Annotated in this window: 50 protein-coding genes and 2 riboswitches (1 of these 52 only partly in view); of the genes, 23 read left to right on the forward strand and 27 right to left on the reverse strand. The window is 70.7% G+C overall.

The genetic code is table 11. The features are described 5' to 3' along the window. The 6 genes from AB0K35_RS24030 to AB0K35_RS24055 form a co-directional block, all read right to left on the reverse strand. Positions 1–1,420 carry the 5' end (the start) of a DUF87 domain-containing protein gene (locus tag AB0K35_RS24030; RefSeq protein WP_363887711.1) on the reverse strand. Its footprint begins 1,826 nt before the window's first position, so the window shows 1,420 of its 3,246 coding nt (coding positions 1–1,420); the start codon lies at positions 1,418–1,420; its stop codon lies beyond the left edge, outside the window. Then, complete coding sequence (locus tag AB0K35_RS24035) at positions 1,417–2,145, reverse strand: hypothetical protein (RefSeq protein WP_363887714.1); 729 nt, start codon at positions 2,143–2,145, stop codon at positions 1,417–1,419. The genes AB0K35_RS24030 and AB0K35_RS24035 overlap by 4 nt, the downstream gene beginning before the upstream one ends. Beyond that, positions 2,142–3,245 (reverse strand): DUF559 domain-containing protein, encoded by a 1,104-nt coding sequence (locus tag AB0K35_RS24040; RefSeq protein ID WP_363887717.1) that lies wholly within the window; start codon positions 3,243–3,245, stop codon positions 2,142–2,144. The genes AB0K35_RS24035 and AB0K35_RS24040 overlap by 4 nt, the downstream gene beginning before the upstream one ends. Positions 3,246–3,313: 68 nt before the next feature. Further along, entirely contained in the window at positions 3,314–4,732 is a 1,419-nt protein-coding gene (locus tag AB0K35_RS24045; protein ID WP_238668445.1) for a PQQ-binding-like beta-propeller repeat protein, read from the reverse strand. A 61-nt stretch (positions 4,733–4,793) separates the two neighbouring features. Then, entirely contained in the window at positions 4,794–5,753 is a 960-nt protein-coding gene (locus AB0K35_RS24050) for an acetamidase/formamidase family protein (protein WP_363887720.1), read from the reverse strand. A gap of 97 nt (positions 5,754–5,850) precedes the next feature. Further along, positions 5,851–6,873: a polysaccharide deacetylase family protein gene (locus tag AB0K35_RS24055; RefSeq protein ID WP_363887723.1), complete on the reverse strand. Its 1,023-nt coding sequence runs from the start codon at positions 6,871–6,873 to the stop codon at positions 5,851–5,853. 450 nt (positions 6,874–7,323) lie between these two features. Between AB0K35_RS24055 and AB0K35_RS24060 the strand changes: the two genes are divergently transcribed. From AB0K35_RS24060 to AB0K35_RS24070, 3 genes are all read left to right on the forward strand, one after another. Further along, a complete protein-coding gene (locus AB0K35_RS24060) occupies positions 7,324–8,403 on the forward strand; it encodes a glycoside hydrolase family 19 protein (protein ID WP_238668442.1) in 1,080 nt (359 codons plus the stop codon). 274 nt (positions 8,404–8,677) lie between these two features. Continuing rightward, on the forward strand, positions 8,678–14,293 hold the full coding sequence (locus AB0K35_RS24065) for a GH92 family glycosyl hydrolase (RefSeq protein ID WP_363887726.1): 5,616 nt from the start codon (positions 8,678–8,680) through the stop codon (positions 14,291–14,293). 95 nt (positions 14,294–14,388) lie between these two features. Further along, on the forward strand, positions 14,389–15,048 hold the full coding sequence (locus AB0K35_RS24070) for a phosphotransferase (RefSeq protein ID WP_238668440.1): 660 nt from the start codon (positions 14,389–14,391) through the stop codon (positions 15,046–15,048). A 68-nt stretch (positions 15,049–15,116) separates the two neighbouring features. Here AB0K35_RS24070 and AB0K35_RS24075 read toward each other — a convergent pair whose 3' ends face one another. Continuing rightward, entirely contained in the window at positions 15,117–15,749 is a 633-nt protein-coding gene (locus AB0K35_RS24075) for a TetR/AcrR family transcriptional regulator (protein ID WP_238668439.1), read from the reverse strand. Positions 15,750–15,983: 234 nt separating this feature from the next. On the opposite strand from AB0K35_RS24075, the gene AB0K35_RS24080 reads away from it, so the two are divergent. Then, complete coding sequence (locus AB0K35_RS24080) at positions 15,984–17,486, forward strand: MFS transporter (protein WP_363887729.1); 1,503 nt, start codon at positions 15,984–15,986, stop codon at positions 17,484–17,486. A gap of 78 nt (positions 17,487–17,564) precedes the next feature. On the opposite strand, the gene AB0K35_RS24085 is transcribed toward AB0K35_RS24080, so the two are convergent. Genes AB0K35_RS24085 through AB0K35_RS24095 form a run of 3 tightly spaced genes read right to left on the reverse strand, consistent with a single transcriptional unit; the run spans position 17,565 to position 19,119 of the window. Further along, positions 17,565–18,161, reverse strand: a complete 597-nt coding sequence (locus tag AB0K35_RS24085) for a histidine phosphatase family protein (protein WP_363887732.1) — start codon at positions 18,159–18,161, stop codon at positions 17,565–17,567. After that, entirely contained in the window at positions 18,158–18,925 is a 768-nt protein-coding gene (locus tag AB0K35_RS24090) for a CbtA family protein (protein WP_238668436.1), read from the reverse strand. Before AB0K35_RS24090 ends, AB0K35_RS24085 begins: the two co-directional genes overlap by 4 nt. Then, entirely contained in the window at positions 18,916–19,119 is a 204-nt protein-coding gene (locus AB0K35_RS24095) for a CbtB domain-containing protein (protein ID WP_238668435.1), read from the reverse strand. The genes AB0K35_RS24090 and AB0K35_RS24095 overlap by 10 nt, the downstream gene beginning before the upstream one ends. A 58-nt stretch (positions 19,120–19,177) precedes the next feature. After that, positions 19,178–19,254: riboswitch (cobalamin riboswitch) on the reverse strand. Positions 19,255–19,573: 319 nt separating this feature from the next. On the opposite strand from AB0K35_RS24095, the gene AB0K35_RS24100 reads away from it, so the two are divergent. The 5 genes from AB0K35_RS24100 to AB0K35_RS24120 all read left to right on the forward strand — a co-directional run bounded on the left by AB0K35_RS24100 (position 19,574) and on the right by AB0K35_RS24120 (position 24,708). After that, positions 19,574–20,452, forward strand: a complete 879-nt coding sequence (locus AB0K35_RS24100) for an amidohydrolase family protein (protein ID WP_363887736.1) — start codon at positions 19,574–19,576, stop codon at positions 20,450–20,452. A gap of 321 nt (positions 20,453–20,773) precedes the next feature. Beyond that, positions 20,774–21,781 (forward strand): ABC transporter permease, encoded by a 1,008-nt coding sequence (locus AB0K35_RS24105; RefSeq protein WP_091406814.1) that lies wholly within the window; start codon positions 20,774–20,776, stop codon positions 21,779–21,781. A gap of 40 nt (positions 21,782–21,821) precedes the next feature. Beyond that, entirely contained in the window at positions 21,822–22,874 is a 1,053-nt protein-coding gene (locus AB0K35_RS24110; RefSeq protein WP_091406812.1) for an ABC transporter substrate-binding protein, read from the forward strand. Continuing rightward, on the forward strand, positions 22,874–23,692 hold the full coding sequence (locus AB0K35_RS24115; RefSeq protein ID WP_238668433.1) for an ATP-binding cassette domain-containing protein: 819 nt from the start codon (positions 22,874–22,876) through the stop codon (positions 23,690–23,692). The genes AB0K35_RS24110 and AB0K35_RS24115 overlap by 1 nt, the downstream gene beginning before the upstream one ends. Then, positions 23,689–24,708 (forward strand): aldo/keto reductase, encoded by a 1,020-nt coding sequence (locus AB0K35_RS24120; protein WP_363887740.1) that lies wholly within the window; start codon positions 23,689–23,691, stop codon positions 24,706–24,708. Before AB0K35_RS24115 ends, AB0K35_RS24120 begins: the two co-directional genes overlap by 4 nt. A gap of 10 nt (positions 24,709–24,718) precedes the next feature. Here AB0K35_RS24120 and AB0K35_RS24125 read toward each other — a convergent pair whose 3' ends face one another. Together AB0K35_RS24125 and AB0K35_RS24130 are read right to left on the reverse strand one after the other, a co-directional pair. Further along, positions 24,719–25,441, reverse strand: a complete 723-nt coding sequence (locus AB0K35_RS24125; RefSeq protein WP_238668431.1) for a FadR/GntR family transcriptional regulator — start codon at positions 25,439–25,441, stop codon at positions 24,719–24,721. 7 nt (positions 25,442–25,448) lie between these two features. After that, positions 25,449–26,846, reverse strand: coding sequence for an enolase C-terminal domain-like protein (locus AB0K35_RS24130; RefSeq protein ID WP_238668430.1), 1,398 nt, complete (start codon positions 26,844–26,846; stop codon positions 25,449–25,451). A 431-nt stretch (positions 26,847–27,277) separates the two neighbouring features. Further along, positions 27,278–27,495: riboswitch (cobalamin riboswitch) on the forward strand. A 192-nt stretch (positions 27,496–27,687) separates the two neighbouring features. On the opposite strand from AB0K35_RS24130, the gene AB0K35_RS24135 reads away from it, so the two are divergent. Then, positions 27,688–30,006 (forward strand): ribonucleoside-diphosphate reductase subunit alpha, encoded by a 2,319-nt coding sequence (locus AB0K35_RS24135; RefSeq protein ID WP_238668659.1) that lies wholly within the window; start codon positions 27,688–27,690, stop codon positions 30,004–30,006. A 56-nt stretch (positions 30,007–30,062) separates the two neighbouring features. After that, positions 30,063–31,058, forward strand: a complete 996-nt coding sequence (locus AB0K35_RS24140) for a ribonucleotide-diphosphate reductase subunit beta (RefSeq protein WP_238668658.1) — start codon at positions 30,063–30,065, stop codon at positions 31,056–31,058. On the opposite strand, the gene AB0K35_RS24145 is transcribed toward AB0K35_RS24140, so the two are convergent. Continuing rightward, a complete protein-coding gene (locus AB0K35_RS24145; protein ID WP_363887743.1) occupies positions 31,055–31,969 on the reverse strand; it encodes a MerR family transcriptional regulator in 915 nt (304 codons plus the stop codon). The genes AB0K35_RS24140 and AB0K35_RS24145 overlap by 4 nt on opposite strands. A 118-nt stretch (positions 31,970–32,087) precedes the next feature. Between AB0K35_RS24145 and eno the strand changes: the two genes are divergently transcribed. Then, positions 32,088–33,353: a phosphopyruvate hydratase gene (gene eno / locus AB0K35_RS24150; protein ID WP_238668428.1), complete on the forward strand. Its 1,266-nt coding sequence runs from the start codon at positions 32,088–32,090 to the stop codon at positions 33,351–33,353. Here the strand turns inward: eno and AB0K35_RS24155 are convergent. The 3 genes from AB0K35_RS24155 to AB0K35_RS24165 are packed head-to-tail and all read right to left on the reverse strand — an operon-like array spanning position 33,335 to position 35,235. Next, positions 33,335–33,775 carry an arsenate reductase ArsC gene (locus tag AB0K35_RS24155; RefSeq protein WP_363887746.1) on the reverse strand — a complete coding sequence of 147 codons (441 nt, stop codon included), beginning with the start codon at positions 33,773–33,775 and terminating at the stop codon, positions 33,335–33,337. The genes eno and AB0K35_RS24155 overlap by 19 nt on opposite strands. An 18-nt stretch (positions 33,776–33,793) precedes the next feature. After that, complete coding sequence (gene arsB, locus AB0K35_RS24160) at positions 33,794–34,885, reverse strand: ACR3 family arsenite efflux transporter (RefSeq protein WP_238668426.1); 1,092 nt, start codon at positions 34,883–34,885, stop codon at positions 33,794–33,796. Next, on the reverse strand, positions 34,882–35,235 hold the full coding sequence (locus tag AB0K35_RS24165; protein ID WP_363887748.1) for a metalloregulator ArsR/SmtB family transcription factor: 354 nt from the start codon (positions 35,233–35,235) through the stop codon (positions 34,882–34,884). Before AB0K35_RS24165 ends, arsB begins: the two co-directional genes overlap by 4 nt. Before the next feature lie 96 nt (positions 35,236–35,331). Here AB0K35_RS24165 and AB0K35_RS24170 point away from each other — a divergent pair, with 96 nt between their 5' ends. Both AB0K35_RS24170 and AB0K35_RS24175 read left to right on the forward strand, forming a co-directional pair. Next, on the forward strand, positions 35,332–35,829 hold the full coding sequence (locus AB0K35_RS24170) for an N-acetyltransferase family protein (RefSeq protein WP_357365943.1): 498 nt from the start codon (positions 35,332–35,334) through the stop codon (positions 35,827–35,829). A 45-nt stretch (positions 35,830–35,874) separates the two neighbouring features. Beyond that, positions 35,875–37,266 (forward strand): FAD-dependent oxidoreductase, encoded by a 1,392-nt coding sequence (locus tag AB0K35_RS24175; protein WP_363887751.1) that lies wholly within the window; start codon positions 35,875–35,877, stop codon positions 37,264–37,266. Between the two features lie 46 nt (positions 37,267–37,312). On the opposite strand, the gene AB0K35_RS24180 is transcribed toward AB0K35_RS24175, so the two are convergent. Then, on the reverse strand, positions 37,313–37,666 hold the full coding sequence (locus AB0K35_RS24180; RefSeq protein ID WP_363887753.1) for a TraR/DksA C4-type zinc finger protein: 354 nt from the start codon (positions 37,664–37,666) through the stop codon (positions 37,313–37,315). A 118-nt stretch (positions 37,667–37,784) separates the two neighbouring features. Between AB0K35_RS24180 and AB0K35_RS24185 the strand changes: the two genes are divergently transcribed. Both AB0K35_RS24185 and AB0K35_RS24190 read left to right on the forward strand, forming a co-directional pair. After that, positions 37,785–38,375, forward strand: a complete 591-nt coding sequence (locus AB0K35_RS24185; protein ID WP_238668421.1) for a TetR/AcrR family transcriptional regulator — start codon at positions 37,785–37,787, stop codon at positions 38,373–38,375. 123 nt (positions 38,376–38,498) lie between these two features. Next, complete coding sequence (locus tag AB0K35_RS24190) at positions 38,499–38,849, forward strand: DUF1330 domain-containing protein (RefSeq protein ID WP_238668420.1); 351 nt, start codon at positions 38,499–38,501, stop codon at positions 38,847–38,849. Between the two features lie 63 nt (positions 38,850–38,912). Here AB0K35_RS24190 and AB0K35_RS24195 read toward each other — a convergent pair whose 3' ends face one another. The 5 genes from AB0K35_RS24195 to AB0K35_RS24215 form a co-directional block, all read right to left on the reverse strand. Further along, the gene (locus tag AB0K35_RS24195; protein WP_363887756.1) at positions 38,913–40,124 is read right to left on the reverse strand and encodes a ferritin-like domain-containing protein; all 1,212 of its coding nucleotides are present in this window, start codon (positions 40,122–40,124) and stop codon (positions 38,913–38,915) included. Continuing rightward, a complete protein-coding gene (locus AB0K35_RS24200) occupies positions 40,121–40,966 on the reverse strand; it encodes a PhnD/SsuA/transferrin family substrate-binding protein (protein WP_363887759.1) in 846 nt (281 codons plus the stop codon). The genes AB0K35_RS24195 and AB0K35_RS24200 overlap by 4 nt, the downstream gene beginning before the upstream one ends. Then, complete coding sequence (locus tag AB0K35_RS24205) at positions 40,966–42,135, reverse strand: acyl-CoA dehydrogenase family protein (protein ID WP_238668417.1); 1,170 nt, start codon at positions 42,133–42,135, stop codon at positions 40,966–40,968. The genes AB0K35_RS24200 and AB0K35_RS24205 overlap by 1 nt, the downstream gene beginning before the upstream one ends. Before the next feature lie 79 nt (positions 42,136–42,214). After that, positions 42,215–43,159, reverse strand: coding sequence for an ion transporter (locus AB0K35_RS24210; protein ID WP_363887762.1), 945 nt, complete (start codon positions 43,157–43,159; stop codon positions 42,215–42,217). A 96-nt stretch (positions 43,160–43,255) separates the two neighbouring features. Then, entirely contained in the window at positions 43,256–44,092 is an 837-nt protein-coding gene (locus tag AB0K35_RS24215) for an alpha/beta fold hydrolase (protein ID WP_363887765.1), read from the reverse strand. 64 nt (positions 44,093–44,156) lie between these two features. Between AB0K35_RS24215 and AB0K35_RS24220 the strand changes: the two genes are divergently transcribed. Continuing rightward, complete coding sequence (locus AB0K35_RS24220; protein WP_363887767.1) at positions 44,157–44,855, forward strand: helix-turn-helix domain-containing protein; 699 nt, start codon at positions 44,157–44,159, stop codon at positions 44,853–44,855. A gap of 117 nt (positions 44,856–44,972) precedes the next feature. After that, entirely contained in the window at positions 44,973–45,332 is a 360-nt protein-coding gene (locus tag AB0K35_RS24225) for a hypothetical protein (RefSeq protein WP_238668413.1), read from the forward strand. Here AB0K35_RS24225 and AB0K35_RS24230 read toward each other — a convergent pair. Beyond that, a complete protein-coding gene (locus tag AB0K35_RS24230; protein ID WP_363887771.1) occupies positions 45,304–45,873 on the reverse strand; it encodes a GNAT family N-acetyltransferase in 570 nt (189 codons plus the stop codon). The two genes, AB0K35_RS24225 and AB0K35_RS24230, sit on opposite strands and share 29 nt — an antisense overlap. Before the next feature lie 133 nt (positions 45,874–46,006). Then, entirely contained in the window at positions 46,007–46,864 is an 858-nt protein-coding gene (locus AB0K35_RS24235) for an SDR family oxidoreductase (RefSeq protein ID WP_238668411.1), read from the reverse strand. 96 nt (positions 46,865–46,960) lie between these two features. Here AB0K35_RS24235 and AB0K35_RS24240 point away from each other — a divergent pair, with 96 nt between their 5' ends. Beyond that, positions 46,961–47,356, forward strand: coding sequence for a helix-turn-helix domain-containing protein (locus AB0K35_RS24240; RefSeq protein ID WP_357276779.1), 396 nt, complete (start codon positions 46,961–46,963; stop codon positions 47,354–47,356). Here AB0K35_RS24240 and AB0K35_RS24245 read toward each other — a convergent pair. Beyond that, entirely contained in the window at positions 47,353–48,309 is a 957-nt protein-coding gene (locus AB0K35_RS24245) for a DMT family transporter (protein WP_363887773.1), read from the reverse strand. The genes AB0K35_RS24240 and AB0K35_RS24245 overlap by 4 nt on opposite strands. On the opposite strand from AB0K35_RS24245, the gene AB0K35_RS24250 reads away from it, so the two are divergent. Then, the gene (locus tag AB0K35_RS24250) at positions 48,308–49,696 is read left to right on the forward strand and encodes a PLP-dependent aminotransferase family protein (RefSeq protein WP_238668409.1); all 1,389 of its coding nucleotides are present in this window, start codon (positions 48,308–48,310) and stop codon (positions 49,694–49,696) included. The genes AB0K35_RS24245 and AB0K35_RS24250 overlap by 2 nt on opposite strands. Before the next feature lie 40 nt (positions 49,697–49,736). Here AB0K35_RS24250 and AB0K35_RS24255 read toward each other — a convergent pair whose 3' ends face one another. Continuing rightward, positions 49,737–50,699: a helix-turn-helix transcriptional regulator gene (locus AB0K35_RS24255; protein ID WP_363887776.1), complete on the reverse strand. Its 963-nt coding sequence runs from the start codon at positions 50,697–50,699 to the stop codon at positions 49,737–49,739. 421 nt (positions 50,700–51,120) lie between these two features. Between AB0K35_RS24255 and AB0K35_RS24260 the strand changes: the two genes are divergently transcribed. Both AB0K35_RS24260 and AB0K35_RS24265 read left to right on the forward strand, forming a co-directional pair. After that, positions 51,121–51,783: a hypothetical protein gene (locus AB0K35_RS24260; RefSeq protein ID WP_238668407.1), complete on the forward strand. Its 663-nt coding sequence runs from the start codon at positions 51,121–51,123 to the stop codon at positions 51,781–51,783. A 199-nt stretch (positions 51,784–51,982) separates the two neighbouring features. Then, positions 51,983–53,494, forward strand: coding sequence for a phosphoesterase (locus AB0K35_RS24265; protein WP_363887778.1), 1,512 nt, complete (start codon positions 51,983–51,985; stop codon positions 53,492–53,494). A gap of 89 nt (positions 53,495–53,583) precedes the next feature. Here the strand turns inward: AB0K35_RS24265 and AB0K35_RS24270 are convergent, their stop codons facing one another. Then, a complete protein-coding gene (locus AB0K35_RS24270; RefSeq protein WP_238668405.1) occupies positions 53,584–54,186 on the reverse strand; it encodes a MarR family winged helix-turn-helix transcriptional regulator in 603 nt (200 codons plus the stop codon). A 113-nt stretch (positions 54,187–54,299) separates the two neighbouring features. Between AB0K35_RS24270 and AB0K35_RS24275 the strand changes: the two genes are divergently transcribed. Further along, positions 54,300–55,883, forward strand: a complete 1,584-nt coding sequence (locus tag AB0K35_RS24275) for an LLM class flavin-dependent oxidoreductase (RefSeq protein ID WP_363887781.1) — start codon at positions 54,300–54,302, stop codon at positions 55,881–55,883. The last annotated feature ends 42 nt before the right edge of the window (positions 55,884–55,925 follow it).

Consider the following 55,925-nt stretch of genomic DNA (forward strand, 5'->3'; position numbering starts at 1 on the left):
ACTTGTAGGTGGCGCCGGTCGGCGCCTGCTCGGCGATCCAAGCGGCCAGGCCGGCGGCGAGCAGCGGCGGCATGTGCTCGTCCTCGCTCTTCGGGTCGACTGCGGCCGACACGTCGGCGGCCTCGACCAGCTCGGCGAACCGTGCGTCCAACTCGTGCAGGTGGCGCTCGTCAGTCGTCGGATCGGCGGCGACGCCCCGGGCGGTGCTGACGGTCGGCGTCGAGTCGGCGCCGTCGATGAGCCGATCCAGCTCGATCACGTCGTCGCGGTCACGGCACCAGGCGATGTGGCGGTCCACCCGGCGGAGCAGGGCGCGTGGCGTCAGGGTGGGTGCGTCGGCGAAGGCGGCGGGGGCGATCGGCCAGGTGGGGTGCGGTGGCCCGAAGAACATGCCCGCGAACGCGGCGGAGAGGCGCTTCGCCACGATCGCCTGCCCGATCTCCGGGGTGGGGATCCGGTCCGGCAGGGTCGCCGTACGGAAGCGGTCAGCGACCGGGGTGGGCGCGCTGCGGCTCATCAGCACCCAGGTGTCCGGCAGGCACGAGACGACGACAAGCGTGCGGCGGGTGATGTCGCGCAGCTTGAGCAGGCCGTCGGCGATCGGGCCGAGCACCCTGGCCTGGCCGTCCTCCAGACCCTGATGCTGGTTGAGCAGTGAGGTGCTGGTCTGGGCGAACAGCGTGTCGAGCTGGTCCACGGCGATGACAGTGGGGTCCAGGGTCAGGGCCATCAGCCGGGAGATGTCCTGCACGACCTGCTGGGGGGTGCGGATCGCGGCGCTCAACCCCCACGCCGCCCGTGCGGCCGGGTCACCGGCTTCGGAGATCAGGTGGGCGTAACCGACGTCCTGTGCCTCGAAGTCGATGGCGCCGTGCAGGACGAGCGCCCGGGCGGTGTCCTGGGCGTCCCGCCCGACCTCCCGATCGCGCTCGCGCAGCGCCCAGATGAAGGTGTCGAGCTGCGCACGGGTCACCGGTCGGGTGCCGGCGACCGCGTCGCGAACCTCCACCGGCAGACCGAGCTGGGGGGTGAGTCGACGCAGGAACGTCTTCAACTGGGTGCCCCAGCCGACGTGGGGGCGGCCCATCCCCTCCACCAGGGCCAGGGCCACGCTCTCCCAGAACGTCTTGCCACTGACCATGTCGACGAGGAAGAAGTAGCCGCCGTCGCCCTGGATCCGTTCTCGGACCGCCCCGAGCAGGTGCGTCTTGCCGGCGCCCGCGCGGCCCTGCATGGCCACGCCGAGCGGCATGCTCGTGTCGTCGGTGCGGGCCCGCGCCACCCCGCGCAGAATCTCCGCGGCCACCTTCTCGTGCAGCTCCGGCACGTTGTGCGGGCTGGGTCGCCAGACGTCGTCCGGGGTGACCGCCGGGTTGAGACTGACCGCTTCCAGCGCGGCCCGCTGGTCCTCCGAGATCATGCCGGGCCGATCGCCAGGGCGTGGTTGTCCTCGTTCCCGATGCGGACGGCCGCAGCCCGGTCCCGTGCGGTCAGTGACTTGGTGTTCGCCACCGGGATAATGCGGACGTCCTCTCGGCCGACCATCGCCCGCAACGCCGCGTCGAGGGCGGCCCGGTCGGTGTCGGCGAGCTGGTCGCGGACGTCGGCGAGGCCGACCCATGCGCCCGGCGCGGTGGCCAGATCCCGGTACGCCGAGCGAACCAGCGCCTCCACCTCCACCGCTGACACCGGTGCCGCTGCCGCTGCCGGTGCCCCCGTCGTCGCTGTCGCAGTGGGTGCCGGCGCTTCGTGTCCCGGCTCGCTGGTCGCCGGGGCCGTTGCCTCGGTCTGCTTGAAGAAATCGCCGTGGCTGACCCGGAGCCGGTCCAGCGAACGGTGCAGGTTGGACAGGACGACGAACAGGGACCGGGTCGTCGAGCCGCCCTGCCTTGGCGGCGCGGCGGTGTGCAGCTGACGTGCCACCCGCCAGCCCTCATCGGTCAGCTCGTGGGCGAAGGGCCGGTGCGTCCGATCGGTGTCCACCAGGCCCAGGTCGACGAGTTTCGTGTTGTCCTTGCCGGTCAGCGTGAAACCGGCCAGCTCTTTCAGCTCGACGTTTGTGAGTCGGCGTGCCTCGACCATCAGCACCACGAGGGCGTTGATCTGGTTCGGCGTCAGGTGCGGGACGTCCGCCGGGCTCGTCATGATGTCTCATCTCCGTGGGGGTGCGTGCCGCCCGTGCGCCGCCGGGCCAGCAGCCGACGGATCCCGTCGACCACCACCGGCGCGTCGGTGAGCACCTGCTCGTTGGTGAAGCGGAGCACGTCCAGCCCGAGGAGTTGCAGCTGGACGTCTCTCCGCCGATCGTTGGCGAAAGCGATTCGCCCACGATGCTCCGGGCCGTCCACCTCGACCGCAAGACCCTCCGCGGGCCAAAACAGATCCAGACGGTACGCCGTGGCCAGGACGTGCCACTCGTAGGTCTGGTTCCACCGCCGGCCGCGCGCCCAGTCGTGCGGCGCGAGCGCGCGTTCCAGGGCCTGCTCGGCGGCGCTGTCCGAGCGGGGCACGCCAGCGATCGGCGGCCAGGCCAGCACCGTCGACTCCGGCTCGGCGGCGATGGCCGCAATCCGATCGGTCGGGCCGGCCAGCTCGGCGAATCGCGCCGGCACCGGCATCGGCACCGAGCGCACCCGGTCGGCGTGGCGCAACGGTCCGCCGGTCAACCAGACAGTGAAGCCACCGTGCCGCACCAGCCACTCGGCGGCGGCCACCAGCGTCCGCTCGGCGTCGGCGTCCAGGTCGGGCAGAGCCACGACGAGTACGCAACCTTCCCGGTCGTACGCGTCGGCGATCACCCGGGCGAGCCCAGCGGCGCGTACCCCCGGGGCGAAGCGGGACCGGCCGCCGGGGCGGTGCGGGCCGCGCAGCCCTCGCTCGGCGAGATCGGCCAGGAACGGGCCGAAGTGCCGGGAGCGGGCGGCGGTACGGGCCGCGAGTGCCCGAACCGCCGCCACGCCGAGTGTGCCCTCGCCGTCGACATGGTCGGCCCCCGTCAGCCAGCGAGGGAACATCGCCAGGGCCGCGGTGTCCAGTTGGTCGAGCAGGGTGTCCACGAGGTCACCGAGGGGGAGTGCCACGGTGGGCCGGTAGTGCACGATCGCGGGCGCTGCCGGTGGTAACGGGTCGAGTGCCACCCGCAGCAGCTCCGGGTCGATGCCCGGCAGGTGACTCACTCGCCCCGTCGGCGGGGCAGCCCACCAGGCCCTGCTGGCGTCGCCGTTGGCCCGGACGGGGTGCGCCATGGCGGCACCCTACGACACTGACGGGCGCGACCGGGGACCCCTCGGTGGCGAGGCGGTGCGCTCGCCGCTCAGCGCAGCCGGCGGATGTCGCCGTACGCGCGGTAGTAACCACCGCGGCTGGACTCGCGCACCTCGGTCACCAGGTAGCGGGCGCCCGGCTCGCGAATCCCCTTGGGGAACTGCACCGACCAGTCGCGCCGGTAGCCGTCGGAGAGCACCTGAACCCGCAGCCGCCCCCGATCGTCCAGGCACTGCACGACCACGCCCGCGCCCGAATCGCTGGTCACCTCGACGATCGTCGGTTGCGCCTGCTGGGGTGCCTGGCGAGGGGCCTTGATGTCGCGTACCTGGGGCACGTTCCCGGCCTGCGCCGCGCGGATCGCCGGCTCGCTCGCGTCGATGCAGGCCAGATGGCCGCCGGTGGTCACCACGTAGAGCCGGTCGTCGTGGTACTGCATGGAGTACGCCGAGCCGCAGCCGGTGCCGAGCTTCCACAGCCGGGTGCCCGCCGCGTCGAAGCAGTAGATCGAGGACTGGCTGTCACCGGCGAAGACGTACTCGCCGCCCTCGGCGGTGGCGCAGGAGAAGACCGGGGCGTCGCACAGGTAGGTGCGTTCGGGGTGGCCCGACTTGGACAGCCGCACCACCTGGCGGCTGCTGGTGCCGGCGAACACACTGCCGTGCTCCTGCCAGCCGAAGAGCACCGAACCGGTGGTGGTGTGCCACAGTTCGCTGCCGGTACGCCACTCGTAGCCGGTCACTCCCTGCGAGTGGCCGTGGTAGATGGCGTCGTCGTCGCACCGCACCATCCAGGCCGAACGCCCCCGCCCGGGGCGACGCCACAGGAACTCGTCCTCGTGGTCGACGGCGGTGATCCCGCCGTCGGCGTCGGAGACGCCGAGGACGCCGTCGTGGATGTCCAGCCAGTAGATGTCGATCTCCGGCGCGATGGCGTACGCCACCCGGGGCACCTTGCCGGACAGGTCGTAGACGTTGCCGTCGTCGCAGCCGGCGTAGATCCAGGCGTCGTCGGCGACTATGCACTTCACCCCGTCGGGAAGGCGGACCTGGCTGCGCACCTGGGCGTCGTGGTCGAGCGTGGTGATGACTCCGTGCTCGTTGCCGACCATGCAGTGCCGCCCGTCGACGAAGATGCCGAAGGCGGGGGCGCCGGAGTCGTAGCGCCAGAGCACCGGGGCGGTGTGGGCGGTGGAGCGGGTGCTCACGATCTGCCGCCGCGACACGGTGCGCTTCTGGCGGACGCCGGGGACCGCCGGCGCGTAGCCCTTGCGGACCTTCTCACCGATCTTCTTCGCCGCGGCGGCCCGGGCCCGGGTGTTGTCCGGATAGGCACTGGCCTTGACCTGCCCCTGGTCGCCGATCCGGCCGTAGCGCACAGTCAGCGTGGCGTTGTCGACGATGACCTCGTAGAATTTGTGCGCACCGTCCACTTCGGACAGTTCGAGGTAGGTCGTCTCCTGGGACATGGGGCCTCCGAGGGGTCAGCGAGCGGCGCGATCCGGCCGCCGCGGCGACAGTGAGCACACGCTAACGGTGCCCCCCGACAGAATCGGCGTCCGGCCAGCGCAGCGCGTCGTCACGGAGCACCGCGTGCGCGCCGACGCTCTGGTTGACGATCTGCGTCACCCGCACGTCGACGGCGATGCTGGCCAACGCCACCGCGTCCGAGCGGCTGAGGCCGTGCAGCCGCTGCATCAGTGTCAGCATCGAGTCCAGCGCGGTGAACGTGGCGTCGTCGAGCGAGGCGCCGACGCCCAGGGTCAACCATGCGTCGGGGGTACGGGCCACCGGGCCGGTGACCGGAAAGTCGTCGCGCACGTCGAAGGTCAACGTCACCTCGTCCATCGGACACTCGATCGCGGTGCCGCCGACCTCGCCGTCACCCTGCGCGGCGTGCCCGTCCCCGACCGAGAACAGCGCGTCGTCCACGGGGATCGGCAGCAGGAGGGTGCTGCCGGCGGTGAGGTCCCGACAGTCCAGGTTGCCGCCCCAGGGGCGCGGTGGGGTCGTCGAGTGAAGCCCCGGCTCCGCGGGTGGCATGCCGAGCACTCCCATGAAGGGCCGCAGCGCGATCGTGTGGCCGTGCTGGTTGCGGCCGGTCATCGTCACCGGGTCCAGCGCCCAGGCGTGCACCACCTGTTGGTCCTGTACGCCGTAGTGTTTGTTGAACCCACTCGGCCAGCCGCCGGCCACCGTGGTTCCCCAACTGGCCGGGACGACCTCGTCGATGCGTACCGCGAGGGTCTGGCCGGCGCGCGCACCGCGGACCGCGACCGGACCGATCAACGCGTGTCCGTGGTCGGGCCGGTGCTGTGCGACCCGGGGCCGGTCCCGGTTCGGCCCGCCCGGGTACGGGCCGGCGGACCACCAGCAGTCCAGGGTGCGATAGGTGACGGTGTCGCCGGGGTCGATGGTGAGCACCGGCGGGAAGTCGGGGGAGAAGTGGCCGTGCAGGCTGTCGTCCCCGGGCGTGAGGGTGTGTCGCATCAGTGCAGGCTAGTGGCTGCTGGTCCGCGCGCCGGGTCGCCAGGGTGCGCGGTGGGTGCCGGGCGCACCCACCGCGCACGACTCAACCTGGGCGATGTCAACCCGAGGTGCAGGAGCGAATCTGTGGGCGGGCGCTGCTGTTTCCGTTGGTCATCGTGGTGAAGCCGAAGGTGTTGCCGCTGCCGTTGGACCGCATGGTCATGACGGTGCCGCTGCTGTCCCAGGTGGCGGTGCCGTTCCAGATGGTGCTGACCCGTTGCGGCGAGGTGATGGCCACGACCACCGTCCATGTGCTGGCGCCGCTGACCGTCACCGACGTGTTGTACCGGTCGCCCCAGACGTTGGGGGTCGTGGCGGTCGCGGTGCAGGTGCCGCCGGCGGGCGGCGGGGTGGTGGTGGGCGGCGGGGTGGTGCCGTCGGGCGCGACAGCGCGGCCGGTGGACGGCGAGATCATGCCGGGGCACAGGTTGCGGCTGGTCAAGTTGGCCATGATCTGGGGGATGGCGTCGCGGGTGTTCTGGATCCCGTCGTGCATCAGGATGACCTGACCGGCTTGGAGTCGGCTCGCGTTGGCCACGATCTGGCTGACGCTGGCGCCGTTCCAGTCCTGGGAGTCCACGTCCCAGATCACCTGGCGCATGCCCAGTGACGACGCGACGGACTGCAACGTGGAGTTGGTCTCGCCGTACGGCGGCCGGAACAGCACCGGCCGGCTGCCGGTGGCCGACTGGATCGCCGAGCTGGTCTGGGAGAGGTCCGACTGCATCTGAGCCTGACTCATCGAGGTCATGTGGGCGTGGTTCCAGCTGTGGTTGCCGACCCACATGCCGGCGGCCACCTGTGCCTGCGCCGCCGACCGGTTGTTCTGGACGTTCTGCCCGACGTTGAACATGGTGGCCCGTACGCCGTTGGCGCGCAGCACGTTCAGCAGTGTGCTGGTGCTGCCGGTCGGACCGTCGTCGAAGGTGAGCCCGACGTAGCCGTTGCAGGTGGCGGCGCTCGACGGGGTGGAGGTGGCGGCGAGGACGACGCCGCACATGGCGACGGCGGTGGCGAGGACGGCGAGCGCCGCGCGCAACCGCCTGGACCACAGGGCCGTGCGGGGGAAGAGCCTGCTCATCTGGTGCCCCTTCGCGCAGGCCCGGACGTGCCCCTGCGTGCGGGCAGCGCAGTCCGGACAGGTGTGGACAAGTGGGTAGGTGGAGCGGAAACCGCAACGAAGCCGATCGCATTGACCCCAATGGATCGAAGTATTACAGCGAGAATTCCAACGCGTCAACAAGTTCCGGAAAATCCCCGGAACAACGCGGCGGGCTGTTCGAGTGCTGGCCAGGCGCGGCCCGGCTGAATCGAAGATTGGTCGAACGAATGGGTTGGTCTGCACGCGACGTGATCCGGAAAGCGGCCGGAAATATCGACAGTGGGCCGCCGGCTCCGCCCGTCGCGCCGGCCACGGTCCGTCGCCCTGGCCGCAGGGAATAGTAAAGGTTGTGAACAGAAGATGTTACAGTCACTCCTGTCGATATCCATCAGGGTTTCGGCCAGAGAGGTCCCAGAAAGGAGTGATCACATGACGAGACTGCGCGCGCTGGTCGCGCTGGCGACACTGATCGTCGCCGGCGGGCTGGTGGCGGTCATCCCGGCCACTGCCGCGTCGGCGGCGGCCTGCTCGGCATCGTGGCAGGCCTCGGCCGTCTACTGGGGAGACGCCCAGGTCTCCCACAACGGCCGCAACTACCGGGCGAAGTGGTGGACCCAGAACGAGGCGCCGCCGGGCACGACCGGTGTCTGGGAAGACCTCGGCGCGTGCGGCGGGGGCACCACGCCGCCCACCGGAGGGACCTGCTCCTACCCGAACTGGACCGCCGGGACCTGGTACGCCGCCGGGGCGATCGTGCGCTACACCAACGGTTCGTACTACATCGCCGAGCACGACAATCCGGGGTACGACCCCGTCGTCAGCACCTGGTACTGGGAGCCCTACACCTGTGGGGGTCAGCCACCGACGACTCCGCCGCCCACCAACCCCGGCGGCTTCGTGGTCACCGAGGCCCAGTTCAACCAGATGTTCCCGGGTCGCAACTCGTTCTACACGTACTCCGGGCTCGTCGCCGCGCTCAGCGCCTACCCGGCGTTCGCGCGCACCGGCAGTGCCACTGTCCAGCGCCAGGAGGCCGCGGCCTTCCTGGCCAACGTCTACCACGAGACCGGCGGGCTCGTGCACATCGTCGAACAGAACACCGCGAACTACCCGCACTACTGCGACCCCGGCCAGTCGTACGGCTGCCCCGCCGGGCAGGCCGCCTACTACGGGCGGGGGCCGATCCAGCTCAGTTGGAACTTCAACTACAACGCCGCTGGCAACGCCCTCAACCTGCCGCTGTTGACCAACCCGTGGCTGGTGCAGACCGACGCGGCGGTGGCCTGGAAGACCGGTATCTGGTACTGGATGACCCAGAACGGGCCGGGCACCATGACCGCCCACAATGCGATGGTCAACGGCGCCGGGTTCGGTCAGACGATCCGCAGCATCAACGGCTCGATCGAGTGCAACGGCGGAAACCCCGCCCAGGTGCAGAGTCGCGTCACCAGGTACCAGCAGTTCGTCGGCATCCTCGGGGTGTCCGCCGGAGCCAACCTCTACTGCTGATCTGTGGCCGGGCCTCGGCGTACGTCGTCGGACGGCGTCGAGGCCCGGCGCATCGGCCGCCGGGGCCCGCTGCGGGCGGCGGCCGTTTCTGCGCGATCAACCCGTTGACACGGCAGTGCCGCGCCCGGAACTATCAGCGGCAGTCCACAGGCCCGGCTCCCGTTGCTCATGAAGTCTCATGACAACGATGTCAGGGCTCGACCCACCACCTGCTCCACACTGCCCAGACGTTCGACGTACTCGACCCGGTTCGAGTCGAAAGGCTCCGTCCCTCATGTCGCACACCCCCCTTGCGCGTTCCCTCTCACCCCGCCTGATCGCGGCGACGACAGCCGCCCTGCTACCGCTGGGCCTGCTCGTCGCCGCGCCCCTGGCGAACGCCGCCCCCACCTCCGCCCCGCCAGGCAACTTCACCTCCTCGTTCGAGTCCGCCGACCCGCAGCCCGCCACCAGCACAGTGGAGGTCGGCCCGAACGGAAAGCCGCTCCAGGCCAACCTGAGCGGCACCGTCGCCACCCTGCCCGGCGGCCTGCTCGGCCAGGTCAGCGCCGTGACCGCGAGCGACGAGAACCAGCCGCGGGAGATCGCCGCGAACCTCAGTGACGACGATCCGTCGACCAAGTGGCTCGCGTTCGCGTCCAGCGGCTGGGTGACCTACCAGCTCGCCAAGCCGGCGACTGTGGTGCGCTACTCGCTGACCGCGGCCGACGACGCGCCGACCCGCGACCCCAGGGACTTCGTCGTCCAGGGGTCGAACGACGGCAGCACCTGGACCGACCTGGACAAGCGTGCCGGCGAGAAGTTCAGCGGGCGCTTCGCCACCAGGACGTACAGCTTCACCAACCCGAACGCCTACGGCTTCTACCGGCTCAACGTCACCGCGAACTCCGGTGACTCGCTCCTGCAGCTCGCCGACTGGAACATCAGCGACGGCTCGGGCGTCCGCCCGCCGGCCACCCCCATGGTCAGCGAGGCGACCTCCGGCCCGAACGGCGGCTACACCACGAAGCCGGACGTCGGCTTCACCGGACTGGCCGCGCTGCGCTATGCCGGCGGCGCCGAGAACAACGGCCGGTCGTACGCGACGAACAAGCTCTTCGACGTCAGCATCCCGGTCGGGCCGAAGACCCGACTGTCGTACAAGATCTTCCCCGAGTTCACCGGCGGGGACGGCCGGTACCCGTCCACCTACACCGCCGTCGACCTGCACTTCACCGACGGCAGTTACCTGAGTAATCGCTCGGCCACCGACCAGCACGGCTACCCGCTCACGGGCGCCGGTCAGGGTGCGGCGAAGGTGCTCTTCGCCGACCAGTGGAACCTGGTGCAGGCCGACCTTGGCGCCGTCGCGCGTGGCAAGACCATCGACCGCATCCTGCTCGCCTACGACAATCCGCAGGCCACCGGGGAGACCCGGTTCCAGGGTTGGCTCGACGACATCGAGCTGACTGCCGCGCCGACGTCGATCGACGGCTCGAAGCTGACCAACTACGTCGACACCCGACGGGGCACCAACTCGACGGGCGGCTTCTCGCGCGGCAACAACCTGCCGATCACCGCCGTGCCGAACGGGTTCAACTTCTTCACCCCGGTGACCGACGCGACCTCCGACTCGTGGGAGTACGAGTACCACCGGATCAACAACGAGGCCAACCTGCCCATGCTCCAGGGCCTCGCGATCTCCCACGAGCCCAGCCCCTGGATGGGTGACCGCAACCAGATGTCGGTCATGCCGGTCGTCGGTGGCGGGCCGCTCACCGGTCAGCCCGCCGGCCGTGCGCTCGCCTTCAGTCACGACGACGAGACGGCGCAGCCGGACCTCTACCGGGTCACGCTCCAGAACGGTCTGATCGCGGAGATGTCGCCCACCGACCACGCCGGGATCATGCGGTTCACCTTCCCCGCCGGGCAGCCGACCGGAAGCCTCGTCTTCCACAACGGCACGTTCACCATCGGCACTGACGGCACGTTCACCGGTTGGGTCGACAACGGCAGCGGCCTGTCCGCCGGCCGTAGCCGGATGTTCGTCTCCGGTGCCTTCGACCGGGCGCCGACGGCGTCCGCCGCGACGTCGGCCACCTTCGACATCTCCGGGTCGCGGGAGGTGACGATGCGTCTCGCCACGTCGTTCCTCTCCGTCGACCAGGCGCGCCGCAACCTCGATCTGGAGGTCACCGGCAAGAGCTTCGACCAGATCCACGCCGCCGCGACGGCCGCGTGGAAGGACCGGCTCGGCCGGGTCGAGCTGCGGGGCGCCTCCGAGTCGCAGCTTGTCACCATGTACTCGAACCTGTACCGGCTGAACCTCTACCCGAACTCGCAGTCGGAGAACACCGGCACCGCCGCCGCGCCGCGCTGGCAGTACGCGAGCCCGGTCTCGGCGCCGACCGGCGCGTCGACCCCCACCCGGACCGGCGCGAAGATCGTCGACGGGCAGATCTACGTCAACAACGGCTTCTGGGACACCTACCGCACCGTGTGGCCCGCCTACGCGCTGCTGTACCCGGACGTCGCCGCCAAGATCTCCGACGGGTTCGTCCAGCACTACCGCGACGGTGGCTGGATCGCCCGCTGGTCGTCCCCCGGCTACGCCGACCTGATGACCGGCACCAGCGCGAACGTGGCGCTGGCCCAGGCGTACCTCAGCGGGGTCAAGCTGCCCGACCCGCTCGCGGCCTACGACGCGGCCGTCAAGGACGCGACAGTCGCGTCCGGGCGCAGCGCGGTCGGACGCAAGGGCATCGAGAGCTCCCTGTTCCTCGGCTACACGCCGACGTCCACCGGTGAGTCGGTGTCCTGGGCGTTGGAGGGTTACATCAACGACTTCGGCATCGGCAACATGGGTGCGGCGCTCGCCAAGGACCCGGCCACGCCGAAGTCGGAGCGCGCCCGGCTCACCGAGGAGTCGCGGTACTTCCTGGAGCGGGCCCGCAACTACGTCCACCTCTTCGACCCGAAGACGAAGCTCTTCCAGGGCCGCGACGCCGCCGGCAACTTCCTCGCCGGTGACCCGCTGGACTGGGGTGGCGTCTACACCGAGACCAACGGGTGGAACTTCGCGTTCACCGCCCAGCAGGACGGCCAGGGCCTGATCAACCTGTACGGCGGGCAGAAGGCGCTGCGGGACAAGCTCGACGCGTTCTTCACCACCCCGGAGAACGCCGATCGCCCCGGTGGGTACGGCGGCGTCATCCACGAGATGCTCGAAGCGCGCACGGTCCGGATGGGTCAGCTCGGCATGAGCAACCAGCCGTCGCACCACATCCCGTACATGTACAACGTCGCCGGCGCGCCCGCCAGGACCCAGGAGACGGTACGGGAGATCCTGCGGCGTCTCTACGTCGGCAGCGAGATCGGCCAGGGCTACCTGGGTGACGAGGACAACGGCGAGATGTCGTCGTGGTACATCCTCAGCTCGCTGGGCATCTACCCGTTGCAGGCCGGGTCGTCCGAGTGGGCGATCGGCTCGCCGCAGTTCACCAGGATGACAGTGCACCGCAGCAGCGGCGACATCGTCGTCAACGCGCCGAACAACAGCGCGGCGAACGTCTACGTGCAGGGCGTGACGGTGAACGGCAAGAAGCAGCGCGGCCTGTCAGTGGATGTCGCGAAGCTCGCCAAGGGCGGCACCATCGACTTCCAGATGGGTCCCAAGCCGTCGTCGTGGGGCAGCGGCCGGAACGACGCGCCGCCGTCGCTGACCACTGGTGACGAGGCGCCGAAGCCGTTGCAGGACGTCACCGGTCCCGGTCTCGGCACCGCGAGCGCGACCGGCGGTCAGGACGCGTCGAAGCTGTTCGACGACTCGTCGACCACGCAGTTGACCTTCACCTCGACGACCCCGCAGATCACCTGGGCCTTCCGTGGTGGCAAGCAGAAGCCGAAGTACTACACGGTCACGTCCGGGTCCGGTCCCGGCGATCCGGCGGACTGGCGCCTCCAGGGCTCCAACGACGGGCTGACCTGGACCACAGTGGACTCCCGCACCGGCCAGGTGTTCCCGTGGCGCAACCAGACCCGCCCGTACTCGATCGACAAGCCGGGACGGTTCGCCCAGTACCGCCTCGCCGTCACGAAGACCGTCGGCGCCGCGCAGACCAACCTCGCCGAGGTCGAGTTGCTCGCCGGAGGTGACCTCGACCTCGGCGGCGGCGACATCACCGTCACCGCTGCAGACGGCGTACACGCGATGACCGGCGTACCCGTCTCGGTGCCGTTGGCCACCGTCACCGGCGGGGACGCCAACGGCTACCAGGCCACCATCGACTGGGGTGACGGCACGCCGGTCACCGCGGGCACCGTGACGTTGAGCTCGCGGGCCGTCTATCGCATCGGCGGGTCGCACACCTACACCACTCCCGGCTACCACCAGGCGAACGTCACGGTGACCGACGGCGAAAGCCAGAGCTCCGCGACGGTCGGCGTCGAGGTGGCGTACGCCCCGGCCTCCGGTCTCACCGCCGCGTTCGACAGCGTCTGCGTCGGCGACGAGGGGGCCCTGGCGGCCGACTGCGACGCCAAGTCGTGGGCGTACTCGCGGGACGCCCTGGCGGCCGGCGGTGTCACCCAGGGCCAGTCGCAGCAGGTTCCCGGGACCGGGCTGCGGTTCACAGTGCCGGTGATCCCGGCCGGGCAGCCGGACAACGCCACCGGCAACGGGGCGACAGTGGTTCTCGACCTTCCGGCGGACGCGAAGAGCATCTCGTTCATCGGCGCCGGAACGCAGGGCAACCAGAGCACCACCGGCACTGCGACGTTCAGCGACGGCAGCACGGCCAGCATCCCGATCCAGATGAGCGACTGGACCCTGGGCGGCAACGCCAACGGCACCCCGTCCTACGGCAACATCATCGTCGCCCGGACGGCGTACCGGTTGCAGGGCACCAGCCGCGACGGCGCCCAGCCGTTCCTCTTCGCCACCGCCCCGTACCAGATCCCGGCGGGTAAGACGCTGGTGTCGGTGACCCTGCCGACGCAGACCGGTGACCCTCGCTCGGCGGGCCGCATCCACGTGTTCGCCGTGGCCAACGACGGCACGCCCGCCCCGGCGCTGGCGACAACCGCCCCGAAGAACCAGACGGCCACCGCCGGGCAGGCCCTCGCGGCGAACCTCGGCGCGGTGACCGGCGGTGTTCCCGGTACGACGGGCTACCGCGCCCGCGTCCAGTGGGGTGACGGCACGGTTCCGGACGACGTGACGATCGGCGAGTCCGGCGCGATGAGCGGTAAGCACACCTACCCACGGGAGGGCACCTACACGGTGCGCGTCACCGCGTGGGACACGCTGTCGAGCAGCACCGGGTCCTTCACGGTGACTGTGGCTCGGGGCGGATCGCAGCCGGCGATCGCGCTGTCCGCGTCCGGTGCCGTCACCACCGGTGACGCGATCACCGTCAACGGCAGCGGCTTCGCGGCCGGCGAGCAGGTGACAGTCAGCGTCGGCACCGACCCGGGCCGGACCATGAAGGTCGCCGCCTCGGCGACGGGAACGGTCCGCGCCTCGGTGCCGACCTCCGGTGACGCGCAACCCGGCCGGTACGCCGTCACCGCGACGGGCGCGTCCTCGCGTACCCCGGCCACGGCCACCGTCCAGGTGACCGGAGAGCCGGAGGCGCGGACCTACCGGCCGCGGGTGGCGCTGTTGACCACCTCGGGCCCGCGTGGCACGTCGATCATGGTCGACGGTTCCGGGTTCGCGCCGAACGAGGTGGTCACGATCGCCTTCGGGACCGGACTGGCGGTCAGCACCGCGCGCGCGAACGGTGACGGCGTCATCTCCGGCGCGACGGTCAGCGTCCCGGGGGCGGCGAAGGCGGGCGCGACCAGCGTCACGCTGAACGGCGCCACGTCGGCGACGAAGGTGTCCCGACCGTTCACCGTCACCGGCTAGCACCGAGCCGGGGACAACGCAGCAGCGTGGGGCGGGCCGTGATCACGGCCCGCCCCACGCGCGTGTCGCGCAACCCACTGTTAGCGTCGTCTGCCATGGCCGATCACGCGCTGCTCGCCTCGGGGCGCGACGCCGACGTCTACGCGCTCGACGGGTCGCGGGTGCTGCGCCGCTACCGCCAGGGCGGGGACAGTACGCCCGAGGCGGCGTTGATGGCGTACGTCGCGGCGGCCGGCTACCCGGTGCCCGTGGTGTACGACGCCCAGGGGCCGGACCTGGTGCTCGAACGACTCGACGGCGAAACTCTCCTGGCGTCGATGCTCGCCGGGCGCACCGGCATCGGCGCGGCCGCCGACCTCCTTGTGGGCCTGCACGACCGCCTCCACACGGTGCCGGCCCGGTTCAGCGCCGACCCCACGGTCCGCGTCCTGCACCTCGACCTGCATCCACAGAACGTCATGGTGACCTCGCGCGGGCCGGTGGTCATCGATTGGCGTAACGCGACCGAGGGGCCGGCCGACCTGGACGTGGCCATGACCGCTCTCATCCTCGCCGAGGTGGCGGTCAGCCCGGACCCGCAGCTCGCCGATCTTGCCCGGAACGGCCTCGATGCCTTTCAGCGGCGTGCCGAGCCGCCCCGGACCAGCCAACTACGGCATGCCGTGGGTCTGCGCCGGGTCGATCCGGCGCTGTCCGCCGTCGAGAAGTCCGCATTGGGGCGCGCCGCCGCCCTGGTCCACACCCGTGGCGGCTGACCGGCCGCGGTGGCGCTGACAGCCCCGAGCGGCGTGCTTCGGGTTTCGGGGTCGGCCCGCGGCCGGGCTCAAGAAGGCGGCAGCAGCGCGTCGACCAGGTCGCGCAGCGGCCCGACCAGGTCCTGTTCGGTGGCGGAACTCAGCGGTTCCAGCCGGATGGACGATCGCAGCACCGCGACTCCGATACCGGCGGCGAGGGCCATCTGGGCGCGGAGCAGGAGCTGTTCGCTGCCCGGTTCGCCGGGACGCCATCCGCGAGCCGCCGCCAGTTGTTCGCTGGAACGGACCAGCACGGCGCGTCGGATCTCGTCGGCGCCCGCGTCCCCGGATGATCGCAACAGCAGTGACAGCTGGCTCGACAGGCCGGCCGCGCCGAGGTCGGCGATGTGCCGGGCGATGGCCTCGGGCACCCGGTCGGCAGGCGTCTGACCTGTCGTTCGGCGCAGTTCGTCGCCCGCGGCGCGCAGGCACGCCTCGAACAGGCCCTCCTTCGAGGTGAAGTAGCGGCTGATGAGCGCCACGTTGACGCCCGCGTCGTCGGCGATGTCCCGGACGGTGGTGGCCGCGTAGCCGTCCCTGGCGAAGCGCTGGCGGGCGGCGTCGAGCAGCAGTTGCCGCGTCTCGGCCGCGTCCCGACGGCGACGCTGGGCCGGTTCGCCGTCGGTGCTACCGGTCGCGGGGACAGGCGGTTCGGCTGTCACGACGCGTCCTTCCTTCGCTCTGGCACGGTGGCGGTGGGTGTCGGCGCTCGGGCCGGCGGCCGGGCCGTTTGCGGGGCGACAGTGGTGCCCCAGGCCGCAAGTAAACATATGTTGACTTGCCGGAGGATGCAAACTCCGGCCCGGCCGGGGGTGACGTAAACGACTGTTGACATGTTCTTCGGGCTGCGCATACTGGCTAAGTCAGCAAACGTTTACATCTAGTTCGGGGAATTCATGACCCACACCATCGAGGAGCCGACAGACCTCGGCTCCGCGTCCGGCGCCGCCCCGCGCGCCAACACCACCCTCCTGGTGCTGTACCTGTCGCTGGGCGGCCTGGCGTTCGCGGTGCTCCAGTCGCTGGTGGCGCCCGCGCTGTCGACCATCGGAAGGGACCTGGGCGTCTCGACCGGAGACATCAGTTGGGTGCTCACGGCGTACCTGTTGGCAGCCTCGGTGTTGACGCCCATTCTCGGACGTCTCGGTGACATGGTCGGCAAGCGTCGGGTCCTCATCGGCGTCCTCGCGGCCCTCGCCGCTGGCACACTGCTCGCCGCCCTGGCCCCGAATTTGACCGTGCTGATCGTCGCGCGGGCGCTACAGGGAGCCGCCGGAGCGATCCTGCCGCTGTCGATCGGCATCGTCCGCGACCAACTGCCGCGGGAGAAGGTCGGCGTCACAGTTGGCCTACTGTCGGCGATCTTCGGGGTCGGCGCTGGCGTCGGGATCGTGGCCGCGGGCCCGATCGTGGAGCACCTGTCGTGGCACTGGCTGTTCTGGCTGCCGCTGGTCCTCGTCGTCGTCGCGCTGCTCGGGACCATCTTCGGGATGCCCGAGTCGCGGGTCCGCACGCCCGGGCGGCTCGACATGCTCGGCGCGGCCATCCTGTCGGTATCGCTGGTCTCGTTGCTGCTGGCCGTGAGCAAGGGGCAGGGCTGGGGCTGGACCGAGCCGAAGACCATCGGTCTGTTCCTGCTCGGCGCGGTCGCGATGGTGGTGTTCGTCCGGGTCGAGCTACGGGTACGCGAGCCGCTCATCGACATGCGGCTGATGCGAATTCGCGGTGTCTGGGCCACCGACCTCGTCGCCCTGATCCTCGGTTTCGCGATGTTCGGGACATTCGTACTGGTACCGACCCTCCTGCAACTGCCCGCCGTCACCGGGTACGGGTTCGGCAAGACGGTGTCCCAGGCGGGCCTGTTCCTGCTGCCCACCGTCCTGATGATGGTGGTCTTCGGTCCCCTCGCGGGCCTGCTGGACCGTCGCTTCGGTCCCAAGGTTCCGATGTTCCTCGGCACTGTCGCTGTCGTCGTCGCGTTCGCGCTGCCGGCGTTCGCGCACGGCGCGACCTGGCAGGTGCTGCTCTCCGGGGTGCTCACCGGCGCCGGCATCGGCCTGGCGTTCGCGGCGATGTCCAACGCCATCATCGAGAGCGTCCCGGCCGGGCAGACCGGAGAGGCGAGCGGCGTCAACACCATCGCCCGCACCATCGGCAGCAGCATCGGCGCGGCGGTCGTGGCGGCGGTCATCACGTCGAACAGCACCCCCACGGGGCTGCCCACCGACGCGGCGTTCACCGCCGGGTTCTGGGTGTGCGCGGGCGTGGCGGTCCTGGCCGTCTTCGCGGCACTCGCCCTGCCCTCGGCGCGTCGCCGTCACGAACAGGCGGTCGCCGCCGGCGTTGACGACCTTCCGCCCGAGCCGGTCGAGCTGCACCTGCCCCACCGGCACCACTGAGCAGGCGGCTGACAGTCGCCGAGCGAGCGCAGGCCGTGTCCACTCTGGTGGGTGCGGCCTGCGCCGTCTGGTGCGACCTCAAGCTGCGCGCGGCGTACCGAGCCGGAGCTGCCAGCGCGTGCCCTGGCTGGTGAGCCGGACGACAGCCAGCGGCTCCACGTCCACCTGCCGGTACGTCGCCATCGGAAGACCGAGGGCGTGCACCACAGCGACCCGGATCACCAGCGGGTGGGTGACAGCGATGACTCGTCCACCGGCTGCGTGCTGCCCGTCCAGCCAGCTGCCGACCCGATCCCGCACGGCCGTGACGGACTCACCGCCGTGCGGGGCGGAGTCCGGGGCGGACAGCCAGTCGTGCAGGGCCTGCGGCTGCGATTCAGCGATCTCCTCAAGCGACCGTCCGGACCAGTTCCCGTAGTCACAGTCGGCCAACGCGGTCTCGATCGTCGGCGCCAGGCCGAGGGCGTCGGCGGTCTGTCGGGCGGCCACCGCGGGGCTGGCCAGGCAGGTGGCGTTCACGCCGAGGGGCCCGCGCCGGTCTGCATCCGCGCGGGCCTGGGCGAGTGCGGCGCGCAGGCCACCCTCGTCCAGCCCGACGTCGGCGCCGCCGAAGCGGGCGCGGCGCAGCGCGGATGTGTGACCGTGGGCGACCAGCCGAAGGCTGGTGCCGGTCACGTGCTCGGCAGTGCGGTGCCGGCCCGGCGACGCCGCTCGTGGTGCATCAGGGCCGCGAACAGCAGGCCGATGCCGGTCCAGAGCACGACCTGGGTGCCGAGCGAGGCCAGTCGGAAATTCCACAGCAGGGTCGCCGGGAAGTCCGCCGGAACCTCCTGGAAGGACGGCATCACCACGTACGACACTGCCGTCACCAGCAGGAACCCGCCCACGGCCGCAGCGGCACGCAGCCACGTCGGTGCCTGGGCGCCGACCGACCGGTAACCCAGCGAACCGGCCCACACGGCCACCAGCCCGAGCACCACCATCAACAGGTAGGTGACCGTCCGTTGATTGATGGTGGCCGGGTCGCCGACCGCCGGCGGGTTCGCCGGGTACTTGAGGAACGGCACGATCACCGCGCCGAGCAGCGCCGCGCCGGCCAGCAGCAGACCCGACCGCCCGTCGTCGTCGCCGCGCCGCCGCCGGGACAGCAGGACGTACGCCGTGGCCAGCAGGCCACCCATCGCGGCCCCGAACAGGCCGGTGGCCAGGAACAGACCGCCGCGCTGACCCGTCCGGCTGACCAGGGCGTCCTCGTGGTCGTGGGCACCAGCGGCGGGCTCGGCGTGCGTCGACGCCTCCTCGATGGCGATGGCCGCCTCGACGTGCCGTTCGCCAGCGACGTACGCGAACACTCCGGCGAGCAGGCCGGCGATCAGGCCGGCCAGCAGCCCGCGAACGAGGACGGCGACGAACGGGGGAGTGGTGGTGGTCAGTGGCACGGGACGCCCAGCAGGTGCCTGCCGTCGTGCATCAGCTCGTGCAGGTACATCCCGCTGCGCGACACCGCCCCCTGGTCGAAGGCGACGAGGTACGCCAGCAGGGTGAGCACGGCAACGGTCGCGAGGACCGTCCACAGCAGACGAGCACTGCCAACGGGGTGCACCACCGGCTGGCTGGAAGCGGAGCTAGACATGAATACACGAACCTCCCCAGGGATGACGCGTCCCCATCGCAAGGCTGCGGACGACCGAGCGTCCTGGCTCGCGGCCCCCCGGTTGTGGGGAACCGCTCACAGTGGCGCGACCGCGCCGGAATCACACCGGCTTCCCTCGCGTCGCCGCAGATAGTGGGTCGACGGTATCGGTGCCACCGCAGCCGGTCAACCCGAACTTCGCTCGCTCGCCCGGCGTCCGCATACCGGGACGTCAGCGAGGCGGACCAGCCGCAGTTGCCGGTGGATTCGTCAGACCAAAAGGCGACACTGCCCCAAGCCGGTGGTGGCGCGCGTTCCGGTACTCAACAACAGTCTGTTACCGCTAACATGGTCAACCTGCCAGATCGACTCTGTGGCTCCGGGCTGAACCGGAGGGCTCGATCAGCGGCTGGGCGGGGTGTGGGGTGGACGAGAACGCGCCAGGGCGAGTCCGGTGACGACCGGCGAGGTCGCGCGCCGACCGGGCATCGTCGACGCGCATCATCACCTCTGGGTCCGGGCGCGGCACCCACAGCCCTGGGTCGATCCGTACACAATGGCCGCGATCGACGACGACTTCACGCCGGTCGAGCTCGCCCCGGCGGCCCAGGCCGCCGGTGTCACCCAGACCGTTGTCGTCCAGTCCGTCGCCGTTCGGTCCGAGACGCCCGAGCTGCTCGGCATCGCGGCCGACGACCCTCTCGTCGGCGGGGTCGTCGGTTGGGTCGACCTCACCGCCGCCGATGTCGACCGCCGCCTGGCCCGACTACGGAGGGCGCGCGGCGGCGAACGGCTGGTCGGCATCCGGCACCTGGTCCAGTCCGAACCCGACCCGACCTATCTCGACCGCCCCGATGTGCGGCACGGCATCGCCGCGGTCGGTGCCGCCGGCCTCGCCTTCGACCTTCTGGTGGGCCATCGTCAACTGCCGGCGGCGGCCCGGCTCGTCCGCGACCTGCCCCAGGTGCGGTTCGTCCTGGACCACCTCGGCAAGCCCCCGCTCGGGCGCGCCGAACTCGGTGACTGGCAGCGCGACCTGCGGGCGCTCGCGGCCGAGCCCAACACGACGGCGAAGCTCTCCGGTCTGGTGACCGAGGTGGACGGCGGGTCCTGGACGACGGCTCACCTGCGGCCCGCGGTCGAGCACGCCCTCGACGTGTTCGGGCCGGATCGGCTGATGTTCGGCTCGGACTGGCCGGTGTGCCTGCTCGCCACCTCGTACACGGGCTGGGTCGCCGCCCTGGGCGACCTGCTGGATGCGCTGTCCGACGACGAGCGGGCCGCGATCTGGCGTGGGACCGCCGGCCGGGTCTACCGGCTGGCCCCATCCTGAGACGGCAGCGCCGTCCGAGCTGGGGACATAGCATGTTATCGATAACATGCTTGCGGTAGCAGTCGATGTCGATTTGGTCGGACGTATGCCTTCGGTGGTCCAGGTAACGATGGCAAAACATGCCCGCAAGACCTTGGCAACATACGTGAATGCGTGGCAAGGTAACGCCTGATCGTGGGAAACATCCGACCTATCTCCAGTGGATGTGCGGGCACCTAACCGCACCGCCGTCCGGACGGGATCGGTCGCTCACAGGCGTTCGGCTCGTCGGCGGGTCCCCGCCGGACGCCGACGCCACGCTTGGGGAGGTCAGGTCCGACGATGAGTAGCGCCGAGGCAACCGCCGGCACGCAGCGCGGCGAACTCAGCGACTGGTTCCGGGAACGGATCTCCCACGCCGTCTCCGAGTTCACCGCCGCGACCGCACTGGTCGTCCTGTTCATCGCCTTGACCTTCGCGAGTCCCTACTTCCTGACAGCGGACAACCTCTTCAACATCGGGGCCCAGACGGCGGTGATCGCCATCATCGCCACGGCCCAGACGATGGTCATCATCACGAAGGGCATCGACCTGTCAGTGGGGTCGGTCGCCGCGCTCGCCGGCGTGCTGGGCGCGATGGTCGTGCGCGACCTCGGCTTCTCGCTCTGGGCGGCGACGGCGGTCGCGATCGGCGTCGGCGCGCTGGCCGGGCTGTTGAACGGGCTTCTGGTCACTGTGGCCCGGATTCCGCCGTTCATCGCGACGTTGGGGACGATGTCAGTGGGCCGCGGCCTGGTCTTCATCATCACCGGAGCGGTCGGCGTCTACGGCCTGCCCCGGTCCTTCCAACTGCTCGGCAACGGGCAGATCCTCGGCATTCCGTTCGCCGTGGTGATCACCGTCCTGGTCGCCGTCGGGGTCGCCTTCCTGCTCTCCCAGACCCGCTTCGGTCAGTACACCTACGCGATGGGCTCCAATCTGGAGGCGGCCCGCCGCTCCGGCATCCGGGTCGGGCGACACCTGACCGGGGTGTACGTGCTGGCCGGCGTGCTGGTCGGGCTGGGCGGCATGATCGCGGCGTCCCGGGTCAACTCCGGCCAGCCCAACTACGGGATCTCGCTGGAACTCGACGTCATCGCCGCCGCCGTCATCGGCGGGGCCAGCCTGTTCGGCGGGCAGGGCCGGATCGTCGGAACCATCATCGGCGCGTTCCTCATCGCCCTGGTCCGCAACGGCGCCGTCCTGCTCGATATCAGCATCCACTACCAGCAGGTGATCGTTGGCGTGATCATCTGGGCCGCCGTCTACTTCGACCAGTACCGCCGCCGGCGGCTGGAATCACGGGGTTGACATGCCATTCCGAGAGTCCGAACGAGGAAGGACACACACCATGGCACACACCACCACCAGCCGGCGGACGCGAGGACGACTCCTGCGTGCGCAGGCGATCCTGGCCGCGGCCGCGGCGACCGCCCTGCTCAGCGCCTGCGGCGGGGTCGAGGTCCGTGACGGCGGCGACGGCGCGACCAAGGACGCGAGCGGCCCGTTGAAGCTCGCCGTCGTACCCAAGGCGGTCGGGGCCGACTACTGGAACACGGTGAAGGCGGGCGCCGAGTGCGCCGCGCAGCGCGCGGGCGACGTCACCGTCCAGTGGGACGGGGTGACCACCGAGACCGACGTCGAGGGCCAGGTCAACCTGATCCAGAACTTCGTCACCAAGAAGGTCGACGGCATCGTCTACGCGGCGACCGACTCCAGCGCGCTGGCACCGGCCACCGACAAGGCGCTCAGCGCCAACATCCCGGTCGCCATGATCGACTCTGGCACCAGCCCGCAGCCGTCGAACGTGCCCCTCTTCGCCACCGACAACCGCGCGTCGGCGACCGAGGCGGCGAAGCTGCTCGCCACCGAACTCGGCCCCGGCAACCACGAGGTGGCGCTCGTCGAGTTCCAGCCCGGATCGCAGACCAACACCGAGCGGGTCGACGGCTTCAAGGCCGGCCTCGCCCAGTACCCCAACCTGAAGCTGGTCGGCCAGCAGCCGAGCCGCAGTGACGTCAACGAGGCCCGACGGGTCACCGAGAACATCCTCACCGCCAACCCCAAGCTCGCCGGCGTCTTCGCGGCCAACGAGCCGAGCGTGCTCGGTGCCGCGCAGGCCATCCAGGCCGCCGGCAAGTCCGGCAAGGTGGTCATCATCGGCTGGGACGCCGCACCGGACGAGATCGCCGGGGTACGCAACGGCCAGATCTCGGCGCTGGTAGTGCAGAACCCGTTCAAGATGGGCTACTTCGGCGTCGACAAGATGGTCAAGCACCTTCGGGACAAGGCGCCGCTGGCATCGGCCGACACCGGCGTCACGTTCGTCACCAAGGAGAACATCGACTCGGCGGAGATCAAGGCGGTGCTCGAGCCCAGCTGCGCCAACCCGCCGGTGCAGTGATGGGCGCGATCCCCACGGCCACCGCGGACAGCGATCAGCAACCCACCGACGCGGAACCGCCGGTCCTCGAAGCCCGCGGCGTCGTCAAGCGGTTCGGGCACGTCGAGGCGTTGCGTGGCGCCGACTTCACGGTCCGCCGAGGTGAGGTCGTCGCGCTGATCGGTGACAACGGCGCCGGCAAGAGCACGCTGATCAAGACCCTGTCCGGTGTGCACCCGCCCGACGAGGGCGAGATCCGGGTGGGCGGCCGCCCGGTCCAGTTCTCCACTCCGGTCGATGCCCGACGGGCCGGGGTGGAGACGGTCTACCAGGACCTCGCCGTCGCCGACGACCTCAGCGTGGCCGCCAACCTGTATCTCGGCCGGGAGATCCTCCGCTCCGGGCCACTCGGCCGGCTCGGGTTGTTGGACAAACGCGCCATGCGCCAGGGCGCCGCCGCCGCCCTCGACGAACTCGGCGTACGGATCCCCCGGGTCACCACCCCCATCGCGATGCTCTCCGGTGGGCAGCGGCAGTGCGTGGCGGTGGCCCGCGCCATCATCTGGGCAACCAACGTGGTCATCCTCGACGAGCCCACAGCAGCCCTGGGGGTGGTCCAGACCGGGCGGGTGCTCGACGTCGTTCGGCGGGCCCGTGACGCCGGCATGTCGGTGGTGCTGGTGAGCCACAACATGCCGCAGGTGCTCGAGATCGCCGACCGGGTCGAGGTCCTGCGCCTCGGTCGGCGCGCTGCCCAACTCCGCGCCGACGAGGTCACCACCGACGATCTGGTCGCGGCGATGACCGGCAGCACCAACGTGGATCGGGACGAGCGGTGACCGCTGTCGTCCAGCGGGGTGCGCGCGACCCCGCCCGTTCGGCGGCCCGCAGCGGCGTCGGGCCGCCGCTGCGGCTGAGCCCACTGGGCTTCGGCGCCTCCCAGGGCGGCAATCTCTACCGGGCGACGTCGGAGGAGCAGTTCGCCGCCGCCGTGGACACCGCGTGGGCAGGCGGCATCCGATACTTCGACACGGCACCGCACTACGGGCTGGGCCTGTCCGAACGGCGCCTGGGCGCGGCCCTGCGCTCCCGTCCGCGCGGCGAGTACGTGGTGTCGACGAAGGTCGGCCGGCTGCTCGTGCCATCACCGGAGACGGCGCACCGGCGGGATCCGGAGGGGTTCGACGTTCCCGCCGATCATCGCCGGGTCTGGGACTTCAGCCGCGACGGCGTACGCCGTTCGCTGGAGGCGAGCCTTCGGCGCACCGGCCTGGACCGGATCGACGTGGTGTATCTGCATGATCCGGACGAGCATTGGGAGCAGGCCGCGCGCGAGGCGATCCCGGCGTTGGTGGAGCTGCGGGAGCAGGGCGTGATCGGTGCCGTCGGGGCGGGGATGAACCAGTCCGCGATGCTGGCCCGCTTCGTGGCCGAGACCGACGTGGACGTGGTGATGTGCGCCGGCCGGTACACACTGCTGGAGCAGGGCGCGCTGACCGACCTGCTCCCCGTCGCGCAGACCCGCCACGTCGGTGTGGTGGTCGCCGGTGTCTACAACTCCGGGCTGCTGGCTCGGGACGTTCCGCCGCCCGACGCCGTCTACGACTACCAGCAGGCGCCGGCGGAGGTGATCGATCAGGCCCGCCGGATAGCGCGGGTCTGCCAGATGTACGGCGTCACGCTGCCCCAGGCGGCGTTGGCGTTCGTCCGTCGTCACCCGGCCGTGGTCTCGACGGTCGTCGGCATGCGTGACGAGGCCCAGGTGACCGAGACCCTGCGTCGAACTGGTGTCGACGTCCCGGATCAGCTCTGGACGGCGTTGTACGACGAGGGGCTGCTCGACGTGCAGTCGTGAGGGTCGGCTGTCACGACCGGGCCGTCTCGACGCTGGCGTCAGCGTCGTCGGGTAACCCCTGCAACGACTCCTCCACGCCGATCAGGTGGTTCGCCATCCGGGTGCGCGCCCGCTCCGGGTCGCGCGCCACGAGGGCCTTCAGGATCGCCACGTGTTCGTGATGGGTGCGCAGGTCCGCGCCCTCCTCGTGCAGACTCCGCCAGAGCCGGCCCCGGATGGTGCGCCCGGCGAAGGCTTCGATCAGACCGACGAGCACCGGGTTCTCGGCGTGCACCGCGATGATCCGGTGGAAGGCGATGTCGATCTCCATGATCCGCTCGTGGTCCGGCGGTGACTGGCCGATCAACCGGGCTGCCTCTTCGAGCAGGTCACCCGCCTGGGCCAGGGCCTCGTCGGTGATCCTGGTCGCCGCCAGGCAGGCGGCCTCGCACTCCAGCAGCCGGCGAACGGTGTGGATGTGCCGGGGGTCGCCCTGGCCCTGGAAGTCCACGACGAAACCCATCGGGGCCAGCAGTTGTGGCGCGTCGAGGTTGGTGACGTAGGTGCCGTCGCCCTGGCGGATGTTGACGATGCCCAGGATCGACAGCGCCGACATCCCCTCGCGCAGGGACCCCCGCGAGACTCCGAGCTGCTCGGCGAGGTCCTTCTCGATGGGCAACCGGTCCCCGGGCCTGAACTGCCCTTCGAGGATCATCCGCTTGATGCCGTTGACCACTTCGTCAGTGCGAGACATGATCCCCCTAGCGGCCGGTGAGGGTGGCCTTCCCACCCGCGATCACGTACGCCGCCTCCGGAGATGACACGGTAGTCGGGTCTGTCGTCGCCCAGTAGTGGCCGTCGGGAAAGCGGTAGAGCGCTACCGACTCCTGACGCATCCGGGTGGAGTAGCCGGGCTGGCTGGGCAGAACGTATCCGCTGCCCGTGCCGGTGTCCCGGATGATGCAGGGATCGGTGAAGTGCTCGTGCAGGTGGTCGACGAACTCGGTGACCCGGTTGGTGAGGTCCCCCGAGATCGCGACGTAGTCGAGCACCGACACGTGCTGGACCATCTCGCACAGCCCGACACCGCCGGCGTGCGGGCACACCGGGACGTCGAACTTCGCGGCGAGCAGCAGCACGGCGACGATCTCGTTGATGCTGGCCAAGCGGCCGGTGTCCAGTTGGCAGAAGTCGATGGCCTCGGCCTGGAACAGCTGCTTGAACATCACCCGGTTGTGGCAGTGCTCGCCGGTGGCGACGCCGATCGGAGCGACGGCGCGGCGGACGGCCGCGTGGCCCAGGATGTCGTCGGGGCTGGTCGGCTCCTCGATCCACAGTGGTTTGAACTGGGCGAGGGCGGTGACCCAGTCGATGGCCTGACCGACGTCCCACACCTGGTTGGCGTCGATCATCAGGTTGCGATCCGGCCCGAGGATCTCCCGCGCGATCGCGCATCGCCTGATGTCGTCGTCGAGGTTGGCGCCCACCTTGAGCTTGACGTAGCCGTAGCCGGTGTCCACCGCCTCCTGGCACAGCCGGCGCAGCTTGTCGTCGCCGTAGCCGAGCCAACCCGCCGAGGTGGTGTAGGCGGGGTAGCCGGTCCGGTCGAGCTCGGCGAGGCGGGCCGCCTTCGTGCCCTCCTTGGCCCGCAGGATGGCCAGTGCCTCGTCCCGGGTCAGCGCGTCGGACAGGTAGCGCAGGTCCGCGATGTCGACGAGTTGCTCGGGGGACATGTCGACGAGCAGCCGCCACAGCGGCTTGTCGGCGACCCGGGCGACCAGGTCCCACGACGCGTTCAACACGGCCGCCAGGGACAGGTGGACGACACCCTTCTCCGGCCCGAGCCAACGCAGTTGCGAGTCGGAGGTGAGGAGGCGGTAGACGGCGCCCATGTCCGCTGCCATCGTCGCCACGTCCAGGCCCACCAGAAGCTGTGCCTGGTGGACTGCCGCCGCCGCGACGATGTCGTTGCCTCGACCGATGGTGAAGGTCAGGCCGTGCCCCGCGAGTGGCGCGCCCACGCCGTCGACGCCGTCGGTGTGCAGGACGACGTAGGCCGCCGAGTAGTCGCCGTCCTTGTTCATGGCGTCTGACCCGTCAGCGGTCAGGGAGGTGGGGAAGCGGACGTCTTCGACGGTGACGGCAGTGATCTGCGGCATGCGTTCCTCGCCCGGCTAGGCTAAAGATCAGATGATCACAGGGAGTATACGGAGCGCCGCTCCAGCCCGTCAACGATGTCGATCACCGTGGGCCCGCAGACGTATGATGTTTGCCTCGCCGGGTCGATCCGCCTCACCGTCCATCGTGCCCGTTGACGGGCGAAGGTGGCAGGGTGGCGAGCCCGTGGAGATCGGGCGTTCAGCCCACCTCAAGGCATAGGCAGTGGCATATGGGTGCGGTCTGCGGCACCGTGGCCTCGATACGCCACATCCCTGTCGAGTGTCGACACCAGCGCGCAGGGCCCCGTCTCCGGTGCCTGGCGTCGGTCGACGGGGTGTTGTCGGCCGGGGTGGTGACGGTGGTCACCGAGTCGGCCACCGACACGCCCGAGACCGACATGTGGGGTGTGACAACGGCTGCGTCCCTATATATGGTGTCGAGCGCAGCTGGTTCGGCCGCTCATCCGGGGCGGTCGAGGCAACAGGGAACCCGGTGGAAATCCGGGACTGTCCCGCAGCGGTGAGTGGGAACGACCGCCGTCATCAGCACTGGGCCATCAATCGGCCTGGGAAGCGACGGCCAGTAGGAGACCGGCGAGCCCGGTCGTGCCCGCGAGTCCGAAGACCTGCCAGCGCGCCGCGTACCCGCATCCGGGTGGCGCGGCGGTCCGAGGCCGCGTGGGACGGCTGACGCCACCTGACCCACGCCGGGCTGGCGTGGCGTCCGTCGGTGTCTGTCTCCTTGCGTCCGGGCCACCAGGTCTCGAACTCCGAGGAGCGAGTGGTGACAGTCACCGAGGTAGTCCCGGCCAGCGGCGACGCGACAGCGCGGCGGACGCCGATGCAGGTCCGCAAGCGCGACGGCGGCACCGAACCCGTGGACGTGAACAAGATCGTCCGGGCGATCGAGCGGTGGGCCGACGACCTGACCGACGTCGACCCGATGCGGGTGGCCACCCGCACCATCAGCGGGCTCTACGACGGCGCGACCACTGCCGAACTTGACCGGCTGTCCATCCAGACCGCCGCCGAGATGATCGGTGAGGAGCCGCAGTACTCGCGCCTCGCCGCGCGATTGCTGGCCGGCTACGTCGACAAGGAGGTGCGTCGACAGGGCATCACCTCGTTCAGCGCGGCGATCCGGGTCGGCCACGCCGAGGGCCTGATCGGTGACGACACCGCCGCGTTCGTCGCCGCACACGCCGCGACGCTCGACCACGCCATCGACCCGGACGGCGACCGCCGGTTCGAGTACTTCGGCCTGCGCACCGTGTACGACCGCTACCTGCTGCGCCACCCCATCAGCCGACTGGTGCTGGAGACCCCGCAGTACTGGCTGCTGCGGGTGGCCTGCGGCCTGTCCCGGACGGCGGACGAGGCTGTCGACTTCTACCGGCTGATGTCCAGCCTGGCCTACCTGCCCAGCTCACCGACCCTGTTCAACTCCGGCACCCGGCACACCCAGATGTCCTCCTGCTACCTGGTCGACTCCCCGCTCGACGAGCTGGACTCGATCTACCAGCGGTACGCCCAGGTCGCCAACCTGTCCAAGTTCGCCGGTGGCATCGGCATCGCGTACTCCCGGGTGCGCTCCCGGGGAGCGCTGATCCGGGGCACGAACGGGCAGTCCAACGGCATCGTGCCGTGGCTGCGCACGCTGGACGCGAGCGTCGCCGCTGTGAACCAGGGTGGCCGACGCAAGGGCGCGGCCTGCGTCTATCTGGAGCCGTGGCACCCGGACATCGAGGAGTTCCTGCAACTGCGGGACAACACCGGCGAGGACGCCCGACGCACCCACAACCTCAACCTGGCCAACTGGATCCCGGACGAGTTCATGCGGCGGGTCGAGGCCGACGAGCCGTGGTCGCTGTTCGACCCGCACGAGGTGCCCGAGCTGCCCGACCTGTGGGGCGAGCGGTTCGACGCCGCGTACCGCCAGGCCGAGGCGCAGGGTCTCTACGTGCGGCAGGTCCCGGCACGGGAGCTGTACGGGAAGATGATGCGGACCCTCGCCCAGACCGGCAACGGCTGGATGACCTTCAAGGACGCCGCCAACCGGCTCTGCAACCAGACCGCCGAGCCGGGCAACGTGGTGCACCTGTCGAACCTCTGCACCGAGATCGTCGAGGTGTCCAGTGACACCGAGACCGCCGTGTGCAACCTCGGCTCGGTGAACCTAGCCGCCCACCTCACCGCCGGCGGCATCGACTGGGAGCGGCTGCGCGCCACGGTACGGACCGCGGTGACCTTCCTCGACCGGGTCATCGACATCAACTACTACCCGACCGCGCAGGCGGCGGCGAGCAACCCCCGCTGGCGGCCGGTCGGACTCGGGCTGATGGGCCTACAAGACGTCTTCTTCGCGCTGCGGCTGCCGTTCGACTCGCCGGCCGCCCGGGAGCTGTCCACCCTGATCAGCGAGGAGCTGTACCTGACCGCGCTGGAGACCTCGGCCGACCTGGCGCGCGACTTCGGCGCGCATCCGGCGTACCCGCAGACCCGGGCCGCGCGGGGCCAGCTCCAGCCCGACCTGTGGGGTGTCGAGGGTACGCAGACCGCGCGGTGGGACGCGCTGCGCGAGCGGGTCGAGGCGTACGGGCTGCGCAACTCGCTGCTGGTGGCGGTCGCGCCGACGGCCACCATCGCCTCGATCGCCGGGTGTTACGAGTGCATCGAGCCGCAGGTGTCCAACCTGTTCAAGCGCGAGACCTTGTCGGGGGAGTTCCTCCAGGTCAACACCGCTCTGGTACGCGAGCTGAAGGCCCGCGGTCTGTGGACCGAGCGGATCCGTTCGGCGATCAAGCGGGCGGAGGGGTCCGTGCAGGAGATCGCCGAGCTGCCGGCCGCCGTACGGGAGCTGTTCCGCACCGCGTGGGAGCTGCCGCAGCGGGCGCTCATCGACCTGGCCGCCGCCCGCGCCCCGTTCATCGACCAGTCCCAGTCGCTGAACCTGTTCCTGGCCGCGCCGACCATCGGCAAGCTCTCCTCGATGTACCTGTACGCCTGGAAGGCCGGGCTGAAGACCACCTACTACCTGCGCTCGCGTCCCGCGACGCGGATCCAGCAGGCCACCGTCAGCGCTGTCGCGCCAGTCGTCGTCGACGCGGAGGCGCTGGCCTGCTCGCTGGAGAACCCCGAGTCGTGCGAGGCCTGCCAGTGACCCCCGCCGAAGCCGCCACCACCGACGCCAGCATCACCGACACGAGGACCACGCACATGCTGCTCGACCCCGGGATGGACCTGACTCTCCGCCCGATGCGCTACCCGCACTTCTTCGACAGGTTCCGCGACGCGATCCGCAACACCTGGACGGTCGAGGAGGTCGACCTGCACGCCGACCTCGCCGACCTGGACAAGCTGTCGCCGGCCGAACGGCACCTGGTCAGCCGCCTGGTGGCGTTCTTCGCCACCGGTGACACGATCGTCGCCAACAACCTGGTGCTCAACCTCTACCAGCACGTCAACAGCCCGGAGGGTCGCCTCTACCTGTCCCGCCAGCTGTTCGAGGAGGCCGTGCACGTCCAGTTCTATCTCAACCTGCTCGACACGTACGTGCCCGACGAGACCGAGCGCTTCGAGGCCTTCGCGGCCATCGAGAACATCCCCTCGATCCGTCGCAAGGCCGAGTTCTGCTTCCGGTGGATCAACTCCCTCAACGACCTGCGCGAGCTGCGCTCCCGCGAGGACCGGCGCACGTTCCTGCTCAACCTGATCTGCTTCGCCGCCTGCATTGAGGGGTTGTTCTTCTACGGCGCGTTCGCGTACGTCTACTTCCTGCGTTCCCGCGGCCTGCTGCACGGCCTCGCCTCGGGCACCAACTGGGTGTTCCGCGACGAGTCCATGCACATGGCGTTCGCGTTCGACGTCGTCGACACCGTTCGCGTCGAGGAGCCGGACCTGTTCGACGACGACCTCGCCGACCAGGTTCGCCGGATGCTCACCGAGGCGGTCGAGTGTGAGGTGCAGTTCGCCGAGGACCTGTTGGGCCATGGTGTGCCCGGTCTGACGTTGGCCGACATGCGGGAGTACCTCCAGCACGTCGCCGACCGCCGACTCGCCCAGCTCGGCATCGCGGCGCACTACGGGTCGAGCAACCCGTTCGGCTTCATGGAGTTGCAGGACGTGCAGGAGCTGTCCAACTTCTTCGAGCGGCGGGTGTCGGCGTACCAGGTCGGGGTGACCGGCACCGTCGCCTTCGACGACGACTTCTAGGCGGCAACCGATCCGGGGGCCTGGCGTCGCTTCGTGAGCCACCGCATCACGTGCAGGGGGTGCGACGCCGGGTCCGGGATCGGGTGGAAGACGTGTTCGACAGCGCCGTCGGCGACGATCAGGGTCAGCCGCTCGTAGAGCGTCATGTCGCCGGCGGCGCGGGTCGGCAGCCGCAGGGCGTCGGCCAGGGTCAGCCTCGGGTCGGGGATCAGCGGGTAGGGCAGTCGCAGCCGGTGGGCGAGTTCCCGCTGGTAACCGGTCGACTGCGCGGACAGGCCGTAGACCCGTGCGGCACCGGCCGCGCGGAGTTCCGCGTGGTGGTCGCGGAACCAGGCGGCCTGCTCGGTGCTGCCGCGCGCGCCGTGGATCTCCAGCAGCCCGTTGGGCAGGTCGACGCCCGGTCGTCCGGTCAGTGGGTAGACGAAGATGACGCTGCGACCGGCGCCGAGCGCGCCGAGATCGACCGGGCGGCCGTCGGTGCCGTAGAAGGCCAGCGGTGGCAACCGGACGCCGACCAGCGCGGTGGGGTCGGCGCCCTCGGCGGGACTGCCGGGTACGACCTGGGTCGCGGCGGCGTCCAGGCGGGCGTCCAGCGCGTCCCGCTGGGCGGTCAACTTGCCGATCCGTTCCTGCAGGTTGCCGATGGTGCTGCGGTACGTGGCCACCGCCGCGGCGCACACGTCGGTGTCGTCGGCGCCACCGGCGATCGACTCGACGAACGGGCGGGTCTCCTCGACGGTGAGGCCGAGCGCCATCAGCTCGCGGATCTGGGCCACCAGCCGCACCGCGATCGGGTCGTACTCGCGGTAGCCGTTGCTCAGCCGCCGGGGCACGACCAGCCCGGCCGACTCGTAGTACCGCAGTGCCCGGACCGTGGTTCCGGTCCGTCGTGCCAACTCACCCACCCGCATCCCGCGACCCTAAACCCGCACCCCGGGGTACGGGTCAACGTGTCCATCGTCGCGGTGCCAGGGCCGCCGTTTCCTGCCAGTCTGGCTGCGAACAGGCAGCTTGAGCAGGGAGTGTGTGATGACGGCAATCAGTCGCGTGCGTGGTCGGCAGATCCTCGACAGCCGGGGCAACCCGACGGTGGAGGCCGACGTGGTCCTCGCCGACGGGTCGACCGGGCGGGCGGCAGTGCCGTCCGGCGCGTCGACGGGAGCGAACGAGGCGGTCGAGCTTCGCGACGGGGACCTGACGCGTTTTCACGGCAAGGGGGTCAGCACTGCCGTCGCCGCGGTCAACGGCGAGATCGCCGACGCGGTGCTCGGGCTCGACGCGGAGGACCAGGCCCTGATCGACGAGACGATGATCGCTCTCGACGGTTCGAAGGACAAGGGTCGACTGGGTGCCAACGCGATCCTGGCGGTGTCCCTGGCGACCGCGAAGGCGGCGGCGTTGGCCCACCGGCAGCCGCTCTACCGCTATGTCGGTGGTGTCGGCGCCCGCCTGCTGCCGGTGCCGATGATGAACATCATCAACGGCGGCGCGCACGCCGACAATCCGCTCGACTTCCAGGAGTTCATGATCGCCCCGGTCGGAGCGCAGACCTTCGCCGAGGCGGTCCGGATGGGTTCGGAGGTCTTCCACACCCTCAAGGCGTCCCTGGCCGCCGCCGGGCACAACACCAACGTCGGCGACGAGGGTGGCTTCGCGCCAAACGTCAAGGGCGCGGACGAGGCGCTGCGGTTCGTGTCGCGGGCCATCGAGGAGAGCGGCTACCAGCCCGGCGCCGACGTGCTGATCTGCCTCGACCCCGCGAGTTCGGAGTTCTTCCACGACGGCGTCTACGACTACGTCGGCGAGGGCCGTCAGCGGACCGTCGACGAGCACATCGACTACCTGCTCGACCTTGTCTCCCGGTACCCGATCAGCTCGATCGAGGACCCGATGGCCGAGGACGACATCGCCGGCTGGAAGCGGCTGACGGCGGCGGCGGGGGAGCGCGTGCAGCTGGTCGGCGACGACGTCTTCTGCACCGATGTCGACCGGCTGCGCGACGGGATCGACGGCGGTTACGCCAACGCGATCCTGGTCAAGGTCAACCAGATCGGCACGCTCACCGAGACCCTGGCGACGGTGGACGCCGCCCACAAGGCCGGGTACCGGGTGGTGATGTCGCACCGGTCCGGGGAGACCGAGGACACCACCATCGCCGACCTGGCCGTGGGCGTCGGCTGCGGGCAGATCAAGACCGGCTCGCTGTCGCGCTCCGACCGTACGGCCAAGTACAACCAGCTCATCCGCATCGAGGAGGAACTCGGCCACCGCGCTGTCTACGCCGGAGGTCGCTGACGGCTGTGCTCCGGTCGAGTGGTGGGGCTCAGTTTGGTGAGGAGCTTCTCCACCCGGTCCCGGATCTCGTCGCGGATCGGGCGGACGGCGTCGACGCCCTTGCCGGCCGGGTCGTCGAGCTTCCAGTCCTCGTAGCGTTTGCCGGGGAAGACCGGGCAGGTGTCGCCGCAGCCCATGGTCACGATGACGTCGGAGGACTGCGCTGTCGCGTACTCCAGGAGTTTGGGGGTCTGGTCGGTGATGTCGATGCCGACCTCGCGCATGGCCTGCACGGCGGCGGGGTTGATCGTCTCGGCCGGAGCGGAGCCGGCCGAGCGGACCTCGACGGTATCGCCGGCGAGGTGGCGTAGCCAGCCGGCGGCCATCTGGGAGCGGCCGGCGTTGTGGACGCAGACGAACAGGACGCTGGGTCTGTCGCTCATGTCGGGGTTGCCTTCCGGTTACGTGGTCGCGGATCGCGGGGGAGTGAAGAAGCGGCGGCGCGCCCACAGGGAGACGTAGACGAGCCCGACCAGGACGGGCACCTCGATCAACGGGCCGACGACCCCGGCGAGGGCTTGGCCGGAGGTGACGCCGAAGGTGCCGATCGCGACGGCGATGGCGAGTTCGAAGTTGTTGCCGGCGGCGGTGAACGCGAGGGTGGTGGTGCGTTGGTAGCCGAGACCGATGGCCCGGCCGAGGGCGTAGGAGCCGGCCCACATGAGCGCGAAGTACACCAGCAGGGGCAGGGCGATGCGGACGACGTCCAGAGGCCGGCTGGTGATGGCGTCGCCTTGCAGGGCGAACAGGATCACGATCGTGAACAGCAGCCCGTATAGGGCGGCCGGGCCGATCCTGGGCAGGAAGCGGGCCTCGTACCAGGCGCGGCCCCTGGCGCGCTCGCCGAGGCGGCGGGTGAGGTAACCGGCGAGCAGCGGGATGCCGAGGAAGACGAGCACGTTGGCGGCGATGTCCCAGGCCGAGATCGTCAACTCGGTGCCGGAGAGCCCCAGCCACTGGGGGAGCACGGAGAGGTAGAACCAGCCGAGTACACCGAAGGCGACGACCTGGAAGACGGAGTTGAGGGCGACCAGGACGGCGGCGGCCTCCCGATCACCGCAGGCGAGGTCGTTCCAGATGATGACCATGGCGATGCACCGGGCCAGGCCGACGATGACCAGGCCGGTGCGGTACGCGGGCTGGTCAGCCAGGAAGATCCAGGCCAGGGCGAACATCACGGCGGGGCCGACCAGCCAGTTGAGGACCAGCGAGGAGATCAGCAGCCGGCGGTCGCCGGTGACGGTGTCGAGCCGGTCGTAGCGGACCTTCGCCAGGACCGGGTACATCATGATCAGCAGGCCGATCGCGATCGGTAGCGAGATCCCGCCGATCTGCACCGCGTCCAGGACGCTGTTCAACCCGGGTATCAGCCGACCGAGGAGCAGGCCGGCGGCCATCGCCAGACCGATCCACACGGGCAGGAACCGGTCGAGTCGGGAGAGTCGGCCGACGACGGCGCTCTCGCCCGGCTCGCTCCGCAGGGTCGTTGTCATGTCGCCGGCGCCACGGTGAGCAGTGCGGCGAGCTGGCGCAGGATGCCCGACCGGGCGCGGTAGTAGACCCAGGTGCCCCGGCGTTCGGCGTCGACCAGCCCCGCCTCGCGCAGTGTCCTGAGGTGGTGCGAGATGGTCGGACCGGTCAGGTCGAACGCGGGGGTCAGGTCGCAGACGCAGATCTCCCCGGTCTCGGCGGAGGCGATCATCGACAGCAGTTGCAGCCGCACCGGGTCGCCGAGGGCCTTGAACGCGGGCGCGAGCACCGCAGCGGCCTCGGCCGGTACGCGTCGCTCGGCCAGCGGGGCGCAGCACGACACGTCAGCCGCCGGACCTGCTTGATTCGACATTGCTCTAGGTTGACACTTCTCTAATCAGTGTGCAACTGTCTGATTCGATGGACGTCGAGACAGTCCTCTGATCTCTTCCGGAAGGGAACCCCGCTGATGGTTGACATCGCCGTGCGGCCCATGACCGACGCCCATGCCGACCGGGTCCTGGCGATCTACCAGGCCGGGTTGGACGCCGGCAATGCCAGCTTCGAGATCACCGCCCCGACCTGGGCGGCGTTCGACGCCGCGCGCCTGGCTGCGCACCGCTTCGTGGCCGTCGACAGCGACGGGGTGGTGCTCGGCTGGATCGCCGTCTCGCCGACCTCGACCCGCGCTGTCTACGCCGGAGTGGTCGAACACTCCGTCTACGTGGACCCGGCCGCCCAGGGGCGGGGCATCGCCCGACTGCTGCTGAGCGCGCTGATCGCCTCCACCGAGGCCGCCGGCATCTGGACCATCCAATCCGGAGTCTTCCCGGAGAACACCGCCAGCCTCACAGTCCACCAACGAGCCGGCTTCCGGGTCATCGGCGTACGCGAGCGGGTCGGTCGCCATCACGACCGCTGGCGCGACGTCGTCCTGCTGGAACGCCGCAGCCCCACCATCACCTGACCAGCCGTGGCCCTCGACCCGGGCCACCACACCGAGGAGCCACTGATGACCGCTCTGGACGACCTTCCCACCATCGTCATCGGCGCCGGTCCGACCGGTCTCGCCGCCGCCGCGCACCTGCACGAACGCGGACTGCCCTTCACCGTCCTCGAAGCCGGCGACACCCCGGGCGCCGCGGTACGCCAGTGGGGGCACGTGCGGGTCTTCTCGCCGTGGCGTTACAACATCGACCAGGCCGCCCGTCGGCTCCTCGACGAGGCCGGTTGGGTCGCCCCCGACCCGGGGACACTGCCCACCGGCGCGGAGCTGGTCGACGACTACCTCCGGCCCCTCGCGCAACTGCCGCAACTGAAGCCACACGTGCGGTACGGGGCACGGGTCGAGGCGATCAGCCGGCTCGGCCTCGACCGGCTGCGTACCGCCGGGCGCGACACCGCACCGTTCCTGCTCCGCCTCGCCGACGGCGACGAGCTTGTCGCCCGCGCCGTCATCGACGCCTCCGGCACCTGGAGCACGCCGAACGTCCTCGGCGCGTCCGGTCTGCGCGCGCGAGGGGAGGCGGAGGCGGCGGCGTACCTGGAGCACGCGCTGCCGGACGTCCTCGGCGCCGACCGGGGCCGGTTCGTCGGCCGGCACACACTGGTGGTCGGCGCCGGTCACTCGGCCGCGAACACCCTGCTGTCCCTGGCGGAGCTGGCCGCCGTCGAGGCCGGCACCGAGGTGACCTGGGCCATCCGGGCCGCCGCGCCGACGCGTACCTACGGTGGTGGAGACGCCGACGCCCTCCCGGCGCGGGGCGCGCTCGGCGCACGGCTGCGTGCGCACGTCGACGCCGGACGGATCCGGCTGCTCACCGGCTTCTCCGTGCGGGCGCTCACCCCGACCGACGGCCGGGTGAGTGTGGCCCTGCGGCATGGCGACGGCAGCGCCGAGTCGATCACCGTCGACCGTGTTGTCGCGGCCACGGGCTTCCGCCCCGACCACAGCATCGCCGCCGAGCTGCGGCTGGACCTCGACCCGGTGCTGGGCGCGACCCGTGCCCTGGCCCCGCTGATCGACCCCAACGAGCACTCCTGCGGCACGGTGCCGCCGCACGGCGTGGACGTGCTCGCCCACCCGGAGCACTGCTACTTCGCCGTCGGCATGAAGTCCTACGGCCGGGCGCCGACGTTCCTCATGGCCACCGGCTACGAGCAGGTCCGCTCCGTGGTCGCCGCGCTCGCCGGTGACTGGGCGGCCGCCCGCGACGTCCAGCTCGACCTGCCCGAAACCGGCGTGTGCAGCAGTGATTCCGCCGTCTCGGCGGGCGACGACTGCTGTGGGTCGCAACCGACGGGGCGTGGACTGTCCACGGGCATCTCCGGCGGGCTGCGGTCCGCGCCGATCAGCCTCGTCGCCCTCGACGCCGCGCCAGCAGGAGGTTGTTGCGCCAGCTGATCACCGGTACGACGGTGCCCGTGGCCCTCGCGGTCGGCGGGCGCCGTCACCGTCGGCTGGCGCAGGCCACGCAGGTACGCGCGGACGGGCGGGCGACGAGCCGCTCGGCGGGAATCGGACGGGAGCACCGTTCGCACACGCCGTAGCTGCCGTCGTCGACCCGTCGCAGCGCGACGTCCAGCTCGGCCAGGCGTCGGCGGGTGGCGTCCAGGACGGCGGTGAGCTGCGCGCGTTCGAAGGCGATGGTGCTGCCCTCGGGGTCGTGTTCGTCATCGGCGTTGGACGACCGGGACGCCTCGAAAAGACTCCGCAGGTCGCCGTCCAGGGCGGTGGCCTGAGCCTCGGTCTGCTCGCGAAGCCGCAGCAACTCCTCGCGGACCGCGCTGATATCGCTGTTCATGACCATTCCACAGTACCTGGGGGATGACAGCGGTCACATCACTGGCATTCCGAGACGACCGGTCATATCGTGGTGTCTGTCAGTCAGCCGGTACCCCGGGCGAGAGGAGGGCCACGAGATGCCACGACCGAAGTCACCGGCCTCCGTCGGAACCCGGCAACGGTTGTCCGACGCGGCGTTGGACCTGTTCCACCTGCGCGGCTACAACGGCACGAGCGTCCAGGACATCGTCGCCGCCGCCGGGGCGCCCAAGGGCACCTTCTACAACCACTTCGCCAGCAAGGAAGACCTCGCCCTCGACTCGGTGGCGAGATACTCAGCGGCGATGGGGCTGGAAATGCTCGACGAGAAGCGGGGCGGCACGCCGCTGGAGCGGATCACCGCTCACCTGAGATACATCACCGGCCTCGGCGACACCATGGGTGATCGCGGATGCCTGCTCGGCAACTTCGCCACCGAGATCCCGGCACACAGCGATGTTCTGCGGAACGCGGTCGACGCCGGCTTCGGCCGCTGGGTCGCCGCGCTCGCCACGGCGATCGAGCAGGCGCGGGCCGCCGGTGAACTGCACGGCGACGAACCCGCCGCCGATCTCGCCGGCTTCGTCGTCTCCAGCTACGAGGGCGCGGCAGCGCGGGCGAAGGCATCCGGTGACCCGGCCGCACTCCAGGAGTTCTTCACGATCACCACGGCCCGGATCCTCACCTGATCCGGGTCCGATCCCAGCGGTGACAGCCCGCGTCGTCCCATCGGCGCGGCGCGTACCCAATCCAAGACGACCGGTCGTACGCCTTCGACCGGGAAGCAGCACCCCGCACCTGAGGAGTGAGACATGAGCACCTACCTGATCAACCACCTGCGTATCCCGGGCGGAGTTCCGACCGAGGATTCCCTGCGTTACCTGGAGCAGGTGCAGGCCACCACCGAGGCGTACGGCGCCAAGTGGCTCGTCCTGGACGCCGAGGTGCAGGTCCTCGAGGGCAGCTGGCCCGGTTCGGTCGTGCTGATCGAGTTCCCGGACGCGGAAACCGCCAGGACCTGGTACAACTCACCCGAGTACCAGGCGATCCTGTCGCTGCGCGTCGATCACACCATCAACGACCTGGTCCTGGTGGACTCGGTCGGCCCGGACTTCACTGTGGCGGGCTACGCGCGTCAGATCCGGACCCTGCTCGGCCAGTGACCAGCGCTCGCTGACCTGCCGTACCGCGATCCCCGCGCACGCCGTGCCGTGCGCGGGGATCGGCTACATGAAGTTGCGGGTGTGCAGGGCGGAGAGCGCCGCCGCCTCGTCGACCCGGAAACCCAGCCGGACGAGGCGGCGCTGACGGCCCTGATCCATCGCGTGCTGCAGAGCCCGCACCCGGTCGAAGCCGGCGGACACGTCATTCGGCTGCCAGCCACCCGCCGCGAGCACCACCAGCGCGTCGAAGACATCAGCGTTGAGCCCAGCCGTGTCGACCAGCGCGTCGTGGCGGCGGTGGATGGCCGCCCGCAGCCGGTCCCGCAGCAGCGGATCCAGCTGCGCCTGATGCTCCAGGTGTGCCATGCCGAACACCACGTGCCGGCGCTCGTCCTGCATCGCGAGCCAACAGATCCGGCGGGTCACCGGGTCCGGGGCGACCTCGTGCAGGAACGAGAGCAGATCGACGAAGCTGCCCTCGCCGAGCACGGAGAGCAGGAACGACGCCAACGCGAAGTCCGACTCCGCGACGAGGGTGAACAGCGACTGGCGACCGCCAGCGGATGACGTGCCCATCTCGGCGCCCCGCAGCAGGGCCCGCCGGCTGAAGACCTCCATGTGCCGGGCCTCGTCGGCCATCTGCACGGCGAGCAGCTGCACCACCTCCCGAAAGTGCGGATGGATGCGCCCCACGAACCGGGCCGGCACGACGAGGGCGGCCTGCTCGTTCTCGACCAGATAGGTCATCACCTGCACCACAGCGGCCTCGACGTCGGCCGGCAGCGCGAACGGGTCGTCCCACGGCACCGCGGTCTGCGGGTCCCACTGTCGGGCGGCGGCCTGCGCGTACAGGTGTGGGGCGATGTCGGCCCAGACCAGGTCGCGGTCGTCCAGGTCGAACCGGGCCTCCGGACCACCGGCTTCCAGGAGCGCGCCCCGGGCGCCGAGCCCCCACCTTGCGGGCGGACGGCTGCTCAGCGCCGACGGCAGGGCCGACCCGGCCCGCTCAGCGCCGAACCAGCGGTCGTCATCCGTCGACCCCCGGACCACCACCGCCACCAGCTCGTTCGCCTCGCTCCGATCAGGCCATTCGACCCGATGACCCCGGCCACGACACCAGGCCGGCAGGTGGACGCGCAGCGCCGGGTCGCGACCGGAGACCGCCAACCGGCCGCCGGGCGGCAACCCGGCCAGGGCGCGCTGCACCAGCAGGTGCGCGCCACTGCCGAAACCCAGGTCACCCAGGTCGACAGCGGCGACAGGTGTCCAACTCACGGCCGGTAGTGCGGGGCCGTCACCCGCCCGTCGAGGGAGTAGAAACCGCTGGCGTCGACAGCGGCGGCGAGGGCGTCATACCCGGTGGTGCGGCCCTCCCGCCAGGCCGTCAGCCCCTCCAGGTCGAGCAGTGGACGCACCTGCGGATCGGCGTACGACATGCCGAGCAGGAGCGTGCCGAAGAGCCGGACGCCTTCGGACTCCGGCGCGCGGACAGTCATGTTGCAGTGGTCGTAGCGTGCGGTCTGGGCCACGATCCGGGTGCCCTCGGGCGGTAGCGTGCCCTCCTGGACGAACGCCAGGTGGTTGGCGTCGATCATGCAGGCGGCGTCGACCTCCCCGGCCACCAGGGCGCGCGCCGCGTCGCGCTCGCCGCCGATGTGGTCGCCGTGCAGGCCGACACCCACGTCGAAACGGCGTACGTCGACAGTGACCCCGGCCGCCGCCAGGTGGCCCAGCGGAATGAGCGTCGCCTGTGGACTGTCGATCGCCCCGACGGCGACCACCCGTCCGGCGAGGTCGGTGAGCTGGCGCACCGGCGAGTCCGCGCGAACCACGACGATCGAGGTGAGGTCCTGGTCGGTGTCGCGCATGGTGAGCGCGCGCACGCCAGTGCCGTCGGCGGCCGCCAGTCGCTCGGCCCGCAGCCAGGCCAGGGGAGAGTTCCAGGCCGCGTCGATCCGCCCGGCGACGAGGTCCTCCACCTGTCGTTCGTAGTGCGAGTAGAGGACGAAGTCGAAGTCCAGGCCCCGCCCGCGCAGCCAGGTGCGGAAGCCCTCCCAGATGGTCACCACCTTCGGGTCGTACGCGACGGCGCCCATCAGGACGGTAGGCGCGGGCATCAGCGGTTGGCCTCGTCGAGCAGCGGCAGCCCGGTGGCGAGCCGACCGACGAAATCGTGCAGCGCGTCGGTGGTCGGCGCCATCACCCGGGCCGCGCGGGCGTCCCGGAAACGACGCTCAAGGCCCAACTCCTTGCGGAAGGCGCTGCCCCCGCAGAGCTGCATCGCGCCATCGGTCACGTCGGCGACTGTCTCGCCGGCGAGCGCCTTGACCTGGAGCACCCGCAGCATCGCGTCGTCCCGGCCCGTCTCCAGAGCGGTGAGCGTGTCACCCAGGAAGGCACGCAGCGCGTCGGTGCGGATCATCAGCCGGGCGAGGTCGCGTCGGGTGACTGGCGCGTCGCGCAGGGCGGCGCCGGTGTGCGCGAGCGTGGTCCTGGTCAGGTGTCGACTCGCCTCGGCCACGGCGCTGTCGGCGAGACCGAGGCAGAAAGCGGCGTTGAGCACCAGGAACCAGGGCAGGACCGCGCCGAGAGCGGTGTCGAGCCCGGCCCCGTCGGCGGCCATCCTCGCCGTCGCCGGAACCCGGAGCCCGTCGGCGGTCATCGGCCGAGAGCCGTTGCCCCGCAGACCCAGCCCGTCGAAGTCGCCGGCCACGCTCAGGCCGGCGCTGTCGGCCGGCACCAGCCACAAGGTCATCGGACCGGCGTCGAGGGTCAGCGGAAGGCTCGACCAGACGTAGCTGTTGGCCTCGCCGGCCGAGGTGACCCAGCTCTTACGGGCGTCGAGGCGGACTGTGTCGTCGTCTGCGGCTGTCGCGGTGCCGGTCGGCGACCAGAAGTGGCTGCGCGATCCGTACTCGGAGAAGGCCAACGTGGTGAGGTGATCCCCGGCGGCGATGGCGGCGCGGACGTCGCGCGGGGCGTGCGCCTCGACGACGGCGGTCGCCGCGTAGTGCATGAGCACCACCATCGCTGTGGACCCGCACTCGGCGGCCAGCCGCTCGATCACCTCGGCGACCGTCCGCATGCCGTGGCCGGCGCCACCGACCTCGGTCGAGGAGGCCAGGCCGAGCAGGCCGGCTGCGGCGAGAGCGTCGACACCCGGACGGGGGAAGGCCCCGTCCCGGTCGACGATCGGCGCCTGCGGGCGGATCACGTCGTCGATCACCGTGCCGAGCGTGTCAGTGGGATCGGTGGCGGTCTGGACATTGTCGACACTGGTCGTCATGCTCGGTTGCCCCTTCAGGGAGGCCGATGGGACCGCCGTCGACACTATCCGAACCCGTAGACGGAGCGCGAGCGTCGGATCACCGTCCGGCGCGGGCGTTGTCCCGATGGGGTCGGCCGTGCCCGTCGTCCCGGTCGATGCGCAGCTCGCGCTCCAACTCGGTGATGACCGCCCGCAGGTCGTCAAGCCGTTGGGTGAGCGCGATCCGGTCCACCTCGTCCGGTACGCCGTCGCCGTCCTCGTCGTATCCGGGGGCCAGTCGCTCGGTCATCTCCAACCGGCGAGCCTCCTCCATGGAGTTCACGATGACCGCGATGAGGATGTTGAGCAGCAGGTTGACGGTGATGACCACGTAGCTGACGTAGTAGAGCAGCGTCCATGGTGAGATCGCCAGGCCCTGCTCGATGAGGTCCGGCAGCGTCTCCAGCGACAACAGCACGAACAACGTCAGCAGCGACCGGCCGATGTCGCCGTACTCCTGCGGATACCTGGTGCCGAAGATCAGCCAGCCGGCCATGCCGTACACGTAGAGCGTCACGACGGCCAGGGCGAGGAACCCGGTCACGCCCGGCAGGCTGCGCCACAGCGCGGAGACGATGGTCCGCAGACCCGGCGAGAACCGCACCAGGCGGACCATGCGGGCGACCCGGACGACCCGCAGCAGCGCCGGATCGCCGTGCAGACCCGGGATGAAGATCGCCGCGATCACCACGAAGTCGAAGACGTTCCAGCCGTGCCGGAAGAAGTCCTGTGGGCGTCTGCCGTAGGCGGCCAGCCGGATGGCGATCTCGACGACGAAGACGGCCCGGAAGAGCAGTTCCAGCCCGTGCAGCGCGGTGCCCGCCGGGCTCAGATCGTCGTACGTCTCCAGGCCGAGAACGATGCCGTTGGCAAGGATGACCACGACGATGGCGATCTCGAAGGGCCGTGACCGGGCGAGCTGGTCGCATCGGTCGGTCCAACCCGAGCGGTTGCCCGGTGTGGACGGCCCACCCCGCGGGGTGGGCACTGCTGCGTCGCTCACCAGTCGACCGGCTCGATCGTGTGACGGCGCGGGTGGTGTGCGGGCATGCCCACCAGCCTAGCCAAGATCAATGACGGTGTGCGATCGCGCGACCGCTCAGGAGTGCGGCGTCCGCCGCGTCGTCACGGGCGCCGCGAAGAAGTCGGCGAGCGGTTCGACGATCCTCGGGTGCGCCCGGTTGATGGCGTCGTGGCCACTGCGCGGGATCATCAGTGTCCGGGCGCGCGGTAACGCACGGGCCAGCGCCGCGTTCTGTTGCACGTAGTAGGGCGGGCCGTCGGCTCCGCAGGCCAGCAGCACCTCGGCGCTCACTTCGGCCCACCGGGTGGCCGGGCCGTCGTGCGCCAGGATCAGCGCCGCCTCGTCCAACGTCGTCGGCAGCAGTTCGCCCATCGTCCGGCCGATCGGCGTACGCAGGAACGCGCGGATGATCGCCACCCGGACGGCGAGTGGGAGTCTCGCCGCCGCCATCTGCGAGTTGATTCCCGCAGTCGTGATGGCGAGGCTTCGGGCGGTGTCGCCGGCTTCTAGTGCCGCCCGGGCGGGCGCGAGCCACGCCGATGGGAAGCTGCCGTCGATCGAGACCGCGGCGTCGTAGAGGGCGAGCCGTTCGATCGGCAGTCGGGGCGCGGCTTCGAGCGCCAGGAAACTGCCGCCGCTGTGGCTGATGACGTTGCCGGACCCGGTGCGCTCCAGCACCGCGCCGAGGTCGTCGACCTCCTGCTCGACGGTGTAGGGCATCGACCTCGGTGGTGCGTCGGCCCGTCCCCGTCGGTTGTAGAGGTGCACCGTGAACCGGTCGGCGAGCGCCCTGGCCAGCCGCCGGTAGACGTCGATCGTCACGCCGCCACCGTGCACCACGACGATCCCCGGCCCCGCCCCCGTCGAGTGCAGCACGATCGTCGCGCCGTCCCGTGCCCTGACCTGCTCCATGTCCGGTCCACCCTTCCCGCGCCGACAACAACTGCAAACGACGTTCGCAGTTTACAGTAGATCAGTGAGTGACGCACCCGCGAGTACCGGTGACGCCGACCCGGACCGGCAACCGATCTGGAGCAGACCCGAACGCGGCAGCCGCGGCCCCGCGCCGGCGCACAGTCGGGACGCCATCGTCGCGGCCGCCATCGCCCTGGCCGACGCCGAAGGACTGGCGGCGGTGTCGATGCGCGCCGTGGCCGCCGCGCTCGGCACCGGCGCCGGGTCCCTCTACCGCTACCTGACGTCCCGTGACGACCTGCTGGACCTGATGACCGACCGGGCGGTGGGGGAGCTGCGCCCGTACCCGCAGGTGGAGGGCGACTGGTTGGAGACGATGGTGCTGCTGGGACGACGGCAGTTGGCGCTGTTCGGCACCCACCCGTGGTTGCTCGACGTGATCCACCGGCCCTCCGGCATCGGCCCGGAGGGCCTGGCCTGGTTCGACAACTGCATCCGGGTGCTGGAACCCGTGCGCTGCCCGGTCGCCGCCAAGTTCGAGGCCATCGCGATGATGACAGGCGTGGTAAGCCTCTTCGCCCGCCGTGAATCCGCCGCTGGGGCGTTCAGCTTCGCCGGGCTGGATCTCGCGGCACACCCGCACCTGGTCGCGGCGTTCAGTCAGCCCTCCGGACCTGCCCCCCGCGCGGACCTCGTCGAGCGGACCCTGCGCAGTCTGCTCAGCGGCCTGCTGATCACGGAGTCGACCGAGGTGGGCTGAGCGGATCGGCGCGCAGGCCGTGTCCGTTGTTCCTGCGCCACCACGACATCCCCTGGTCTAGGTTCTCGATGGTGAGCGGGACCAGGCCGGCCCACGCCAACTGCGAAGAGGTGCGCGATGTCCGACCCTGATCTTGCCGACCTGCGCCAACGGGCCAAGGACGGTGACCGGGACGCTGTCGACCAGCTCGTCGAGCTCGCGGGGGAGCGGGGTGACCTCACGGAGTTACGTCAGCTGGCCGAGGACGGCAGCGCCGACGCTGCGGCTCAACTTGTCGAACTCGCCACCGAACTCGGCGACATGAACGAGCTGCGGCGTCTCACCGACCGGGGCGACAAGGACGCCGCTGACCAACTCGTCGAGTTGGCCGCGGAGCGGGCGGACGTCGGCGAGCTTCGCCGGCTCGCCGACGGTGGGAACCGGGACGCGGCCGACGTCCTGGCCGAGCTCACCGAAGAACAGGACGAGGCGGAGTAGCCGGCCGGGACGCGGGAGCGCCCGGTGTCACGTCGCGGTGGGTGAGGTACCTGCGGTAGCCGAGCGCGGACTGCGTGAACCCGACGGACGCGTAGAACCGGTGGGCATCGGTCCGCGCGGCGTTCGACACCAGTTGGACCTTGTAGCAGCCGGCTGCCGTCGCCTCGTCGAGCGCCGCCAGCATGAGGGCCCGGGCAACCCCACGGCGGCGCCAGTCGGGCGCGATCACCACGTTCTCCACCACCATGTACGGTCGCGCGCCGTGAGTGAGGTTGGGGGCGACCAGGGTGTCGAGGGTGCCCACGAAGGTGTCCCCGGCGACGGCCAGCAGGAGCCGGCGGCCGGCTTGGGCGTGCAGGTCACGCCAGGCGGCGGCGAGCCGGGCGGGATCCGGCCGCGCGTCGTCGGGAGCGAGTTGCCTCAGCACGTCGAAGACCAGTTCGGGGTCGTCCTGCGCTACGGCGGCCCGGACGACGAAGTCGTCGCCGCTCACCGGGTCGTCGCCGGAGTGTCCAGGTCGGACCGCACGGCGTGTCGACATGGCGGCTCGACGGGCCGGGGGAGCAGCTCATCGACGTGCCTCACCATGCCGTCGAGGATACGTGTGCGGTTTCACCGGGTGACGGGCGACGGGGGACGGAGGCCCCGCCGCCCGCTTCGGTGATGGATCCGGTTCAGACCCGCGCGGCCCGGATGGCGTCGCGCAGCGGGGTGCTCGGCCGGCCGAGCAGACGGCTGAGGTCGTCGCTGTCGGTTGCCAGCTCGCCGTTGGCGATCGAGTGGTCGAGCGCGGCGACGAAACCGGCGGTGCCCGCGTCCAGGCCGACGTTCTCCAGGGCCGAGGCCAGCTCGGCGGCGGACATGTCCTGGTGGACGACTCTGGTGCCGGTCACCTCTGTGACGGCCTCGGCCAGCTCGTCGAAGGTGAACGCGGTGCCGCCCAGTTCGTGGACGGCGTTGCCGTCCTCGTCGCGGGTCAGCGCGGCCACGGCCGCCCCCGCGTAGTCGGCCCGGGTCGCGGTGGAGATCTTGCTGCCGCCGGTGGCACCGAGGATCGTGCCGGATCCCAGGTACTGCGGGAGCTGGTCGGTGTAGTTCTCGGTGTACCAACCGTTGCGCAGCACCGTGTAGGTCAGACCGGACGCGGCGAGGACCTCCTCGGTGGCCTTGTGCTCCGGGGCGAGCGGGTTCGCTGTGGTGTCGGCCTTCAGGATGCTGGTGTAGACGAGACGCTCCACCCCGGCGAGCTTGGCGGCGTCGATGACCGCGGTGTGCTGCGCGACGCGCTGGCCGGGAGAGTCGCCGGAGATGAGCAGCAGGCGGCGTACGCCGGCCACGGCGCCGGGCAGCGTCGACGGGTCGTCGTAGTTGGCCTTGCGGATCTCGACCCCGCGCGCGGCCAGGTCGGCGGCCTTCTCCGGGCTGCGGACGATGGCGGCGATCTCGGCGGCGGGTACGCCGCTGTCGAGCAGTTGCTCGATCACCAGGCGGCCCAACCGGCCGGTGGCGCCGGTGACGGCATAGGTGGGCATGGGAACCTCCGGAGGGTGGGGACAGATCAGTAAGCACTTACGAATCTACAGCACTAACCGATGGGAGGCATGAGATAGGCTGGTGAGGTGAGCGACATGCCGGCCCAGGACCCGGCGGGGCCTACCCAGGATTTCGTCAGCGATGTCTTCGCCAGGGGTTGCACCTCCCGGGCGGCCTTCGAGGACGTCACCTCGAAGTGGGCCTCGCTGGCCCTGTTGGCGCTCGGCGAGGGCAGCTACCGGTTCAACGCGCTGCGTCGCCGCATCGACGGGGTCAGCGAGCGGATGCTCTCCCAGACCCTGCAGACCCTCGAACGCGACGGGATGCTCACCCGCGAGGTGCTCACAGCGATCCCACCGCGCGTCGAATACTCGCTGACCCCACTCGGGGCCCGGGTCGCCGAGCAACTGCGTGGCCTCGCCGATCTGCTGGAGGCCTCGGTGCCCGAGTTGCAGACCGCCCGCGACAGCCGCGAGCGCGACCGGGGCTAGGACGATCCCGCGCCGGCCTCGCGTCGCGCCAGGACCGTCCTCGGGCTCTGGCGGATGCGCTGGGTCGCCACGACACATCCCAGCACCACCAGCGCCGCCGCGATCGAGGCGGGGGAGACCGCCTCGCCGAGCAGCAGCGCCGACCACAGCAGGGTCAGCACCGGCTGGGCGAGTTGGACCTGGCCCACCTGCGCTATACCGCCCCGGGCCAGGCCCGCGTACCAGGCGAAGAAGCCCAGGAACATCGAGACCGCGGTGAGATAGCCGAACGCCGACCAGGCGAGAGCGTCGGCCCGCATCGGGCTGGTGGCGGCGGCGAATGCCGTGACGGGAACGGTGATGGGCAGCGAGAGCAGCAACGCCCAGCAGATCGTCCGAGCGCCGCCCAACTCGCGGGCGAGCGCGCCGCCCTCGGCGTAGCCGAGGCCGCAGAGCACCACCGCCGCGAGCAGGAACAGGTCGGGCACTGTGAGGGCTCCGCGTACCGCGCCGCTGACGCCGAGGAAGGCGAGGACCGCCAGCAGTCCGCCCGCGCTCACGATCCAGAACAGCGGCGGTGGGCGTTCGCCGGCCCGCAGCACCGCGAACACGGCCGTCATCGCGGGCAGCGCGGCGATGACGACAGCGCTGTGCGCGGAGGTCTGGGTGAGAAGCGCCATCGAGGTGAACAACGGAAAGCCGACGATGACGCCGAGGGCGACGATCGGCAGCCGTTGCCACTGACCGCGAGTGGGCCGCGGTGCGCCGGTGAGACGCAGGTACGCCAACGCCAGCAGCCCCGCGCCGACAGCCCGGCCGAAGGCGACGAACCACGGGTCGAGCTGCTGCACGACGATGCGGGTGGCCGGAAGCGACAGGCTGAAGCCGAGCACGCCCAGGGCGCCGAGGCCGAGCCCGAGGACCCGATCCGCTGTTACCGTGTTTCGGGCAGTAGCGCTACTCTTGTCCCTCATGGAAAACGGTAACGCAGCCCAACGCGTTATCCAAGATCTGCGGGGTCTCGTGGTCGCCGCCGGTCCCGGTGCCCGGCTGCCCTCGGTACGCGAGTTGACCGCCCGACATCAGGCCTCGCCGGTCACCGTCGCCGAGGCGATCCGTCAGTTGGCGGCCGAAGGGCTGATCGAGGCGCGACCCGGCCGAGGCACCTTTGTGGCCACTTCACCGGACGAGCCGGAGGTGCCCGACCTGTCCTGGCAGACCGTCGCGCTCGGGCCCCGCCGGTTCGGTCAGGACGAGATGCAGGCGCTGTTGGCGCTGACGCCCGCCGGAACGATCCCGCTGTCCGGTGGCTACCTCCACGCTGACCTCCAGCCCGCCGCTGCGCTCGGCGCCGCCCTCACCCGGGCCGCCCGCCAGCCGGCGAGCTGGCAGCGCGGGCCGGTCGAGGGTCGCACGGACCTGCGCGCCTGGTTCGCCCGCGAGGCCGGTGCGGGGCTGCACGCCGAGGACATGCTGATCTGCCCCGGCGGGCAGGCGGCTCTGTCGTCCGCGTTGCGGGCGCTCACCGCGCCCGGCGACGCCCTGCTCGTCGAGTCGCCGACCTACCTGGGTGCGTTGGCCGCGGCCCGCGCGGCCGGGCTGCGGGTGGTGCCCGTGCCGGCCGACGCCGACGGGGTACGGCCCGACCAACTCGCCGCCGCGTTCGCCCGCACCGGCGCCCGGCTCTTCTACTGCCAGCCTCTGTACGCCAACCCGCACGGCGCGACACTGGCGCAGCACCGCCGGGCGCAGGTCGCCGAGGCGGTACGCGACGCGGGTGCGTTCCTGATCGAGGACGACTACGCCCGTGACCTCACCATCGACGATCCGGTGCCGCCACCACTGGCCAGCGACGATCCCGACGGCCACGTCATCTACCTGCGCTCGCTGACCAAGTCGACAGCCCCCGGGCTGCGCGTCGCCGCCATCGGAGCCCGGGGCCCGGCCGGGGCGCGACTGCGCGCCGCCCGGCTGCTCGACGACTTCTTCGTCGCCGGTCCACTGCAACAGGCGGCGATCGACTTCCTCACCTCTCCGGCGTGGTCGCGGCATCGCCGGGCACTGCGCGCCGCTCTGCGGACACGCCGGGACGCGTTGCTGACCGCGCTACGCCGGCATCTGCCAGGCCTTGCCCCGCAGTCGGTCCCACGTGGCGGCATGCACCTCTGGGTGCCCCTCGCCGCCGGCACCGACGACGCGGCGCTGGCCGCTGCCGCGGCGGCCGAGGGCGTCGCCGTCTTCCCGGGTCGGCCCTGGTACGCGGCCGAACCCCCGGCCCCGCACCTTCGCCTCACCTACGCGGCAGCCGCACCCGAACTCATGGACGAGGCCGTTCGGCGTCTCGCCCGCGTCCTCAGTTGAACACCGGGCGCCTGGTTGGTTGGCGTCCTGGTCGGGGGTCTCAGGTGTTCAGCGTCTCGCGCGGCGGCACACCGAAGCTGGCGTGGTATCGCGCGGTGAACCTGCTGTGGCTGGCGAATCCCCACCGACTGGCGATCGCCGAGACCGTCTCCTGGCGTGGGTCGGCGTGCAGCAGGTCGTGGTGTGCCCGGACGAGCCGGACCCGACGCAGGTAGGCCATCGGGGTGGTGCCGAGGTGACGGCGGAAGGCGAGTTGCACCGCCCGGAGGGAGACGCCGGCCGCGCCGGCGATGTCGGCCGCGCTGATGTCCCGTTCAGCGTGCTCCTCCAGAAACGTGATCGCCCGTCGCAGCGTGGCGGTGGTGGCGTCGTTCCGGTCCGCGGCGGTCGGTTCGGTGAACGCGGTGTTGGGGAAGACCGCGAGCGCCGCCGCGGCCAGCATCCGGGCGGCGTTGCCGATCACCAGCGACTGTGCCCCGGCGGCCGGGCTGTTCAACACGACGTCGCGGACGAAGCTGGTGGTGTTGCGCCACTGCCGGGCGAGGGCTGCGCTGGCGGCACCCAGCTCGGTGAACTCGATCCGGCCGGGCCGGCGGGCCGGGGCGGTGGTGGCCACCTGCGCCAGCACCGACAGGTCCAGTACGCAGAGCTCCACCTCACCGGGATGCCAGTGGACGGTGCATGGCTCCTCCGGCCTGGTGACGAGGAAGACCTCGCCGGGGCCGAACCGGTGGGCCGATCCGGCGCAGGAGCGATCGACGTGTGCGGTGCGGGTGTGACCGATGACCAGCCCGCCGAGGGTGCTGGCATCGATCTCGAGGTGCCCGGTCTGGCGGGTGGTCGCGATGGCAAAGGGGCCGGTGTCCGCGCGGTGGTGGGTGAGCCGGTATCCGTTCCTGCTCTGGATGCGCAGTTTCGGGTCGTACGTGGCGGACAGGAATCCCTGGATGGCCGCCGGGTCGCGGCTGTCGAACTGGTGGGTCTGCACTGGCGATGACGTCATCCGCTGTCTCCGTCCGGTGGAGGTGCCGCCGGGTGCTGGAACGGGTGCCGACGGCAGGTTCGGGACGTGCCGGGGTGCTCGGCGGTGACCCGGCACATCGTTGGCCGGCGGTGCGGTGGGATGGAACGTCGCGAGCGGGACGGCAGCGACCGGTTGAGGGTGTCGGATCTGGTCTGACCATTCACTGACGCTGAGGTGCAATATCCGTAGATGGGAATGTCACCATACGACAATCACCGACGTGGCGTCCTCCGAATCACTGTGATGTGTCGGCAGGTCGACTTCGTTTTCTGGCTAGCGCGCCGAATGGTTCTACGTCTGCTGTCCTAGCCGCCCTCGCGTCCGACAGCGAAATCTTGTTCATGATTCGTCGGAGGATGACCGGGTCACTGCCGGGAGCCGATCCACGGAGGGGGAAGCGTTGGACAGTACCGATCCTGACCGCGTCGTTCGGCTGGCCGTCGCCGAGGCGCTGGCCCGGGTGGCGGACGAGGACAGCCTGGGTCTGGGCGAGGGGGACGCGCTGGAGAGGCTCGGACGTGGGCTCCGTGAGGTGCTGCGCCGTGCCCTCGACGATCGGGTGCCACTGACCACGCCGGAGTTCGTGGACCTCTGCCGCGACCTGGGTCTGCACCGTGACGCCTTCGACCTGCTGGGGCACTACCTGATGACCGCGTTGCTGACCCAGCACGTCGGACCGGACGCCCTGATCCGCGTCGGGGTGCTCTTCGGCACCGTCGGGCGCTACCTGCCCGGTGCCCGCCCGGTGGCCCACCGCAACGAAGGGCCCGCGGCACGGCGACGCGACGTGCGCTCGGACAACAGCGTCGTCGGTCGGTACCGCCGCGCCAAGCTGCCGGAGCACCTCCCCAACCCGCCGAGCTGGACCTGCACCGGATGCGGCCGCGAGTGGCCCTGCGCCACCAAGCAGAGCCAACTGCTCGCCGAGTTCGGTGGAGCGCGCGCCTCCCTCGCGGTCTATCTCGGCTCCTGTCTCGTCGCCGCCGCTCAGGATCTGCCCACGATGCCGTTGCCCCGGGTCCGGCTCCGATTCCTGGGCTGGCTGCCCCGCGCCCGGATCTGACCGGGTGGCGGTGCGGCCTCAGTCCTGATCGGCACTCCGCGCGGTCGCGGTGTGACCCGCCGCCGTCCCGGCCCGGCACTCCGACAGGTCGGGGCAGGCTGTTCATCGTGCGCACCCGCTGCGTACGGCGGGCGTTCACCGACCTCTCCGAAGCTCCTTGATCGAAAGAGCATTCGCTTGATCGAGGAGAGGCTCTCACGTGAGAGACAAGCATCCCGAAGAGACCGAGCACGCGCAGCTGTCCCGGCGCAAGCTGGTCAAGTACGCGGGCGTCGGCGCGACGCTGGCCGCGGCCAGCCCACTGGTCGGCGCCGGCGCGGCGTGGGCCGGCGAGGAGCGCCGGCCGGGTGACGACGACAAGACCGACCGGGGTAACTCCAGGAACCGGGCGTGGCGTGCGGGCGACCACCACATCCACTCCGAGTACAGCGGTGAGTTCGACACCACGAAGTCCCCGATCGTCTTCCACAAGGGCGCGGATGCGGTCTACCCGATCGTCACCAACGCCATCATGGCCAAGAACTTCGGCCTGACCTGGGCGATGTGCACCGACCACGGTGGACCGACCCACTCGAAGGTGAACATCGAGCAGGCGTACCCCGACCTGCTGCGGTCCCGCAAACTGGTTCCCGAGGTGCTCCAGTTCTGGGGCATGGAGTTCGACGCGCCCTCGCTGGACCACCACACGCTGATGATCCCGCGCCACGAGGACGAGGCGAAGCAGCTCTTCGAGCTGGAGAGCCGGTTCGCCAAGTACGACGCGTTCCCCACCGACCCGGCCCGCGACACCGAGGCCAAGATGGTGGAGTTCCTCAAGGTCGCCCGGGGCATGCCGCACAAGCCGCTGGTGATCGCCCACCACGCGTCCCGCTCGGCGCCCGGTCTCGGCGTCTACGGTCAGGACACCCCGCGCGAGTTCCGCAACGGCAACAACGCCGCGCCGGACGTCTACATCGGCTTCGAGGGCGCGCCCGGTCACCAGGCCGGCCCGCTCAACGGTGGCAAGCGGGGCGGCTACGGCAACCATCCCACCTACGGCGGCTTCGACCAGATGACCGCCCGGGTCGGCGGCCTGTGGGACTCACTGCTCGGCGAGGGCCGGCGCTGGTGGATCACCGCGACCTCGGACTCGCACGTGCACTGGACCCGCGGCGGCTCCGACTTCTGGCCGGGCGAGTACAGCAAGACCTACGTGCACGCCCGCCAGGACTACGGCGACATCATGGACGGCCTGCGCAACGGCCGGATCTGGGTCACCACCGGTGACCTGATCCGCAGCCTCGACGTCACCGCCACGTCGCAGGGCAGGACCGCCGAGGTGGGCGAGACGATCACGGTGAGCCGTCGGAACCGTACCGATGTCGACATCGAGATCACGTTCCGCCCGCTGGGTGGGGTGAACGCGAACGGCGACCGGCCCGAGGTCCGCCGGGTCGACCTGATCGTCGGTCAGATCACCGGCCCGAGCGCCAGCCTGGACGCCGACACCAACCCCACCACGAAGGTGGCGGCGCGGTTCGGCCCGCGGGACTGGCGTCGGCAGGGCGACAGCTACGTCATCCGGCACACACTGCGCAATGTCGAGGCGGACACCTACGCGCGGGTGCGCGGCACCAGCACCGACGAGGCCGAGCCGCTCGCCGACGGGCTGGAGAGCCCGTGGGAAGACCTGTGGTTCTACTCGAACCCGGTGTTCGTGCACGTGCGCTGACCCGGCGCGGTAGCGACATCGCGGGCCTGTCCGGCACCGCTCGACTGACGACGTCGGGCCGTGGCGGGCGGGCCCGCAGTATCCGCAGGTCAGTCGGGCGTGCCGCGGCGGGCTCGGGGGGTGGCGGTTCGTCCGCTGCGCGCCGTCGCGGCACCGGTCCGGCGCGCGGCGGCCGGTGCCGTCGCCGCGTCCGCCTGTGCCTGTGTCACCACCTCGCAGAGGTCGCGCAACGGGTCCACCGCCTGGGCCGAGCAGGCGACCTTCTGAAGCAGTGACCGCAGCGTCGCCGACTCGGTCGAGGTGAGCGCCCCCAGCAGGTGCGCCTCGACCTGCCGCAGCGCCAACCGCCGCTGCTCCCAGGCGGCACGGCCGGCGTCGGTGACCTCGATCAGCCGGTTGCGCCGGTCAGCCGGGTCCGCGCGCCGGGCGACGAACCCGGGCCGCTCCAGGTCGTCGATCAGGTACGTGAGGACGGTGCGGTCGATGCCGATCTCCTCGGCGATCGCGCCCTGGTTTCGGGCCGGCCCGTTGCTGGCCGCGGTGAGCAGTTGGTAGCCGCGAGGGCCACCGGGGAAGTCGGCGAGCGTGTGCTCGGCCGCCCGGACGTAACCGCGGAAGACGATGCCCAGCATCCAGCCCAGGTCGTCGTCGAGCGGATCGGGCCGGTCCGGCCGGTGAGAGGCACCCGTCATCCCCCGACAATACCGCAGCGGCGCAGACCTTGTTGGCAGAAGATGTTCTGTGTGACATAAGGTTAAGGCCGCGACGCATCGTCCGAGGCGTCGGAAAATCGGGAGGCTCGCAGATGAGCGACTACGGCCACGACCTGGTCTTCGGCTCCTTCGTCACGCCCAGCGCTGACAATCCGGACCGTACGGTCGGTGTCGCCGTCCTGGCCGAGCAGGTCGGGTTGGACCTGGTCACCTTTCAGGACCACCCGTACCAGCCGGCGTTCCTCGACACCTGGACGCTGCTGAGCTTCGTGGCGGCCCGCACCAGCCGGGTGCACCTGTCGGCGAACGTGACGAACCTGCCACTGCGCCCGCCGGCGGTGCTCGCCCGCAGTGTGGCCAGCCTGGACCTGCTCAGCGGTGGCCGGGTCAGCCTCGGCCTCGGGGCGGGGGCCTTCTGGGATGCCATCGAGGCGATGGGTGGCCGGAAGCTGACTCCCGGCCAGGGCGTACGAGCGCTGGAGGAGGCCATCGAGGTCGTCCGTCAGCTCTGGGACGTCGAGACGCGCGGCGGAGTGCGGGTCGACGGTGAGTTCCACCGGGTGGTGGGCGCCAAGCGTGGTCCCGCTCCCGCCCACGCGGTGCCGATCTGGCTGGGTGCGTACAAGCCCCGGATGCTCCAGCTCACCGGTCGCCGGGCCGACGGTTGGCTGCCCACGCTGGGCTACCTCCAGCCCGGCGACCTGACCAGGGGCAACGCGATCATCGACGACGCGGCGCAGCAGGCCGGCCGGTCCCCGCGGGACGTGCGTCGGCTGCTCAACATCGCCGGGGAGTTCTCGCGCGTCGGGCGCAGTCCGCTGAACGGGCCCGCCGAGCAGTGGGCCGAGGAACTGGCGGAGCTGGCACTGGAGGAGGGCGTCGGCACCTTCATCCTGGGCAGCGACGACCCCGACGACCTGCGCCGCTTCGCCGGCGAGGTGGCCCCCGCCGTCCGCGAGCTGGTCACGGCAGAACGTGACCGGGGCGCGACTCCGCAGCGTACGCCGGAGCCGGAGCCGGAGCCGGAGCCGGTCGCTGCGCCGCCGGTCCGGGCGAGCCGCGCCACCGCGACCGGTGGCGCGTTCGCCGTGGTGCCCACCCCTGACGACGGTGTACGGCGAAGCGAGCAGCAGGTGTGGGACGAGTCGACCCGGCCGACCGGGCCCGCGCCCGACCCGCAGCGCACCTACACCCCGCAGGAGCAGGCCACCGGGGCTCATCTTGTGCAGATCCACGACGGCCTGCGTGCCGAGCTGGCCCAGATTCACGACCTGATCGAGCAGGTGGCGGCCGGCGAGATCGACGCCGGCGCGGCCCGGTCCCACATCAACACGATGACCATGAGGCAGAACCGGTGGACCCTCGGGGTCTACTGCGAGTCGTACTGCCGCATCGTCACCACCCACCACACGATCGAGGACCAGTCGTTCTTCCCCAGGTTGCGGGCACGTGACCCCCGACTCGGTCCGGTGGTCGACCGGCTGGAGCAGGAGCACCACGTCATCCACGACGTGCTGGAGGGTGTCGACCGGGCCCTGGTCGCGTACGTCGGGTCTCCGGACGGCCTCGCCGAGCTGCGGGCCGCGGTGGACCTGCTGACCGACGCCCTCCTGTCGCACCTCAGCTACGAGGAGCGGGAACTGGTCGAGCCGTTGGCGCGGTTGGGCATCGCCTGATCAACGCGGCTCGGGGTTGCCCCGATCCTACCTGAGAGAATA

The sequence above is a fragment of the Micromonospora sp. NPDC053740 genome (assembly GCF_040677775.1).
In the GTDB taxonomy this organism is placed as follows: Bacteria; Actinomycetota; Actinomycetes; order Mycobacteriales; family Micromonosporaceae; genus Micromonospora; species Micromonospora alfalfae.

What these genes read in the sequence shown, in the direction of transcription:
- AB0K35_RS24215 (WP_363887765.1), bottom strand. Translation starts at nt 44,092, where the DNA reads ATGGAGCAGGTCAGGGCACGGGACGGCGCGACGATCGTGCTGCACTCG.
- AB0K35_RS24255 (WP_363887776.1), bottom strand. Translation starts at nt 50,699, where the DNA reads ATGACGTCATCGCCAGTGCAGACCCACCAGTTCGACAGCCGCGACCCG.
- AB0K35_RS24275 (WP_363887781.1), top strand. Translation starts at nt 54,300, where the DNA reads ATGAGCGACTACGGCCACGACCTGGTCTTCGGCTCCTTCGTCACGCCC.
- AB0K35_RS24145 (WP_363887743.1), bottom strand. Translation starts at nt 31,969, where the DNA reads ATGCGGGTGGGTGAGTTGGCACGACGGACCGGAACCACGGTCCGGGCA.
- AB0K35_RS24270 (WP_238668405.1), bottom strand. Translation starts at nt 54,186, where the DNA reads ATGACGGGTGCCTCTCACCGGCCGGACCGGCCCGATCCGCTCGACGAC.
- AB0K35_RS24170 (WP_357365943.1), top strand. Translation starts at nt 35,332, where the DNA reads ATGGTTGACATCGCCGTGCGGCCCATGACCGACGCCCATGCCGACCGG.
- AB0K35_RS24080 (WP_363887729.1), top strand. Translation starts at nt 15,984, where the DNA reads ATGACCCACACCATCGAGGAGCCGACAGACCTCGGCTCCGCGTCCGGC.
- AB0K35_RS24110 (WP_091406812.1), top strand. Translation starts at nt 21,822, where the DNA reads ATGGCACACACCACCACCAGCCGGCGGACGCGAGGACGACTCCTGCGT.
- AB0K35_RS24105 (WP_091406814.1), top strand. Translation starts at nt 20,774, where the DNA reads ATGAGTAGCGCCGAGGCAACCGCCGGCACGCAGCGCGGCGAACTCAGC.
- AB0K35_RS24055 (WP_363887723.1), bottom strand. Translation starts at nt 6,873, where the DNA reads ATGAGCAGGCTCTTCCCCCGCACGGCCCTGTGGTCCAGGCGGTTGCGC.
- AB0K35_RS24230 (WP_363887771.1), bottom strand. Translation starts at nt 45,873, where the DNA reads ATGTCGACACGCCGTGCGGTCCGACCTGGACACTCCGGCGACGACCCG.
- AB0K35_RS24180 (WP_363887753.1), bottom strand. Translation starts at nt 37,666, where the DNA reads ATGAACAGCGATATCAGCGCGGTCCGCGAGGAGTTGCTGCGGCTTCGC.
- AB0K35_RS24200 (WP_363887759.1), bottom strand. Translation starts at nt 40,966, where the DNA reads ATGCCCGCGCCTACCGTCCTGATGGGCGCCGTCGCGTACGACCCGAAG.
- AB0K35_RS24175 (WP_363887751.1), top strand. Translation starts at nt 35,875, where the DNA reads ATGACCGCTCTGGACGACCTTCCCACCATCGTCATCGGCGCCGGTCCG.
- AB0K35_RS24185 (WP_238668421.1), top strand. Translation starts at nt 37,785, where the DNA reads ATGCCACGACCGAAGTCACCGGCCTCCGTCGGAACCCGGCAACGGTTG.
- AB0K35_RS24190 (WP_238668420.1), top strand. Translation starts at nt 38,499, where the DNA reads ATGAGCACCTACCTGATCAACCACCTGCGTATCCCGGGCGGAGTTCCG.
- AB0K35_RS24250 (WP_238668409.1), top strand. Translation starts at nt 48,308, where the DNA reads ATGGAAAACGGTAACGCAGCCCAACGCGTTATCCAAGATCTGCGGGGT.
- AB0K35_RS24065 (WP_363887726.1), top strand. Translation starts at nt 8,678, where the DNA reads ATGTCGCACACCCCCCTTGCGCGTTCCCTCTCACCCCGCCTGATCGCG.
- AB0K35_RS24245 (WP_363887773.1), bottom strand. Translation starts at nt 48,309, where the DNA reads ATGAGGGACAAGAGTAGCGCTACTGCCCGAAACACGGTAACAGCGGAT.
- AB0K35_RS24115 (WP_238668433.1), top strand. Translation starts at nt 22,874, where the DNA reads ATGGGCGCGATCCCCACGGCCACCGCGGACAGCGATCAGCAACCCACC.
- AB0K35_RS24050 (WP_363887720.1), bottom strand. Translation starts at nt 5,753, where the DNA reads ATGCGACACACCCTCACGCCCGGGGACGACAGCCTGCACGGCCACTTC.
- AB0K35_RS24225 (WP_238668413.1), top strand. Translation starts at nt 44,973, where the DNA reads ATGTCCGACCCTGATCTTGCCGACCTGCGCCAACGGGCCAAGGACGGT.
- AB0K35_RS24125 (WP_238668431.1), bottom strand. Translation starts at nt 25,441, where the DNA reads ATGTCTCGCACTGACGAAGTGGTCAACGGCATCAAGCGGATGATCCTC.
- eno (WP_238668428.1), top strand. Translation starts at nt 32,088, where the DNA reads ATGACGGCAATCAGTCGCGTGCGTGGTCGGCAGATCCTCGACAGCCGG.
- AB0K35_RS24095 (WP_238668435.1), bottom strand. Translation starts at nt 19,119, where the DNA reads ATGTCTAGCTCCGCTTCCAGCCAGCCGGTGGTGCACCCCGTTGGCAGT.
- AB0K35_RS24155 (WP_363887746.1), bottom strand. Translation starts at nt 33,775, where the DNA reads ATGAGCGACAGACCCAGCGTCCTGTTCGTCTGCGTCCACAACGCCGGC.
- AB0K35_RS24035 (WP_363887714.1), bottom strand. Translation starts at nt 2,145, where the DNA reads ATGACGAGCCCGGCGGACGTCCCGCACCTGACGCCGAACCAGATCAAC.
- AB0K35_RS24130 (WP_238668430.1), bottom strand. Translation starts at nt 26,846, where the DNA reads ATGCCGCAGATCACTGCCGTCACCGTCGAAGACGTCCGCTTCCCCACC.
- AB0K35_RS24235 (WP_238668411.1), bottom strand. Translation starts at nt 46,864, where the DNA reads ATGCCCACCTATGCCGTCACCGGCGCCACCGGCCGGTTGGGCCGCCTG.
- AB0K35_RS24240 (WP_357276779.1), top strand. Translation starts at nt 46,961, where the DNA reads ATGCCGGCCCAGGACCCGGCGGGGCCTACCCAGGATTTCGTCAGCGAT.
- AB0K35_RS24040 (WP_363887717.1), bottom strand. Translation starts at nt 3,245, where the DNA reads ATGGCGCACCCCGTCCGGGCCAACGGCGACGCCAGCAGGGCCTGGTGG.
- AB0K35_RS24070 (WP_238668440.1), top strand. Translation starts at nt 14,389, where the DNA reads ATGGCCGATCACGCGCTGCTCGCCTCGGGGCGCGACGCCGACGTCTAC.
- AB0K35_RS24205 (WP_238668417.1), bottom strand. Translation starts at nt 42,135, where the DNA reads ATGACGACCAGTGTCGACAATGTCCAGACCGCCACCGATCCCACTGAC.
- AB0K35_RS24060 (WP_238668442.1), top strand. Translation starts at nt 7,324, where the DNA reads ATGACGAGACTGCGCGCGCTGGTCGCGCTGGCGACACTGATCGTCGCC.
- AB0K35_RS24140 (WP_238668658.1), top strand. Translation starts at nt 30,063, where the DNA reads ATGCTGCTCGACCCCGGGATGGACCTGACTCTCCGCCCGATGCGCTAC.
- arsB (WP_238668426.1), bottom strand. Translation starts at nt 34,885, where the DNA reads ATGACAACGACCCTGCGGAGCGAGCCGGGCGAGAGCGCCGTCGTCGGC.
- AB0K35_RS24045 (WP_238668445.1), bottom strand. Translation starts at nt 4,732, where the DNA reads ATGTCCCAGGAGACGACCTACCTCGAACTGTCCGAAGTGGACGGTGCG.
- AB0K35_RS24165 (WP_363887748.1), bottom strand. Translation starts at nt 35,235, where the DNA reads ATGTCGAATCAAGCAGGTCCGGCGGCTGACGTGTCGTGCTGCGCCCCG.
- AB0K35_RS24135 (WP_238668659.1), top strand. Translation starts at nt 27,688, where the DNA reads ATGCAGGTCCGCAAGCGCGACGGCGGCACCGAACCCGTGGACGTGAAC.